The organism is Nisaea nitritireducens (assembly GCF_014904795.1).
GTDB classification, from domain to species: Bacteria; Pseudomonadota; Alphaproteobacteria; order Thalassobaculales; family Thalassobaculaceae; genus Nisaea; species Nisaea nitritireducens.
The window spans coordinates 1-56092 of record NZ_JACZFS010000010.1; the positions used below are offsets into that span (position 1 = coordinate 1).

At 60.0% G+C, this 56092-nt stretch carries 58 protein-coding genes and 1 tRNA gene (1 of these 59 cut by a window edge); 46 read left to right on the forward strand and 13 right to left on the reverse strand.

Annotated elements, in window-relative coordinates:
• The coding region (locus tag IG629_RS03310; protein WP_193170573.1) for an acyl-CoA dehydrogenase at positions 1 to 1170 on the reverse strand (1170 nt) is incomplete at its 3' end.
• 134 nt (positions 1171 to 1304) lie between these two features.
• Between IG629_RS03310 and IG629_RS03315 the strand changes: the two genes are divergently transcribed.
• Positions 1305 to 1529, forward strand: a complete 225-nt coding sequence (locus IG629_RS03315; RefSeq protein ID WP_193170574.1) for a DUF6898 family protein — start codon at positions 1305 to 1307, stop codon at positions 1527 to 1529.
• A 76-nt stretch (positions 1530 to 1605) separates the two neighbouring features.
• Here IG629_RS03315 and IG629_RS03320 read toward each other — a convergent pair whose 3' ends face one another.
• On the reverse strand, positions 1606 to 2058 hold the full coding sequence (locus IG629_RS03320) for a MucR family transcriptional regulator (protein WP_193170575.1): 453 nt from the start codon (positions 2056 to 2058) through the stop codon (positions 1606 to 1608).
• Between the two features lie 315 nt (positions 2059 to 2373).
• On the opposite strand from IG629_RS03320, the gene rpiB reads away from it, so the two are divergent.
• From rpiB to IG629_RS03380, 12 genes are all read left to right on the forward strand, one after another.
• Positions 2374 to 2823, forward strand: a complete 450-nt coding sequence (gene rpiB, locus IG629_RS03325) for a ribose 5-phosphate isomerase B (protein WP_193170576.1) — start codon at positions 2374 to 2376, stop codon at positions 2821 to 2823.
• 71 nt (positions 2824 to 2894) lie between these two features.
• Positions 2895 to 4187, forward strand: a complete 1293-nt coding sequence (glyA, locus tag IG629_RS03330) for a serine hydroxymethyltransferase (protein WP_193170577.1) — start codon at positions 2895 to 2897, stop codon at positions 4185 to 4187.
• 58 nt (positions 4188 to 4245) lie between these two features.
• Complete coding sequence (gene nrdR / locus IG629_RS03335; RefSeq protein WP_028464858.1) at positions 4246 to 4707, forward strand: transcriptional regulator NrdR; 462 nt, start codon at positions 4246 to 4248, stop codon at positions 4705 to 4707.
• Between the two features lie 78 nt (positions 4708 to 4785).
• Positions 4786 to 5886, forward strand: coding sequence for a bifunctional diaminohydroxyphosphoribosylaminopyrimidine deaminase/5-amino-6-(5-phosphoribosylamino)uracil reductase RibD (gene ribD, locus IG629_RS03340; RefSeq protein WP_193170578.1), 1101 nt, complete (start codon positions 4786 to 4788; stop codon positions 5884 to 5886).
• 9 nt (positions 5887 to 5895) lie between these two features.
• Entirely contained in the window at positions 5896 to 6498 is a 603-nt protein-coding gene (locus IG629_RS03345; RefSeq protein ID WP_193170579.1) for a riboflavin synthase, read from the forward strand.
• Positions 6491 to 7660 carry a 3,4-dihydroxy-2-butanone-4-phosphate synthase gene (ribB, locus tag IG629_RS03350; RefSeq protein WP_193170580.1) on the forward strand — a complete coding sequence of 390 codons (1170 nt, stop codon included), beginning with the start codon at positions 6491 to 6493 and terminating at the stop codon, positions 7658 to 7660. The genes IG629_RS03345 and ribB overlap by 8 nt, the downstream gene beginning before the upstream one ends.
• On the forward strand, positions 7657 to 8094 hold the full coding sequence (locus IG629_RS03355; protein WP_193170581.1) for a 6,7-dimethyl-8-ribityllumazine synthase: 438 nt from the start codon (positions 7657 to 7659) through the stop codon (positions 8092 to 8094). Before ribB ends, IG629_RS03355 begins: the two co-directional genes overlap by 4 nt.
• An 8-nt stretch (positions 8095 to 8102) precedes the next feature.
• Entirely contained in the window at positions 8103 to 8606 is a 504-nt protein-coding gene (nusB, locus tag IG629_RS03360) for a transcription antitermination factor NusB (RefSeq protein ID WP_193170582.1), read from the forward strand.
• A gap of 2 nt (positions 8607 to 8608) precedes the next feature.
• Positions 8609 to 9595, forward strand: coding sequence for a thiamine-phosphate kinase (gene thiL, locus IG629_RS03365; RefSeq protein ID WP_193170583.1), 987 nt, complete (start codon positions 8609 to 8611; stop codon positions 9593 to 9595).
• 20 nt (positions 9596 to 9615) lie between these two features.
• Positions 9616 to 10089 (forward strand): flagellar basal body-associated FliL family protein, encoded by a 474-nt coding sequence (locus IG629_RS03370; protein WP_193170584.1) that lies wholly within the window; start codon positions 9616 to 9618, stop codon positions 10087 to 10089.
• 91 nt (positions 10090 to 10180) lie between these two features.
• Positions 10181 to 11380 carry an MFS transporter gene (locus IG629_RS03375; RefSeq protein ID WP_193170585.1) on the forward strand — a complete coding sequence of 400 codons (1200 nt, stop codon included), beginning with the start codon at positions 10181 to 10183 and terminating at the stop codon, positions 11378 to 11380.
• Positions 11381 to 11600: 220 nt separating this feature from the next.
• Complete coding sequence (locus tag IG629_RS03380) at positions 11601 to 13697, forward strand: sodium-translocating pyrophosphatase (protein ID WP_193170586.1); 2097 nt, start codon at positions 11601 to 11603, stop codon at positions 13695 to 13697.
• 60 nt (positions 13698 to 13757) lie between these two features.
• Here IG629_RS03380 and IG629_RS03385 read toward each other — a convergent pair whose 3' ends face one another.
• Positions 13758 to 14210, reverse strand: a complete 453-nt coding sequence (locus IG629_RS03385; RefSeq protein ID WP_193170587.1) for an outer membrane protein assembly factor BamE — start codon at positions 14208 to 14210, stop codon at positions 13758 to 13760.
• A gap of 210 nt (positions 14211 to 14420) precedes the next feature.
• Here IG629_RS03385 and IG629_RS03390 point away from each other — a divergent pair, with 210 nt between their 5' ends.
• The 7 genes from IG629_RS03390 (at position 14421) to IG629_RS03420 (ending at position 19036) form a co-directional block, all read left to right on the forward strand.
• A complete protein-coding gene (locus tag IG629_RS03390) occupies positions 14421 to 14960 on the forward strand; it encodes a ubiquinol-cytochrome C chaperone family protein (RefSeq protein ID WP_319025001.1) in 540 nt (179 codons plus the stop codon).
• Between the two features lie 74 nt (positions 14961 to 15034).
• On the forward strand, positions 15035 to 15592 hold the full coding sequence (locus IG629_RS03395; protein ID WP_193170588.1) for a YceD family protein: 558 nt from the start codon (positions 15035 to 15037) through the stop codon (positions 15590 to 15592).
• Positions 15593 to 15734: 142 nt separating this feature from the next.
• Positions 15735 to 16799 (forward strand): phosphate acyltransferase PlsX, encoded by a 1065-nt coding sequence (plsX, locus tag IG629_RS03400; RefSeq protein ID WP_193170768.1) that lies wholly within the window; start codon positions 15735 to 15737, stop codon positions 16797 to 16799.
• Positions 16796 to 17782, forward strand: coding sequence for a beta-ketoacyl-ACP synthase III (locus tag IG629_RS03405; RefSeq protein ID WP_193170589.1), 987 nt, complete (start codon positions 16796 to 16798; stop codon positions 17780 to 17782). The genes plsX and IG629_RS03405 overlap by 4 nt, the downstream gene beginning before the upstream one ends.
• 243 nt (positions 17783 to 18025) lie before the next feature.
• Positions 18026 to 18337, forward strand: coding sequence for an integration host factor subunit alpha (locus IG629_RS03410; RefSeq protein ID WP_036553124.1), 312 nt, complete (start codon positions 18026 to 18028; stop codon positions 18335 to 18337).
• A 20-nt stretch (positions 18338 to 18357) separates the two neighbouring features.
• Positions 18358 to 18873: a MerR family transcriptional regulator gene (locus tag IG629_RS03415; RefSeq protein WP_226886418.1), complete on the forward strand. Its 516-nt coding sequence runs from the start codon at positions 18358 to 18360 to the stop codon at positions 18871 to 18873.
• A gap of 86 nt (positions 18874 to 18959) precedes the next feature.
• Positions 18960 to 19036: transfer RNA gene (locus tag IG629_RS03420), tRNA-Pro, on the forward strand.
• Positions 19037 to 19078: 42 nt separating this feature from the next.
• Here IG629_RS03420 and IG629_RS03425 read toward each other — a convergent pair.
• Together IG629_RS03425 and IG629_RS03430 are read right to left on the reverse strand one after the other, a co-directional pair.
• The gene (locus IG629_RS03425; protein WP_193170590.1) at positions 19079 to 19567 is read right to left on the reverse strand and encodes a hypothetical protein; all 489 of its coding nucleotides are present in this window, start codon (positions 19565 to 19567) and stop codon (positions 19079 to 19081) included.
• A 63-nt stretch (positions 19568 to 19630) separates the two neighbouring features.
• A complete protein-coding gene (locus IG629_RS03430) occupies positions 19631 to 19903 on the reverse strand; it encodes a hypothetical protein (protein ID WP_193170591.1) in 273 nt (90 codons plus the stop codon).
• 147 nt (positions 19904 to 20050) lie between these two features.
• Between IG629_RS03430 and IG629_RS03435 the strand changes: the two genes are divergently transcribed.
• Positions 20051 to 21253 (forward strand): MFS transporter, encoded by a 1203-nt coding sequence (locus IG629_RS03435; protein WP_193170592.1) that lies wholly within the window; start codon positions 20051 to 20053, stop codon positions 21251 to 21253.
• Between the two features lie 77 nt (positions 21254 to 21330).
• Here the strand turns inward: IG629_RS03435 and trpE are convergent, their stop codons facing one another.
• The gene (gene trpE / locus IG629_RS03440; RefSeq protein WP_193170593.1) at positions 21331 to 22839 is read right to left on the reverse strand and encodes an anthranilate synthase component I; all 1509 of its coding nucleotides are present in this window, start codon (positions 22837 to 22839) and stop codon (positions 21331 to 21333) included.
• On the reverse strand, positions 22839 to 24758 hold the full coding sequence (locus tag IG629_RS03445) for a SurA N-terminal domain-containing protein (protein WP_193170594.1): 1920 nt from the start codon (positions 24756 to 24758) through the stop codon (positions 22839 to 22841). The genes trpE and IG629_RS03445 overlap by 1 nt, the downstream gene beginning before the upstream one ends.
• Before the next feature lie 176 nt (positions 24759 to 24934).
• Between IG629_RS03445 and tpiA the strand changes: the two genes are divergently transcribed.
• From tpiA to IG629_RS03470, 5 genes are all read left to right on the forward strand, one after another.
• Complete coding sequence (tpiA, locus tag IG629_RS03450; protein ID WP_193170595.1) at positions 24935 to 25681, forward strand: triose-phosphate isomerase; 747 nt, start codon at positions 24935 to 24937, stop codon at positions 25679 to 25681.
• A gap of 121 nt (positions 25682 to 25802) precedes the next feature.
• A complete protein-coding gene (secG, locus tag IG629_RS03455; RefSeq protein WP_193170596.1) occupies positions 25803 to 26117 on the forward strand; it encodes a preprotein translocase subunit SecG in 315 nt (104 codons plus the stop codon).
• A gap of 102 nt (positions 26118 to 26219) precedes the next feature.
• Positions 26220 to 27854 carry a CTP synthase gene (locus IG629_RS03460; protein ID WP_193170597.1) on the forward strand — a complete coding sequence of 545 codons (1635 nt, stop codon included), beginning with the start codon at positions 26220 to 26222 and terminating at the stop codon, positions 27852 to 27854.
• 36 nt (positions 27855 to 27890) lie between these two features.
• Complete coding sequence (gene kdsA / locus IG629_RS03465) at positions 27891 to 28733, forward strand: 3-deoxy-8-phosphooctulonate synthase (RefSeq protein ID WP_193170598.1); 843 nt, start codon at positions 27891 to 27893, stop codon at positions 28731 to 28733.
• Between the two features lie 16 nt (positions 28734 to 28749).
• Positions 28750 to 30153 carry a tetratricopeptide repeat protein gene (locus IG629_RS03470; protein WP_193170599.1) on the forward strand — a complete coding sequence of 468 codons (1404 nt, stop codon included), beginning with the start codon at positions 28750 to 28752 and terminating at the stop codon, positions 30151 to 30153.
• Positions 30154 to 30291: 138 nt separating this feature from the next.
• Here the strand turns inward: IG629_RS03470 and IG629_RS03475 are convergent, their stop codons facing one another.
• Complete coding sequence (locus IG629_RS03475; RefSeq protein WP_193170600.1) at positions 30292 to 30729, reverse strand: glyoxalase superfamily protein; 438 nt, start codon at positions 30727 to 30729, stop codon at positions 30292 to 30294.
• 185 nt (positions 30730 to 30914) lie between these two features.
• The gene (locus IG629_RS03480; protein WP_193170601.1) at positions 30915 to 31388 is read right to left on the reverse strand and encodes a cupin domain-containing protein; all 474 of its coding nucleotides are present in this window, start codon (positions 31386 to 31388) and stop codon (positions 30915 to 30917) included.
• 165 nt (positions 31389 to 31553) lie between these two features.
• Between IG629_RS03480 and eno the strand changes: the two genes are divergently transcribed.
• The 9 genes from eno (at position 31554) to IG629_RS03525 (ending at position 40702) form a co-directional block, all read left to right on the forward strand.
• The gene (eno, locus tag IG629_RS03485) at positions 31554 to 32837 is read left to right on the forward strand and encodes a phosphopyruvate hydratase (RefSeq protein WP_193170602.1); all 1284 of its coding nucleotides are present in this window, start codon (positions 31554 to 31556) and stop codon (positions 32835 to 32837) included.
• Between the two features lie 166 nt (positions 32838 to 33003).
• Entirely contained in the window at positions 33004 to 33420 is a 417-nt protein-coding gene (locus IG629_RS03490) for an FtsB family cell division protein (protein WP_193170603.1), read from the forward strand.
• Between the two features lie 146 nt (positions 33421 to 33566).
• Entirely contained in the window at positions 33567 to 34610 is a 1044-nt protein-coding gene (gene pdhA, locus IG629_RS03495; protein WP_193170604.1) for a pyruvate dehydrogenase (acetyl-transferring) E1 component subunit alpha, read from the forward strand.
• 55 nt (positions 34611 to 34665) lie between these two features.
• Complete coding sequence (locus tag IG629_RS03500; protein WP_193170605.1) at positions 34666 to 36078, forward strand: pyruvate dehydrogenase complex E1 component subunit beta; 1413 nt, start codon at positions 34666 to 34668, stop codon at positions 36076 to 36078.
• A 12-nt stretch (positions 36079 to 36090) separates the two neighbouring features.
• The gene (locus IG629_RS03505; RefSeq protein WP_193170606.1) at positions 36091 to 37413 is read left to right on the forward strand and encodes a pyruvate dehydrogenase complex dihydrolipoamide acetyltransferase; all 1323 of its coding nucleotides are present in this window, start codon (positions 36091 to 36093) and stop codon (positions 37411 to 37413) included.
• A gap of 99 nt (positions 37414 to 37512) precedes the next feature.
• Complete coding sequence (gene lpdA / locus IG629_RS03510; RefSeq protein WP_193170607.1) at positions 37513 to 38910, forward strand: dihydrolipoyl dehydrogenase; 1398 nt, start codon at positions 37513 to 37515, stop codon at positions 38908 to 38910.
• Between the two features lie 47 nt (positions 38911 to 38957).
• Complete coding sequence (locus IG629_RS03515; protein WP_193170608.1) at positions 38958 to 39221, forward strand: hypothetical protein; 264 nt, start codon at positions 38958 to 38960, stop codon at positions 39219 to 39221.
• Positions 39218 to 40246: a lipoyl synthase gene (gene lipA, locus IG629_RS03520; protein ID WP_193170609.1), complete on the forward strand. Its 1029-nt coding sequence runs from the start codon at positions 39218 to 39220 to the stop codon at positions 40244 to 40246. Before IG629_RS03515 ends, lipA begins: the two co-directional genes overlap by 4 nt.
• 18 nt (positions 40247 to 40264) lie before the next feature.
• A complete protein-coding gene (locus IG629_RS03525; protein ID WP_193170610.1) occupies positions 40265 to 40702 on the forward strand; it encodes a type II toxin-antitoxin system RatA family toxin in 438 nt (145 codons plus the stop codon).
• A 108-nt stretch (positions 40703 to 40810) separates the two neighbouring features.
• Here the strand turns inward: IG629_RS03525 and IG629_RS03530 are convergent, their stop codons facing one another.
• Complete coding sequence (locus IG629_RS03530; protein WP_193170611.1) at positions 40811 to 41740, reverse strand: LysR substrate-binding domain-containing protein; 930 nt, start codon at positions 41738 to 41740, stop codon at positions 40811 to 40813.
• A 95-nt stretch (positions 41741 to 41835) separates the two neighbouring features.
• Between IG629_RS03530 and IG629_RS03535 the strand changes: the two genes are divergently transcribed.
• Complete coding sequence (locus IG629_RS03535; protein ID WP_193170612.1) at positions 41836 to 42996, forward strand: trans-sulfuration enzyme family protein; 1161 nt, start codon at positions 41836 to 41838, stop codon at positions 42994 to 42996.
• On the opposite strand, the gene IG629_RS03540 is transcribed toward IG629_RS03535, so the two are convergent.
• From IG629_RS03540 to IG629_RS03550, 3 genes are read right to left on the reverse strand one after another with little or no spacing between them, the layout of a single operon-like run.
• Positions 42993 to 43493, reverse strand: coding sequence for a CinA family protein (locus tag IG629_RS03540; protein WP_193170613.1), 501 nt, complete (start codon positions 43491 to 43493; stop codon positions 42993 to 42995). The genes IG629_RS03535 and IG629_RS03540 overlap by 4 nt on opposite strands.
• A gap of 2 nt (positions 43494 to 43495) precedes the next feature.
• The gene (locus IG629_RS03545; protein WP_193170614.1) at positions 43496 to 43978 is read right to left on the reverse strand and encodes a phosphatidylglycerophosphatase A family protein; all 483 of its coding nucleotides are present in this window, start codon (positions 43976 to 43978) and stop codon (positions 43496 to 43498) included.
• Positions 43975 to 45147 (reverse strand): bifunctional 2-C-methyl-D-erythritol 4-phosphate cytidylyltransferase/2-C-methyl-D-erythritol 2,4-cyclodiphosphate synthase, encoded by a 1173-nt coding sequence (locus tag IG629_RS03550; protein WP_193170615.1) that lies wholly within the window; start codon positions 45145 to 45147, stop codon positions 43975 to 43977. Before IG629_RS03550 ends, IG629_RS03545 begins: the two co-directional genes overlap by 4 nt.
• Before the next feature lie 62 nt (positions 45148 to 45209).
• Here IG629_RS03550 and IG629_RS03555 point away from each other — a divergent pair, with 62 nt between their 5' ends.
• The 10 genes from IG629_RS03555 to hflX form a co-directional block, all read left to right on the forward strand.
• Complete coding sequence (locus IG629_RS03555; RefSeq protein ID WP_193170616.1) at positions 45210 to 46004, forward strand: cytochrome C assembly family protein; 795 nt, start codon at positions 45210 to 45212, stop codon at positions 46002 to 46004.
• 108 nt (positions 46005 to 46112) lie between these two features.
• A complete protein-coding gene (gene dusB, locus IG629_RS03560; RefSeq protein ID WP_193170617.1) occupies positions 46113 to 47108 on the forward strand; it encodes a tRNA dihydrouridine synthase DusB in 996 nt (331 codons plus the stop codon).
• Positions 47105 to 48235, forward strand: a complete 1131-nt coding sequence (locus IG629_RS03565; RefSeq protein ID WP_226886419.1) for a two-component system sensor histidine kinase NtrB — start codon at positions 47105 to 47107, stop codon at positions 48233 to 48235. Before dusB ends, IG629_RS03565 begins: the two co-directional genes overlap by 4 nt.
• Positions 48236 to 48237: 2 nt before the next feature.
• Entirely contained in the window at positions 48238 to 49680 is a 1443-nt protein-coding gene (gene ntrC, locus IG629_RS03570) for a nitrogen regulation protein NR(I) (RefSeq protein ID WP_193170618.1), read from the forward strand.
• A 79-nt stretch (positions 49681 to 49759) separates the two neighbouring features.
• Positions 49760 to 52084 (forward strand): sensor histidine kinase NtrY-like, encoded by a 2325-nt coding sequence (locus IG629_RS03575; RefSeq protein ID WP_193170619.1) that lies wholly within the window; start codon positions 49760 to 49762, stop codon positions 52082 to 52084.
• Positions 52074 to 53468, forward strand: a complete 1395-nt coding sequence (gene ntrX / locus IG629_RS03580) for a nitrogen assimilation response regulator NtrX (RefSeq protein ID WP_193170620.1) — start codon at positions 52074 to 52076, stop codon at positions 53466 to 53468. The genes IG629_RS03575 and ntrX overlap by 11 nt, the downstream gene beginning before the upstream one ends.
• A gap of 27 nt (positions 53469 to 53495) precedes the next feature.
• The gene (trkA, locus tag IG629_RS03585; RefSeq protein ID WP_193170621.1) at positions 53496 to 54872 is read left to right on the forward strand and encodes a Trk system potassium transporter TrkA; all 1377 of its coding nucleotides are present in this window, start codon (positions 53496 to 53498) and stop codon (positions 54870 to 54872) included.
• Positions 54873 to 54890: 18 nt separating this feature from the next.
• The gene (locus tag IG629_RS03590; RefSeq protein ID WP_193170622.1) at positions 54891 to 55535 is read left to right on the forward strand and encodes an HAD family hydrolase; all 645 of its coding nucleotides are present in this window, start codon (positions 54891 to 54893) and stop codon (positions 55533 to 55535) included.
• A gap of 114 nt (positions 55536 to 55649) precedes the next feature.
• Complete coding sequence (gene hfq, locus IG629_RS03595; protein WP_193170623.1) at positions 55650 to 55901, forward strand: RNA chaperone Hfq; 252 nt, start codon at positions 55650 to 55652, stop codon at positions 55899 to 55901.
• 105 nt (positions 55902 to 56006) lie between these two features.
• Positions 56007 to 56092 carry the beginning of a GTPase HflX gene (gene hflX / locus IG629_RS03600; protein ID WP_193170624.1) on the forward strand. The gene runs 1126 nt beyond the window's last position, so the window shows 86 of its 1212 coding nt (coding positions 1-86); its start codon is at positions 56007 to 56009; the stop codon falls past the right edge of the window.

The window sequence follows — 56092 nt, forward strand, 5'->3', positions numbered from 1 at the left end:
ATGCACATCGTGGGTGCCTTCGTAGGTGTTCACGGCCTCCAGGTTCACCACGTGACGGATCACGTGATACTCATCCGAGACACCGTTGCCGCCATGCATGTCGCGGGCGACGCGGGCGATGTCCAGAGACTTGCCGCAATTGTTCCGTTTCATCAGCGAAATCGCTTCCGGCGCACCATTGCCGCTGTCCATCATCCGCCCGAGGCGCAGAGCGCCATGTAAGCCGAGTGTGATCTCGGTCTGCATGTCGGCGAGCTTCTTCTGGATCAGCTGATTGGCGGCGAGCGGCCGGCCGAACTGCTTGCGGTCGAGCGTGTACTGACGTGCCTGGTGCCAGCAGAACTCGGCGGCACCGATGGCGCCCCATGAAATACCGAAGCGGGCTTTGTTCAGGCAACCGAACGGGCCTTTCAGGCCGGAGACGTTCGGCAGCATGTTCTCTTCCGGGATCTCGACATTATCCATGACGATCTCGCCGGTGACGGAAGCGCGCAGGGAGAACTTGCCCTCAATCTTGGGCGCGGTTAGGCCCTTCATGCCTTTTTCAAGGACGAAGCCGCGGATCTGGCCGTCATCGGTTTTTGCCCAGACGACGAAGACGTCGGCGATCGGCGAGTTGGTGATCCACATTTTCGCGCCATTCAGCAGATAGCCGCCCTGGACGCTTTTCGCGCGGGTGACCATGCTTCCCGGATCGGAGCCGTGGTCCGGCTCGGTCAGGCCGAAGCAGCCGACCCATTCACCGGTTGCGAGCTTCGGCAGATACTTCTGCTTCTGCTCTTCGCTGCCATAGGCATAGATCGGGTGCATCACCAGGCTGGACTGGACGCTCATGGCCGAGCGGTAACCACTGTCGACCCGCTCGACTTCACGGGCGATCAGGCCATAGCAGACATGGTTCACACCAGCGCAGCCATAGCCTTCGATGGTACAGCCGAGAAAGCCAAGTTCACCCATCTCGCTCATGATCTCGCGATGGAAGACTTCGTCCCGGAAGGCTTCCTGAACCCGCGGCATCAGTTTGTCCTGACAGTAAGCGCGCGCGGCGTCGCGGATCATCCGCTCTTCCTCGGTCAATTCCTGTTCGAGGAGGAGAGGATCTTCCCAGTCGAATTGCGGTCGTGAGGCTTTGGCCGACTTCGCGGCATCGACAACGGGTTGGACGGACATGGGGAGACTCCCAAAGTTGCTGAATTTGTTGCAGAGGTATATACGCCGAAGCGGTTACAGCTTCAAATTTCCGTTGGGGCACTGTTGCCGTTCCACGGCACTTGCAAGAACGGCTACTACCGCCGGGAAGAGAGATGGCGCGAAAGTTAAACGAGCAAAGGGTGATAATCGAATTTCTGCCATCCGGGAGTTATGTGAAGGTCAGTGCCTTCGATCCCGTCAGCATGGTTGAGGTTTCGATTGTTGGTAATCCTGCCAGCGGCGAGGCGGGTCTTAAGCACGCGGTGTTGCGCAAGCTGAAATATGTCCTCGAAAAGAAGGCCCAAACGCAGCCGCGTGGCCGAGGGACAGTCGTCTGATTATCTCAAGCAGCAGGCCTGCAAAGAAAAAGCGCCGGTCGATGCCGGCGCTTCTTCAATAAAAGGCTGTTTGCGATCAGGCAGTCTTCCGCTTGCGACCACCGCGCTTGACGGCGTTGCGTCCCAGGCCGATCTTTTTGGCGAATTCCGACCGCTGAGCGGCGTAATTCGGTGCGACCATCGGGTAGTCTGCCGGCAGGCCCCATTTGGCACGGTACTCTTCCGGAGTCATGTTGTAGGTCGTCCGGAGGTGACGCTTCAGCATTTTGAGGCGTTTGCCATCTTCGAGGCAGATGATGTATTCCGGGGTAATCGATCGGCGGATTGGCACTGCCGGTTTTGCCGGCTCGGCTTCCGGTTCGCCAACCTCAGTATTGAGACGCGTGAGCGCCTCGTGAACCGTGCTGATAACCTCCGAAATCTGCGACGCTGCCACAGTGTTATTTCCGAGATACGCGGATACAACATCCGTGGTCATACGAAGTAGTTCAGAAGAGTCCAGATTGTCTTCACGGGGTTCGTCGGTCATTTCTAGATCCGATATTTAACATTATCTTGATTAAGGTGTCCTCGGAACATTGTCCCGGGCGAAATAGTTGTCAAGAAATAATGCAGCGTTCAGTTTTCCAAATCCTGAATTCATATACAGTGAATTCCTGCGGTTTATTAAAACAGCTTCTTTTTGGAATACGCGGTCAAAATTTTTCAATGAATATTTTACGGCTCTAGATAATATTCTTGCGTTTGTCGACGTCGTGTCAGGCGCGTAAATAGTGGTTCGCTGGTCTTCACGCCGCGTATATAGTAGGTACTCTGCTTAGTGGAACTGCGAGCCTGACAGGTAATGACAGATAACGCGATCGTGATCGGTTCGGATCACGCAGGGTATTCTCTGAAACAAGTATTGGTAGCTCACCTCGAAGAAAAAGGGTGGGAGGTCGTCGACGTTGGTACAAACGGCGCGGAGTCGGTCGATTATCCGGATTTCGGGGCTGCGGTCGCTCAGGGCCTGAAACAGGGCAAGGCGTCCCGCGGGATCGTCGTGTGCGGTTCGGGAATTGGCATAAGCATCGCTGCGAACCGGCACGACTGGGTGCGCGCGGCCCTTTGTCACGACGTCACCTCGGCACGGCTCTGCCGACTGCACAATGATGCCAACGTTTTGGCACTCGGCGCGCGACTGATTGGTGAGGAAGTCGCGAAAGACTGTGTTGATGTCTTTCTCGCAACAGATTTCGAAGGCGGGCGGCATCAACGTCGCGTCGACAAACTCGGGTTTGCCGAGAGCGCGTAAATCACGTCCTTGCACTGCGATGTCTGAGCGAGTAGGCCACGTTGCATTGCGGGATACGAACAGGAGCTGTCATGTCCGCCTTTGAAACGAGCACAACTGATAACCCTTTCTTTGCGACGCCCTTGTCCGAAAGTGACCCGGCCGTTTATGGCGCGATCACCGAGGAGCTGGAGCGGCAGAAGGACCAGATCGAGCTGATCGCCTCCGAGAACATCGTCTCCCGCGCGGTGTTGGAAGCCCAAGGCTCTGTTCTGACGAACAAATATGCCGAGGGTTACCCTGGTCGCCGCTATTACGGCGGCTGCGAATTTGTCGACAAGGCCGAGGCCCTGGCCATCGAGCGCGCCTGCAAGCTGTTTGATTGCAGCTTCGCCAACGTGCAGCCGCATTCCGGCGCGCAGGCGAACCAGGCGGTCATGCTGGCACTGGTCGAGCCGGGCGATACAGTCATGGGCCTGTCTCTTGCGGCCGGTGGCCACCTGACCCACGGCGCGCCGCCGAACCTGTCCGGTAAATGGTTCAAGGCTGTCCAGTATGGTGTGCGCAAGGAAGACGCGCAGATCGACTTCGATCAGGTCAAGGCGCTTGCCGAAGAGCACAAGCCGAAGCTGATCATCGCCGGCGGCTCCGCTTATCCGCGCGAGATCGATTTCAAGCGCTTCCGTGAGATCGCCGATTCCGTCGGCGCCTATTTCCACGTCGACATGGCGCATTTCGCCGGTCTCGTCGCCGGCGGTGCGCATCCGAGCCCGCTGCCCCATGCCCATGTGGTCACGACGACAACGCACAAGACGCTGCGCGGTCCGCGTGGCGGCATGATCCTTTCGAACGATCCGGATATCGGCAAGAAGATCAACTCGGCGGTATTCCCTGGTCTTCAGGGTGGCCCGCTGATGCATGTGATTGCAGCCAAGGCGGTGTCTTTCGCCGAAGCGCTGACACCGGAATTCAAGGCCTATTCCCGCCAGGTCGTCGAGAACGCGAAAGCGCTCGGTGAGGTCCTGAAGGCACGCGGTCTGGATATCGTCTCCGGCGGCACGGACACCCATGTCCTGCTTGTCGATCTGCGTCCGAAAGGCCTGACGGGCAAGGTGGCGGAAGCCGCTCTCGAGCGGGCCAGCATTACATGTAACAAAAACGGTGTTCCGTTCGATCCGGAAAAGCCGATGATCACCTCCGGGGTGCGTCTTGGCACGCCGGCGGGTACCACCCGTGGCTTCGGCGTGGCGGAATTCCAGGAAATCGGAAACCTGATCGGAGACGTTCTGGATGCTGTAGCGCAAAACCCGGATGACAGCTCGCTGACCGAAGAAAAGGTCAGGGAGCATGTCCGTGTGCTGTGTGATCGGTTCCCGATCTACTAAATCCGGCGATGCGGCCAGGGGAGGCCGCCGCCAGTTGACTGATTGAAGGGGGAAGACCATGCGTTGTCCGTTTTGCGGCCACACCGATACTCAGGTGAAGGACTCCCGTCCGACGGAAGACCATGCGGCAATTCGGCGGCGCCGGTTCTGCCCGGCCTGCGGTGCTCGCTTCACAACCTTTGAACGGGTTCAGCTCCGTGAGCTGACCGTGGTCAAGAAGACGGGCAAGCGGGCGCCCTTCGATCGGGACAAACTGGTCCGGTCCGTCCAGATCTCGATGCGCAAGCGTCCGGTCGACCCGGAACGCATCGAGCGGATGGTAACCAGCATCGTCAGGCGTCTGGAAAGTATGGGCGAGGCGGAAATACCATCCGAAGTGATCGGGCAGATGGTCATGGAGTCTTTGGCCAACCTGGATCAGGTCGCCTATGTCCGGTTCGCGTCGGTCTACAAGAACTTCCGTGAAGCCAAAGACTTCGAGGAATTCGTCGAAGAAATCAGTCACGACGGCGACGACTGACGGTCCTCGCCGCCCGGCGTCTGGGTTCAGCCCGAAGGCTTGGTCCTCGGGCTGGGGTCATGACGGGAGCGTGGAGCAATGGATCAAGATATCTCGTTCATGCGGCATGCCCTGGCGCTGGCCAGGCGTGGGCTCGGGCAGGTTGCGCCGAACCCGTCGGTTGGCTGCGTCATCGTCCGCGATGGCCGGATCGTCGGGCGCGGCTGGACCCAGCCCGGCGGACGTCCGCACGCAGAGCCCGTCGCCCTTGCCGATGCCGGTGACGCAGCCCGTGGAGCGACGGCCTATGTTTCTCTCGAGCCTTGCGCCCATCACGGTGCGTCTCCACCATGCACGGATGCTCTGATTGGGGCAGGCGTGGCGAAGGTTGTCTATGCCTTGCGCGATCCGGATCCAAGAGTCGACGGAACCGGGCATACCCGGCTTACCGATGCGGGGATCGAAGTCGCCTCCGGTGTTCTGGAAAAAGAAGCTGAGGAGCTAAACCTTGGCTTCATAACCCGCATCCGCAAAAAACGCCCCTTCGTTACCCTGAAGCTGGCGACGTCACTAGACGGCAAGGTCGCGCTGGCGAACGGCCGCAGCCAGTGGATTACCGGAGCGGGGGCCAGGGCAGTATCGCACCAGATCAGGGCCAGTCACGACGCTATTATGACCGGGATTGGGACCGTTTTGGCGGACGATCCGGCGCTGACCTGTCGTTTGCCGGGATTGATGGCACGCTCGCCAGACCGGGTGATCCTTGACGGCGGATTGCGGCTGACCACGGACCAGAATGTTGTCGAGACCGCGCATGAAATTCCGACGACCGTTGTCACGGCGGTTGATGCCGATGATCCGAAAGCGAAGGTACTGTTGGCGGCTGGTGTCGATGTCGCCGGAGGGATGGCGGTCAAGGACGGACGGCTCAACCTCGATGCCGTTCTTGCCCTGCTCGCGGACCGGGGCGTAACCCGGCTGATGGTTGAATCCGGCGGCGAGCTTGCCAGCACATTCGTCCGCGAGGAACGCGTCGATGAACTGGTCTGGTTTCGGGCCCCGGCCATCATCGGCGGTGACGGGCTTAGCGCCGTGCGTGACCTCGGTCTGGAGCTTCTCGAATTCATGCCGCGTTTCGAACGGCGTTATGTCAGGTCCGTGGGTGAAGATCTGGTGGAAACCTACCGCCGTCGAAACTAGGTTACGGCCATGTTCACAGGAATCATCACGCATATCGGTACGGTCCGCCGTATCGAAAAATCCGGCGATACGCGCATGACCGTATCGGCGGACTTCGATATGGACAGTGTTGCGCTCGGAGCTTCCATCGCCTGCTCCGGCTGCTGCCTCACCGTAGTCGACAAGGAGGAGGGCTGGTTTGCTGCCGATGTCTCGTCCGAAACTCTTTCCAAGACCAATCTTGATGGCTGGAAAGAGGGCGCGCGGATCAATCTGGAGCGGGCTCTGAAGGTCGGGGATGAGCTTGGTGGGCATATCGTCAGCGGGCATGTCGACGGGCTCGCGGAGATCGTTTCCATTGTTCGCGAGGGTGACAGCCGGCGTGTGACGCTGAAACCGGCCCCCGGACTGGCGGCCTACGTTGCCTCGAAAGGTTCTGTCGCGCTCGATGGTATCTCATTGACCGTAAACGAAGTTTCGGCCGACACGTTCGGCGTGAACATCATCGATCACACCTGGAAAGAGACCACGTTGAGTGATCGTAAGCCGGGCGACCAATTGAACATGGAAGTCGACATGCTTGCCCGCTATGTTGCGCGCCTGTTGGACGTCCGGGAACCACGGAATGACTGAAACGGCTGAACCGCTCGGCGAGCTCTATCGCACCGCTCTCTCCTCCATCGAGGAGGTGGTCGAGGAGGCGCGCCAGGGCCGCATGTTCATCCTTGTCGATGACGAGGATCGCGAGAACGAGGGCGACCTCTGCATCCCGGCCCAGATGGCCACGCCGGAGGCGATCAACTTCATGGCCAAATATGGCCGTGGCCTGATTTGTCTCTCCATGGAGCGGGAGCGGATCGAGAAGCTCGGCCTGCCGCTGATGTCCTCGAACAATGGTACGCGGCACGAAACCGCCTTCACCGTGTCCATCGAGGCGCGGGAAGGAGTGACGACCGGTATCTCGGCGCATGACCGGGCCAGGACCGTTCAGGTCGCCATCGATTCCAAATCGGCGCGGGACGATATCGTGACCCCGGGGCATGTCTTCCCGCTGATGGCTCGGGATGGAGGCACGCTGGTCCGCGCGGGGCATACCGAAGCCGTGGTCGACATCGCGCGGATGGCCGGGCTTAACCCGTCCGGGGTGATCTGCGAAATCATGAATGACGACGGCACCATGGCGCGGTTGCCTGATCTGGTTCAGTTCGCCCAGTTCCATGGGCTCAAGGTCGGGACGATTGCCGACCTGATCGAATATCGCCGGCGGACTGAATCCGTTGTCCAGCGCTCTGTTGAAACCACGCTCGACAGCGAGTATGGCGGTGACTGGCGGATGATCGTCTATGTCAACAAGATCACCTATGCCGAACATATCGCGCTGGTGAAAGGCGACATCACGAAGGGCGACCCGGTGCTGGTCCGCATGCATGCGCTCAGCATCATGGAAGATGTTCTGGGCGACCGGACGGGTAAACGGGCGGGTGGCGAATTGCAGAACGCCATGCGCCAGATTGGCGAAGAAGGATCCGGCGTTGTCGTCCTGATCCGTGAGCCGTCCGCAACCGCGCTGTCAGACAGGGTGCGCCGGAAGCTTCGGGCCGAGGTCGAAGGCAAAAAGACGGAAAACGAGTTGAGAGATTACGGTGTCGGTGCGCAGATCCTGTTGGATCTCGGCGTGCGCGAGATGATTTTGCTGAGCAACCACGACCGCACTATCGTTGGCCTTGAGGGCTACGGTCTGAGCATGGTCGAGCGGCGCGGCGTTAAAACCGGGGACGAAGGAGCCGGCGCATGAGCCGCATTCTGATTGTCGAAGCGCGTTTCTATCAGGATATCGCGGATGAGCTGGTGAAGGGCGCAATTGCGGCGCTCGAGGAAGCTGGCGTGGAATTCGACCGGATCGAGGTCCCGGGCGCGTTGGAAATTCCGGCTGCCATCGCCATCGCTTCACAGCGCACGGACGGTGAGCCCTATGCCGGTTATGTTGCGCTCGGCTGCGTCATTCGCGGCGAGACCAGTCATTACGATTACGTCTGTGGCGAAAGCGCCCGTGGACTTCAGGATCTGGCGCTTTGGGAAGGGCTTTCCATCGGTAATGGAATCCTGACCGTTGAGAACCGGGATCAGGCATGGGCCCGCGCGGCAGTCGACAAGAAAAACAAAGGTAAGGATGCGGTGCAAGCCGCCCTCGCGCTGGTGGCGTTGAAGCGCCGCTTCGGTGTCGAGTGAGCAAAAACATGACAACTTCCAAAGATCGTCTCCCGGAACGCCAGCGTCGCACGGCGGCACGTCTCGCCGCGGTTCAGAGCCTCTATCAAATGGCTATTACCGGTATTCCGGCCCCGCGTGTGATTGCGGAATTCAAGGAGCTGCGTCTTGCCGGCGGTGCCGAGAACGAGAGTTTCGGCCCTGCCGACGCTGCTTTTTACGAGAGGCTCACAGCTGGGGTCACGTCGGATCTGGAGACTGTCGACGGGCTTATTTCAGGGGCTTTGTCCGAGGACTGGTCGATCGACCGTCTGGAGACCATCGTCCGGAATATCCTTGAGTGTGGCGCCCATGAGCTTCTGACGCATGGCGACGTTCCGGCGGCCGTCGTGATCTCGGAATATGTCGATGTTGCGCACGGGTTCTTTTCGGAGAAGGAGCCGGGCTTCATCAATGGCGTGCTGGACCGGATCGCCCGCACCGTGCGTGAGGATGAGAAGGGGGCCGCTCCGTCCGGCTCCGAAAGCGAATAGGCGTGTCGAGGCTCGGCGAGTTCGAGCGTATTGCGCGTTTTTTCTCTCCCCTCGTCGAAGGTCAGAGCGACGCGCTCGGCCTGACTGACGATGCGGCACTGGTAACACCCCCACCCGGTAAGCGAATGGCCGTCACGGCGGATGCGCTGGTTGCGGGCGTTCATTTCCTGGAAGACGACCCGGCTGACCGGGTCGCGCGTAAAGCTCTCAGGGTCAATATCTCGGATCTTGCCGCCATGGGCGCTGAGCCTTATGGCTACACGATCACGCTGGCTCTGCCGCGCGGCATGGTGAATGCGGAAGCGTGGATCGAGCAGTTTGCCCGAGGTCAGGCAAGCGATCATGCGGAATACGGCATCAGGTTACTGGGAGGGGACAGTGTTTCCACACCGGGACCGTTGTCCATCTCAGTAACGGCATTCGGCTGGGTTCCCGCCGACCGGGTCTTGACGCGAGGCGGGGCACAGCCGGGCGACGATATTTATGTGTCGGGTACCATCGGGGACTCTTTCCTCGGACTGGCTGTTCTGCAAGGCAAGGATTTCGACCTCGCGGAGGCTGATCACACAATTCTGGCTGACCGGTATCTGCTCCCGCAGCCGCGTCCGCAGCTTGGCCAGCGGCTGCTTGAGGTGGCCAGTGCCGGGCTCGATGTGTCGGATGGCTTGGTCCAGGATCTCGGACATATTTGCGAAGTCTCCGGGTGTGGTGCTGAAATCCGGCTGTCTCTGGTCCCGTTCTCCGGACTAGGGCAAAGACTTGTGCGTACCGGTGCCGTTCTTGCCGAGGATCTGGTGAGCGGCGGAGACGATTATGAGTTGCTGTTCACTGCTCCGGAAGCTGCGCGCGACACTGTCTCAGACATTGCAGGCCAGACCGGTTTCCCTTTGACCCGGATCGGAAAAATGCGCTCCGGCAGCGGTGTCGATGTCCTGGATGCAGCCGGAAAAATCATGGCACTGGACCGGCGGGGCTATACCCATGCCTGACGCGCGGGTTAAATGAAGTCATGAAAATCGTCGTCATCCTTGTCTTATTGCTCGTACTTGCCGGCGGCGGCGTGTTCGGCGTCTCCATGTTTGCCCCGGGATTGCTTCCGCCGATGGTGCTGGAAATGCTGGGCAAGGAAGTTCCTCCGGAGGAGGAAAAGGTCGAGAAACGTCCGGCTGTGACCGTGTTGGTCGACCTTGAGCCGTTGAGTATTCCGATTATCCGGGACGGTCAGGTGGATCGCTTTCTGGTTCTGCATCTGCTGATCGAGGTGCGTCCCGGTGCAGACTTTGAACTGATAAATCAAAAGAAACTGCGGATCATTGATGCCATCCTGAAATATGTGCATGCGCTTTCCTCGCTTGAGATCAAGCCCGGGGTCAACGACCGGGGCTTCCTGAAAGAGCGTCTCCTGGCGAAAATTGAGGAGGTCGTTGGCGAAGGGATCGTTGTCGAGCTTCTGTTCCAGAACGTTTTCGAGCGGCCGCTCTAAGGCTGAGCCGGTCTGTGCGTTTCCTCTGATCTGGTCGCTTTGCTGACGCCGTGCTACCAGTCGGTCCCCGTTTCTAAGAAATGCGAAAACCATGACCAGCTCGGCTGTTGAAGATCGCGATCCGACGGTTCGCAATGTAGTGCTGTTGGCGATTTGCCAGGCGCTCGCCATGACCGGTATGTCGGTCAACATGACCGTGACGGCTCTCGTCGGCCAGCAGCTGGCATCCGATCCGGCCTGGTCTACGGTGCCGCTAGCCCTGCAATTCTCGGCAACGATGCTGACGACATTGCCGGCGTCTTTCCTGATGCGCCGTATCGGTCGCCGTTCCGGTTTCGCTCTTGGTATCTCCGTCGGCATCGTGGGCGCACTGACCGCGTTTTTCGGGATCTTCGAGAAGAGCTTCCTGATCTTCACTGCCGGATCGATGATGATCGGGTGTTTTCAGGGCTTTGCCGTGTTCTACCGGCATGCCGCCGCGGATACTGCCAGTCCGGGGTTCCGAAGCAAGGCGATCTCTTTGGTTTTGGCCGGCGGAGTCTTTGCCGCGCTTGTCGGACCGGAGCTTTCGAAATGGTCCTATGACCTGTTCACGCCGGTGATCTATGCCGGTTGTTTCATCATCGTCGCCTGTGTCCAGGCACTGTCCTTCGCATTTCTCTATTTCGTCCGTATCCCGCCTGCGGCCAAGCCGGGTGTTGGCGTTCATGTCCGCCCGCTTTCCGTCATTGTCCGTCAGCCGACATTTCTGGTGGCTGCTATCGGCGCGATGATCGGCTACGGCGTCATGAGTTTCGTCATGACGGCGACGCCGCTTGCGATCATGGGATGCGGATATGAGTTCCGCGATGCGGCCTTTGTCATTCAGTGGCACGTTCTGGCTATGTATGCGCCATCCTTCTTCACGGGCTCATTGATCCAGCGATTCGGTGTCCGCCAGGTCATGCTGGCGGGAGCTGTCATTCTGACGGGGGCGGTTGGCGTTAATATCAGCGGCATTGAAATCGAGCGGTTTTGGCTCGGCCTCGTGCTGCTTGGTGTAGGCTGGAATTTCATGTTCGTAGGCGGCACGTCTTTGCTTGCGGAATGCCACACGCCTGAAGAGCGGGCAAAGGTACAAGGGCTGAACGATTTCCTAGTCTTTGGAACGGTTACGGCCTCATCCTTCGCGTCGGGTGCATTGCTGAATGCTTTTGGCTGGAACGCTGTAAATTACGGCGTGCTTCCATTGCTGGGGCTGGCCACTTCAGTGATCGCGATTGCTCTCTGGCGGCTAAGGGCTAGCGCGTAAACATCGTAAATGTAATTGCGTATTCAGTTAGACTCGCTTTACAGCCTTAGATTTTTTGCTACGGTTTCAACCTCTTCGATAGGTGGGGGCGGGGACCGGCGAAATACTTTCCGCTGTCTGCCTTTTTCACCCTTCGATTTGATGTGCCAGCGGGAGCCCGGCGTAAAGACCGGGCCTTGCTGGGAGGAAATGTGCACAAGAGGAAAGAAGGGTTTCCGATATGAGCGGAACTTTGGCGTTTGTCGTCCTTTGCGGGGTGGCAGCCTTGCTCTATGGACTTTGGGCTATCCGGTCGGTATTGGCCGCGGATGCCGGGTCCGCACGGATGCAGGAAATTGCAGGCGCGATCCAGGAAGGCGCGGCGGCGTATCTTAACCGGCAATATACAACCATCGGCATCGTTGGAATCGTTGTCGCGGTCATTCTCGGGCTGACGCTTGGCATGACAGTCGCGGTTGGCTTCATCATCGGAGCTATCCTGTCCGGAGCCGCTGGTTACATCGGCATGCATGTCTCCGTGCGTGCCAATGTCCGGACAACACAGGCCGCCACCGTTGGCATGGCTCCGGCTCTTAACATAGCTTTCAAGTCCGGCGCGATTACCGGAATGCTTGTCGTCGGCCTCGGGCTGCTCGGCGTTGCCGGGTACTATGCGGTCCTGCTTAATTTCTACGATGCAGGAACGGAAGCAGGCCTCAGGCATATTTTGGAAGCACTTGTCGCTCTCAGTTTTGGCGCCTCGCTGATTTCCATCTTCGCCCGCCTTGGCGGCGGTATCTTCACCAAGGGAGCCGATGTCGGCGCTGACCTGGTCGGTAAGGTCGAGGCTGGTATCCCCGAGGACGATCCCCGGAACCCGGCCGTGATCGCTGATAATGTTGGCGACAATGTCGGCGACTGCGCGGGCATGGCGGCGGATCTGTTCGAGACCTACGCGGTGACCGTGGTGGCGACCATGCTGCTGGCGGCAATCTTCTTCACCGGCGAGGCCATGAGCCTGATGCTGACCTTCCCGCTCTTGATCGGCGCGGTCTGCATTCTGGCATCCGTGGTCGGTGCTTTCTTCGTCACGCTTGGACCCGACAAGAAGGTCATGAAGGCGCTTTATAAGGGCTTTATCGTCAGCGCCGTTCTGTCGGCGGTCCTGATTGGCGGCGTGATCAGCCAGACGCTTGGCTGGGACGCGGCGATGGTCATGAAGAACGGCCTGGAGGTAACCGGAAAAACGCTCTTCGGTTGCGCGATCGTTGGTCTTGTCGTCACTGGTCTCATTGTTTGGGTAACTGAGTATTACACGTCGACTGAATACCGTCCGGTGCGATCAATCGCGAAATCCTCGGAAACGGGTCATGGTACCAATGTGATCCAGGGACTTGCGGTTTCCATGGAGGCCACGGCACTTCCGGCTCTGATTATCTCCGGCGGTATCATTGCGGCACACATGCTGGCCGGTGTCTTCGGCATTGGCATTGCGGCAACCACGATGCTGGCGCTTGCTGGCATGGTCGTTGCGCTCGATGCCTACGGTCCGGTGACGGACAATGCCGGCGGTATCGCGGAGATGGCGGACTTGCCACCTGAGGTGCGCGAGATCACGGATGCGCTGGACGCAGTCGGCAATACTACCAAGGCAGTGACCAAGGGCTACGCGATCGGCTCCGCCGGTCTTGCAGCCCTGGTGTTGTTTGCGGCCTTCACCGAGGATCTGGCGCACTATTTCCCCGAACTGAACGTCAAGTTCGAGTTGCAGGATCCCTATGTCGTCGTTGGCCTCTTCATCGGTGGTCTGCTGCCGTACCTGTTCGGTGCGCTTGGCATGCAGGCGGTTGGCCGGGCTGGGGGAGCCGTGGTTGAAGAAGTACGGCGTCAGTTCCGCGAGCATCCGGGGATTATGAAGGGCACGGAAAAGCCTGAATATGGCCGGGCGGTCGACATGCTGACGAAAGCTGCAATCAGAGAAATGATCATCCCGTCGCTGCTGCCTGTGCTGGCTCCGGTCGTGGTCTACTTCGTGTTCAATCTCATTGGCGGACAGGGCGCGGCCTTCACTGCGGTTGGCGCCATGCTGCTGGGGACCATCGTTACCGGGATCTTCGTCGCCATCTCCATGACTGCTGGTGGCGGTGCCTGGGACAATGCGAAGAAGTATATCGAGGACGGTAATCATGGCGGCAAGGGCTCGGAAGCCCACAAGGCCGCCGTGACGGGCGATACGGTCGGCGATCCTTACAAGGATACTGCCGGTCCTGCGGTGAATCCGATGATCAAGATTGCCAATATTGTGGCGCTGCTGCTGCTAGCGGCACTCGCCACCTGAGGCTTCTAGGACGACATGAGACGCAAAGGCCCCGTTTCTGCGGGGCCTTTGACGTTTCAGCTATTGGTTCACTTCCTGGTTGAAGCGTCCGATATTGCCAAACAGCTGCTGCAAAAACGAAATCTTCTGCCCGGCAGTTTCCGTCTGCCGGTTTACATATTCGATCTTCTTGCCGTCTTCCTTATTGAGCCGGCCGATGCTGTCGACGACGCCGGTTTCATCGAAGGCGATATAGATCACCCGTTGCTCAACGACTTCCTCGGCGAAGAAAGCTGTCTGCTCAGTATGCCTGGCGATATACATCCAGGTTTCCTGGCCGTATTCACTTTCGGTCGAAGGGGAGCCGAGCAGAGCGAGCACACGCCCCTTGTCGCTCTTTCCCGGCTCAATGGCCGCGAGATTGTCTATATCGACCAGATTACCGTGAATCTCGACCCTGGGGGTGCAAGCCAGAAGCACCATAGCAATCAGGGGGAAGGCGAGTCCGGTGCGCCAGAACGGAATGCGGCTCACTCACTGTCTCCGTTACGTCTCGTCATTGCCTGGGATAGCGCGCTGCCGTTAAATTTGCGCTTACGCTTGGGACGGCTGCGCTGCCCGGCATTCTGGCGACAATTTGGGCACCGCAGGGGCCGAGGTCAACATTCCTCTTAGCCGACGTTGACGACGGAGGCCCGCACCGCCATTTTGCGGCCAATGCAAACAAGAATTGGAAGTCTCTGCGTGTTCAGCAAGTTTTTTAAGCGCGATGAAGTCTCCGACGCAGCGACGGAAGCCTATCAGGCTATCATTCAGCAGGCGCGGCAGCCTGATTTCTATACCCGGTACGGCGTTCCCGACACTCTGGACGGGCGGTTTGATCTGCTGGTGCTGCACGCGGCGCTTGTTCTGCTCCGTTTGCAGCGGGACCGGGCCGAATCGGAACGCTTTTCGCAGGCATTGTTCGATACACTGTTCGTTGATCTTGACCAGTCCCTGCGGGAAATCGGCGTCAGCGACATGTCGGTCGGCAAGAAAGTGAAGCAGATGGGCAAGGCGTTCTACGGCCGGCTCGATGCTTATCGGCTTGGTCTTGCAGCGGCGGAGAGTGACGACGGCCAACAACTTGCCGAAGCCCTGCATCGTAACCTGTACCGCGGCTTGCCCGAGGCAGAGCGTGAAAGCATAACCATGGCTGGCTATGTGCAGCGGCAGGCTGCGCATCTTGATATGCTTTCCTCAACGGAAATTATATCCGGTAAGATAACCTTTGACGCGGCGTAAATCGCCGAGCCCGGATAGCCGTTCTCTTTGTAGGTCTTGAGGGGCGGCGTCCCGGAGCATATTGTGCGCGTCCCATGGAAAACACACAGAACATAGAACTCTCCCGCCCGGTCCGAATTAAGGACCTGAAGAAACGGGTCACACATATCGATATCGAAGCCTCGCCTGAGGAACTGCAAGCCTTGGCGACGCGCTTCGGGTTGCCTGGCATCTCGGAGCTCGGGGCCAAAGTGAAGGTCGAACGCTTGGCGCGTGATAGAGCTGTGCGCATCGAGGGCACGATTTCGGCACAGCTTTCTTATCGGTCCGTGGTTTCGCTCGAGCCGTTCGATGCCGTTATCGAAGAATCTTTTTCGGAAATCCTGAGTGGCGAGGTGGCACTGGAAACGGATACGGAAATCGAACTCACACCGGATGACGAAAATATGGGGGTGATCGAGGACGGCGGGTTTGACCTGGGCGAGGTACTCTCCCAGAATTTAGCTCTGCTGCTAGAGGAGCATCCGAGAAAACCGGAAGAAACAGATGCCCCGGATGGTGTCATCTGGGCAGACAAGGATGCAGAGGAAGCAGAGCAAAACCCGTTCTTGGTCTTGTCCGAAATGCGGGACCGATTGCGGAATGGGGACTAAAAATATTGAATTTTTGTGAACCATTGCATATGACCCTCGATCACCTGCCTTCCCGTGGAGCGTCTATGTGGAAGGTTAATTGCCGAGAGGTTTCGAAACGCGCCGTGTCGGCTGCGTCTTCAGCCCGGATGATGTCGAACATATGGTAGACGGTCCAACACTCGCCCTGGACGCCATGGGCGGCGATAACGCGCCTGATATTGTTGTTCGTGGAGCGGATATCGCTCTCGAGCGGTTGCCTGACCTCAAATTGATTTTGGTCGGCGACGAAGCAAAGGTGCGCCCGCTGATCGAGAAGACCAAACGGTTGCGCAACAGCAACTACACGCTGATCCATACGGACAAGGAAGTCGGTGCCTCGGAAAAACCGTCCGTGGCGCTGCGGTCTGGCCGGACGTCAAGCATGCGCATAGCGATCAACCAGGTCGCCGAAGGCGCGGCGAACGGGATCGTGTCCGCCGGCAATACCGGCGCGCTGATGGCCATGTCGAAATTCGTGCTCCGTATGTGTCCGGGCATCGAGCGACCGGCGATCGCGAGTTTCTTCCCGACCAAACGGGGCGAGACCTGCATGCTGGATCTCGGAGCCAATGTCGATTGCGATGCGGAGAACCTGTTCCAGTTTGCTCTGATGGGAGAGATCTTCTCCCGGATGGTCCTCGGCCTCAACAAGCCGACTGTCGGCCTGCTGAATGTCGGCAGTGAAGAGCAAAAAGGCAGCGAAGCAGTGCGCGGCGCGGCAGCCAAGCTGCGTGAGACCAAGTCGGAAAATTTCGAATATATCGGCTTTGTTGAAGGCGATGACATTACGGCCGGAACAGTCGACGTGATCGTCACGGACGGGTTTTCCGGGAATATCGCGCTGAAGACAGCCGAAGGAACGTCGCGGATGATCACGCAGTTCCTGCGCGATGCGTTTCGCTCCTCCTGGTCTGCCCGTATTGGCTATCTGCTGTGCCGTGGTGCGCTGGAACAGATGCGCAAGCGGCTTGATCCCAGGCGTTACAACGGCGCCGTTTTCCTCGGCCTGAATGGCATCAGTGTAAAGAGCCATGGCGGCACCGATGAGTTCGGTTTCGCCAACGCTGTTTGCGTGGCTGCCGATATGTGCCGTTATGACTTCCTGGACAAAGTAAAAGAAGAGATCGCGCTCTACGGAGATTCCGAAAGCGCGGCCCTGACACGCCAGACATCGGTAGCTTCATGACCCTGAAAAAGTCTCTGCTGGTCGGCTGCGGCTCTTATTTGCCGCAGCGGATCGTGACGAATGACGAACTCTCCAAGACCGTTGATACCTCCGATGAGTGGATTACGAAGCGGACAGGGATCAAGCAGCGTCATATTGCGGCGGATGATGAAACCACTTCCGACCTTGCGGTGAATGCCGCACGGGACGCGCTTCAGCGCGCCGAGATGACCATCGACGACATTGATCTGATTATCGTCGCGACCACGACACCAGACGATACCTTCCCGTCGACGGCAACGAAGGTGCAGGCCAAGCTCGGCATGGACCATGGCGCGGCTTTCGATTTACAGGCGGTGTGTGCCGGATTCATCTACGCGCTGGCGACGGCGGACAATTTCATCAAGGCGGGCCAGGCACGCGCTGTGCTGGTGATCGGTGCGGAGACTTTCAGCCGTATTCTCGACTGGGAAGACCGCACGACCTGCGTTCTCTTCGGCGACGGTGCCGGCGCCATCGTGCTGAGAGCGGCGGAAGACGGCGAGGCGAAAAGCGATTTCGGAGTGATGTCGACGCATCTGCACTCCGACGGCCGGCATCGCGACGTTCTCTATGTCGATGGCGGACCATCATCGAGCCAGACAGTCGGTCATGTTCGCATGGCAGGCCAGGAAGTGTTCAGGCATGCAGTTTCGAAACTGTCCGGCGTGATCGATGAGGCGCTTGCGGCTAACGGGCTGGACTCCGCGGCGGTTGACTGGCTGATCCCGCATCAGGCAAACAGCCGCATTATCAAGAGCATGGCGCAGAAAATGAAACTGCCGGAAGAGAAGGTCGTCTCGACGATCAGCCGGCATGCCAATACCTCGGCTGCTTCTGTGCCTCTCGCACTGACGGAAGCCGTCGTCGACGGTCGCGTGAAGAATGGCGATCTGGTGCTATTTGAAGCAATCGGCGGGGGGCTCGTGTGGGGCGCCGGACTGGTTCGAATCGGCACGCCGTGAATCCCGCATAGCGGTCTATAATCTATCGGAAATTGTCTTGTCGAACGGTGTGGTTGATGCCGTAATTCACTGTCAAATCAGTGTGGTAGAGCCCGATTCGAAAACGCTTTCCCGCAGCATGATTTTGGACTTCGTGCGGTTCGAAATTAGTTAAGAAAACCGCTCCAAATTCCTGTAATAAGTAGATTAATTGACTGTCTCAAATTTCCACGATACTTTGGACGCTCTAGGATGGGGGTGGCAATGACTGGTAAGACGGTTACACGGGCTCAATTGAGCGAGGCAGTGTATCAGGAAGTCGGTCTTTCTCGTAATGAGTCTGCCGAGCTGGTTGAATCTGTTCTCGAGGAAATCGCGCAATCCTTGTCTCGCGACGAGGTGGTCAAGATCTCATCATTCGGTAGCTTTCTGGTCCGCCAGAAAGGGGAGCGTATCGGTCGAAATCCAAAGACCGGTGAGGAAGTTCCGATCCTGCCGCGTAAAGTGCTGGTCTTCAGGCCTTCCCACGTCCTCAAGAATCGGATCAACGAAGGGCTTGGCGGCGACGCCGGGTGAGTACGGAGGCATGACGCCTTATGGCTATGCAGACCGACCATCAAAGCACTGGGACTCGTAGAAACGGCAAGTCGGCTTCCGCTTTTCGTACGATCAGCGAGGTTGCCGACGATCTGGAAGTGCCGCCGCACGTCCTCCGTTTCTGGGAAACCAAGTTCTCGCAGGTGCGGCCGCTGAAACGCGGCGGCGGACGCCGCTATTATCGACCGGAAGATGTCGATCTGCTGCGACGCATCCGCACGTTGCTGTATCAAGATGGCTACACCATCAAGGGCGTCCAGAAGCTGCTTAAGGATGGCGGCGCCCGTGCAGCCCTCAGGCACGATGAAGGTGGCGAGTACGATCCGGAAATTCCGGGACCGTCCGCCGCACGTGCAGGCGAGGAAGCGGAACCTACCCTGCCGCTTGAAGCAGCTATTCAGGAAGCCTCAGAGGCGGAGTCAGCTCCGATCGGCACGGACGCATTACAAGAGGTCCGGGTGGCTCTTGGTGAGCTGCAATCCTTGAAGAAAGCTCTCGACAAGGTGCGCCGTTAAACACGGACACGCTTGATGAACTGCGAGGATGCGAAGGCGCTTGCGTCCGGCTGTCCGACGGGCTAGAGAAACCCCTCCAGATCGGTCGGAGCGTAGCGCAGCCTGGTAGCGCACTTCACTGGGGGTGAAGGGGTCGTGGGTTCGAATCCCGCCGCTCCGACCAAATCTCTTCAAAAATCGGGAATGGATCTGCGGCTGGCTGGCCTTATGGCCACGATATGTCCGCCGGAACCATGCCGACACGCTTGAAATAAGTGCTGAAACTGGTGTCCGGGCCAACCAGGCTATGCACCAGCTTGGCTATCTGCATGCGCCGTTCCGGGACCTTGTAGGGCGGTGTATCCGCATTCAGCGGCTGCGGCAGAATGCAGCGCCAGTTGTCGACGGCGATCAGCTTTTCCCGATAGACCAGTGCGCCGTTGAACAGGAAGTCGAGGATGACGGTATCGCCTCGTTTGTTCGCCAGTTTGGCCAACCAGGGCTCATTGTAGTTCTTGTTCGCGACCAGCCCCCAGGCCATTGAAAACCTGATGTCCTCGGTGAAATTCAGCAGCATATTGTGTTCCTGCAACTCGAAGTCCGAGCCAGGTGTGCGGGACGGAACGATGCGGTGCATGAAGGTCGGAACGTTCGAGGCGCGCCATTGATCGGGTTTGCTGTCGATTATGGTGCTCAGATATTCCTCAAGGGTCATTCCGTCTCCCCAAGCGGTTTGAAAGCCGCTCGTTCAGGTTTGCGAGCGTATTCTCAACGGCACCTAGCTTGTGTTGCTTCCGTTAAGGACGGCGCGGCCCTGATCGGTGATTTTACAGACGAGCCAGTTCGGCTTCAGTGGATTCTCGAACCAGGGTTCGGCCCAGCCATGGTCCAGGCAGGACCGTACCATGCGATCGTTGACCCTTTGCCCCTCTGTCGTGAAGAGGGGCAGCTTCCCGCCCGGCTCCTCGAGACCGCGTGTGAGCCAGGAAATCTGCGCCTTTGTCGGACGCTTGTCCCTGGCTGATGACGATGTGTCGGATGCAGTGGGCATTGTCATGGCTCCCGGCAGCCCGACTTTCGGGCAAGTCAGACGGTATCGTAAATGCCTGCTGGAATGAGTCAAATGCACAAAGAAGAGTTGTGGGGCCATCGCCTTACTGCGACGATTGGCCGTTCATACTTTCGTGGAACCATCGCCATGAATCCTCTCTCGGATCGCCTGTCACTCGGCTTTTCAAGCATCGGGCATTTCTATTCGCATTTCTTCATGCTGCTCTATCCGACAGCCGTGATTGCTCTGCAACCGGTCTTCAATGCGCCGTATCATGAGCTTATCGGGCTGATGTTCCTCGGAAACCTGCTGTTCGGGCTCTGCGCCATTCCGGCCGGGTACCTTGGGGACCGTTGGAGCGCGACGGGGATGATGGTGGTGTTCTTTCTCGGCACCGGCTCGATGTCGATCCTCACGGGATTTGCGACCTCCTTGTTCCAGATTGCGGCAGGTCTGACGGCGATCGGCTTTTTCGCGGCGATCTATCATCCGGTTGGCATCGCCTGGGTTGTCCGGCACGTCACCAATCGCGGCAAGGCGCTCGGGATCAACGGTGTTTTCGGCAGTCTGGGAGTGGGCTCCGCTCCGCTGATCGCCGCTTTGCTCTCGGATCTCGGATCATGGCGCCTGGCCTTCATCCTTCCGGGGATCATCTGCGTCCTGACCGGCGTGTTCCTGGCCGTGGGCGTCTGGAAGGGGTGGATCGAGCGAGACACCCGCAAGGGGGCTCCCACGGCCTCTGAGACCACGCGCAAGGATATGCGGCGTGGTGCGCTGGCCCTCGCTGTGACAGTGTGCTGTTCGGGGCTGATCTACCAGGCGACATCATTTGCACTCCCGAAGCTGTTCGAGGATCGTCTTGGCTCGGGCGAGGGGCTTGTCGGGATCGGCCTGCTTGTGTCGGCGATCTACTTCTGCTCCGGCGGAGCACAAATCGCCGGAGGATGGCTTGCTGACAAGTTCAACAAGAAGCGGGTCTATGTCACCGCCTGGGTCCTGCAAGTCCCGCTGCTGGTGATCGTGGCTTCGCTTGACGGCTGGTTGCTGTTCCCGGTCGCGATTTGCATGGTGCTGTCGAACACCATCGCCGTTCCGACAGAGAACGCTCTGTTCGCCCGTTTCACGCCGCCGGCATGGAGAGGCACTGCCTTTGGTGTGAAGTTCCTGCTGACGCTCGGGGTATCGGCCGGAGCGGTACCTTTGCTCGCGTGGGTCTACAGCGTGACCGGCGACTTCGAGTGGCTGTTTCTGATCCTGGGGGCTCTGGCTGTGACGGCGCTTTCAGCAGCTGCTCTTCTGCCTACCGAAGATGAGCGGGAGCCGGACCTGGCTCCGGAACCTGCTGAGTAATCCGACTTTAGTGAGTGGCCGCAATACTCCGTTTTACGGCCATGTTTCTGGCTGTGAAACGGTTTAAAAACAGCTCGTCAGCTGGTGCGGGCCGCGAACTTGACGGCTTCCTCAGCCGCGCGGAACAGGGCGCGGGCCTTGTTTACCGATTCCTGATACTCGCCTTCCGGATCGCTATCCGCGACAACACCGCCACCCGCCTGAACGTACATGGTGCCGTCTTTCACCACGGCTGTGCGCAGGGCAATACAGGTATCCATCGAGCCATTGGCGCTGAAATAGCCGACCGCGCCCGCATAGACGCCACGCCGTGATTTCTCCAGCTCGTCGATGATCTCCATCGCCCGCACCTTCGGCGCGCCGGAGACGGTTCCTGCCGGGAAGCCACCCCAGAGGGCGTCGACCGCATCCAGATCGTCCCGCAGCTTGCCGTCCACATGGGAGGCGATGTGCATGACGTGGGAGTAATATTCGATGACGAATTGCTCGACGACCTTGACCGTGCCGATCTTGGCGACCCGGCCGACATCGTTCCGTCCAAGGTCAAGCAGCATCAGGTGCTCGGCCCGTTCTTTCGGATCGGACAGAAGCTCTTCGGCCAGTGCCTTGTCTTCCTCGGATGTTTCGCCGCGTTTGCGGGTGCCGGCGAGGGGGCGCAACGTGACGTCGCCGTCTCGCACGCGGACTAGGATTTCCGGACTGGATCCGACGATCGAGAAGTCGCCAAAATCGAAATAGAACAGGAACGGCGACGGATTGAGCCTGCGCAGGGAGCGGTATAGCGCCAATGGCGGCAGCTTGAACGGCACGGAGAAGCGCTGCGAAGGAACCACCTGGAAGGCGTCCCCGGCGGCGATATAGTCCTTGGCCTTCTCCACCATCTGGTGGAATTCCTCGTGCGTCGTGTTCGAGGTTGGATCGGGCAAGGGAGTCGCTTCGCCGACGCCCTGACGGGCAAGTGGCAAGTTCCGGTCGAAATCCTGCAAAACATCAGCCAGCAGAGTGCGTGCGGCGTCATAAGCCGCTTCGGCAGACAATCCCTCGCTCGGCCGCACCGGCGTCACGATGGTGACGATATCCTCGAGCCGGTCGAAGATACAGATCACCGTCGGGCGCAGGAACAAGCCGTCCGGCACGCCGAGATCGTCGGGGTTATCGTCCGGGATGCGCTCGGCCAACCGGACCGCGTCATAGCCCATGTAACCGAAAAGACCGGAGGCCATTGGCGGTAGGCCTTCGGGCAACTCGATTTCCGATTCCGCGAGCAGACTGCGGAACGAGGTCAGCGGATCTTCGGTACAGGGCTCGAAGGCATGCGGATCGATCCGGGCCTGCCGGTTGATTTCGGCCTGCTTCTTCTTGAAGCGCCAGATTACGTCGGGCCGCAGGCCGATGATGGAAAACCGCCCGCGCACGCTGCCGCCCTCGACGGACTCCAGCAGGAACGCGTTGGCCCGGCGCTCCGCCAGTTTCATCATGGCCGAGACAGGCGTTTCCAGATCCGCAACAAGCGTCGTCCAGACAACCTGCGGAGCCCCGTCCGCGTATGTCTTGGAGAACGGGGCGAGTTCCGGTGAAACCTGCATCAGAACAGTCCGCCGCTTTGCTGCGTGTAAGAACCGCCACTCTGATCCACGCCCTGGATGACGCTGAGCGGCAGGGCAGGGTTGATGGATACGTCATGGCTCTTGCGCAATGCGGTGACGAGGATCTCAACCGCATCCGATGCGATCCCGGCCTTGAGCTGTTGGCCAAGCGGATCCGCGGCACCGTCACTCAATTCAGCACCCTGTATCGCGGAAAGCTCGGTGATGTAGACCTCGGTCAGGTCTTCGGACATGCCGATATCACCAACCTTCAGGCTAAAGGCGATTTCCGCAACATCCGCCGGTGCACCTTCCGGAAGGCCGTCTCCCGTTCGGGCAAAGGGCTCGGTTGTAACGACGTCGTACCCGGCCGTTGCCGCTGCTGCTGCAAGACCGCCTGAGGCCGATGCCTTGACCAGTTCCTGTGCCCGGAGGAGGTTCGCGGCGGCCCGCTGCTCTTCCATGTAATTGAGTTTTACCTGTTCCTTCACGGCGTCGAGCGGGCGGATCGCGGATTCGGCAATGCCGTCAACGCGCAGGATGAAATATCCGCCGTCGCGGGTTTCCTCGAGCTGGCTCTGGTCGTTCAGCGGGGTTGCGAACAGCGTGGCGCGGAAGGAAGGATCGCGGACAACCCCACCCGTCTGATTCCCGTCGGCATCGCGGCCCTGGTCGTCGAGCGCGGCAAAAGTCTGCACATCGACATCGACCGCCTTAGCGGCTTCCTCGATGGTGTCTCCGCCGGCCAATGCATCCTCGATCTGATTGGCGATCTCGAAGATTCGATCAAGAGCATCGTTCTGCGCGATGTCGGCCTTGAGCTGCTCTTTCACATCCGCGAAGGGCTGAGTGCTTTCCTCGGCGATATCGGTGATGCGGAAGATATGCCAGCCGAGGTCGCTCTCGACCGGTGCCGTCGGAACATTAAGCTCGGCGGAGAAGATCGAGTCGGCGAGCGCCGTTCCATCGAGATCGGTGCGGGTGACCGTGCCGAGGGATAGGGCGCCGGCGGGCAGGTCCGCAATGTCCTTGGCGACGGCCTCAAAGCTCTGTCCTTCGTTCAGGGCCGCGGCTGCTTTGTCGGCGGTCTCCTTGTCAGCAAGGAAGATCTGATCGACCGTACGCTGTGCCTCGGAGCGGAATTCGTCGAGCCGTGTTTCATAGGATTCGCGCAGACGGTCCTCCGAGACTTCGATATCCGCTGCGAGTGCTTCGGCAGTGAGGGAAAGCACGGTCGCGGAACGGTATTCCGGCGCCCGGTATCTTTCCTTGTTGTCATTGTAGAAACTGTCGAGCTGGCTGTCGGTCGGCGCCGCCGGCTCCGGCAGGCTTTTCACATCGAGAGTTACAAGCTGGGCCACGCGCCGCTCGTTCCGGTAGCGGTAGAGCACATCGGTCGCTACAGCTGGCGCACCGACACCGGCGGTCACTGCGTTGACGATCTGGTCGCGCATGATCTCCTCGCGCAGCAAGCGCACGAATCCGTCTTCACTCAGTTGCGCCCGGTACAGCACCTGACGGAACAGGTCCGGGTTGAACTGGCCGGTCTGATCCTTGAAGGCCGGCATCTCACCGATGCGCTGGCGGACCAGGTCCTCACCGACGGCGAGACCCAGGTCATCGCTTTCGGCAATAAAGAGGGCGCGGTTGGCAAGATCGTCCATGACCTGATCGAGGAGGCCGATTTCCGCGGCTTCCTGGGCGGTCATCTGCAGGCCGGTCGTGCGCCGTACGCGCTCGAACTCGTCCAGCACCTCGGCTGTCGTGATTTCCACATTGCCGACTTCGATGGCAGCCTTGCCGGTCGGTGAGCCGAGGAAAATATCCCCGATGCCCCACACCGCGAAGGATGCAATCAGCAGAACAAACAGCGCCTTGACGAAGATGGATGTGACGCGGGATCGGATCAGTTGAAGCATGAGTAACGTCGCGGCCTTTTCGGGTTTCACGGCCCCCTATGGGGAGGCGCATCATAGAAGCGGCACAATCTCCGCTGCAACTCGCAATTCTGCGATGATTTCCGGTCTCCCTCGGACGGGCCTTGTGTGCTAAGCCGAAGACACAAATTTCTACAAGTCCAAGGGAAGAAACCGAGATGACCCGCCGTGCCCTGATCGCCGGAAACTGGAAGATGAATATGCTGCGCGCCGATGGAGAGGCGCTGGCGGCCGCTTTAGCCTCCGGTTTTGCAGCGGGCGCTGCGGCAGATCTTCTGGTTTGCCCCCCGGCAACCCTGATTGCGCCGGTTGCGACCAAGCTGTCCGGCTGTGCTGTCGCTGTAGGCGGGCAGGATTGCCATATGAACGAGAGCGGCGCCCATACCGGCGATATTGCGGCGGCGATGATCAAGGATCTCGGCGCTGGCTATGTCATTGTCGGCCATTCCGAGCGTCGGGCGGATCACGGTGAAAGTGATGAGACGGTGAAAGCAAAGGCCGCTGCGGCGTTGGCGGCCGGTCTGACGCCGATCATCTGCGTTGGCGAGACCGAAGCGCAGCGCGATGCGGGGGAAGCTGAAACCGTTGTCGGGAATCAGATTCGCGGATCCGTTCCTGAAGCCGCGGCCGAAGATACCATCGTCATTGCCTACGAGCCGGTCTGGGCCATCGGCACCGGCCGGACGCCGACCATTGATGACATAGCCGCCATGCATGCCCATATTCGGCAGGTGGCTGGTGGCGTGCTCGGTGGCGCGGACAAGCTTCGTCTCCTTTATGGCGGCTCCGTAAAACCGGGGAATGCCGTGGAAATCCTCGCGCTTGAGGACGTGGACGGGGCTCTTGTCGGCGGTGCCAGCCTGAAGGCGGAAGATTTTCTCGCCATCGCCGCGGCCGCAGCGTGAAGCCGGGAAAGAGAATTCACCCTAGCCAAGTGCGGGCGAGGGAGCTAAAACGCGGCTTCAATCATTCTACCTTTCGGGGCGCGTGTAAGTCGTCGTGCCGGAAGAGAGCCAGGAAAGAACCATGATCGAAGTCCTGCTAGTCGTTCATCTGATGATCGCTTTGGCCCTAGTCATTGTCGTTCTGCTGCAGCGGAGCGAAGGTGGTGGGCTTGGCATCGGTGGCGGCGGCGGCGCTGGTGGCGGTTTCATGTCCGCGCGCGGTACGGCCAACCTGCTGACCCGCAGTACGGCGATTCTTGCTGCCTGCTTCTTCGGCACCAGCATTCTGCTTGCGATTCTCGCCGAGACGAACACCCGCGGCTCGATTGCCGACCAGGTTCCGGTGAGTTCGGAGCCTGCTGCTCCGACTGGTCCTGCGGCTCCAGTCTCTGAATAACTCTTAGTTTCCGGCGTGTTCGGCGCCCCGCTCGAAAACGGGCGGGCGAACGGGCGCGTTTTGTCTATGTCAGTTTCATCAATTCGGATATAACGCAGCTCCATGTCTCGCTTTATTTTCATCACCGGCGGCGTGGTTTCCTCTCTTGGTAAAGGTCTCGCCTCGGCAGCTCTCGGCTCGCTCCTGCAAGCCCGCGGCTATAAGGTCCGGCTGCGCAAGCTCGACCCTTACCTGAACGTGGATCCGGGCACCATGAGCCCGTATCAGCACGGTGAAGTCTTCGTCACCGACGACGGCGCGGAAACCGATCTCGATCTCGGCCACTACGAACGCTTCACCGGGGTCTCCGCGACCAAGAATGACAGCGTATCCACCGGCCAGATCTATATGGACGTGATCTCGCGGGAGCGGCGCGGCGACTATCTCGGCGCCACCATCCAGGTCATTCCGCACGTCACCGACGCCATCAAGGAATTTTGCAAGTCGAACCTTGGAGACGAGGATTTCGTACTTTGCGAGATCGGCGGCACGGTCGGCGATATCGAAAGCCTGCCGTTCCTTGAAGCCATCCGTCAGCTCGGGAACGAGCTGGGCCGTGAGCGCTCCCTGTTCGTGCATCTGACGCTGGTGCCGTGGATTGCGTCCGCCGGCGAGCTGAAGACCAAGCCGACCCAGCATTCGGTGAAGGAACTGCAGAGTGTGGGTATCCAGCCGGACATCCTGCTGTGCCGCTCCGAGCATGAGATCCCGGTCGAGCAGCGCCGCAAGATCGCGCTGTTCTGCAACATCCGGCCGGAAGCGGTAATCCCGGCGCTCGACGTCGATTCGATCTATCACGTGCCGGTCGCTTACCATAATGACGGGTTCGATGTTGAGGTCTGCCGCCATTTTGGTTTGCTGGAAGAGGGCAATCCGGAACCGGATCTGAGCCGCTGGACCGATATCACCCATACCGTCCGTAATCCGGAAGGCACGGTGAAAATCGCCGTTGTCGGCAAATATACCAGCCTGCTGGACAGCTATAAGTCACTCGCCGAATCTCTGGCCCATGGCGGTATAGCCAACAAGGTGAAGGTGGAGCTGGACTGGATCGACAGCGAGATCTTCGAGCGCGATGACACCATTCACCGGCTTGAGGATGTCCATGGCATTCTTGTGCCCGGCGGTTTTGGTGAGCGTGGGGCCGAGGGTAAGGTCAAGGCGGTCACTTTCGCCCGCGAGCACAAGATTCCCTATTTCGGGATCTGTTTCGGCATGCAGATGGCGGTGATTGAAGCCGCCCGCGCGCTGGCCGGGATGGAAGGCGCGGGCTCGACCGAGTTCGGCCCGTGCGAGCTTCCGGTTGTCGGCCTGTTGACCGAATGGGTGCGCGGCAACGAGACTGAGCAGCGCGCGGCGGATGGTGATCTCGGCGGTACCATGCGGCTCGGTGCCTATGATTGTCGCCTGGTCGCGGATTCCAAGGTGCGCGAGATTTACGGCTCCGAGATGATCAGCGAGCGCCACCGGCACCGCTATGAGGTGAACATCAATCACAAGCCGGCTCTGGAAGCGGCCGGGCTGCTTTTCTCTGGCCTGTCTCCGGATGGCGAGTTGCCGGAGATTGTCGAGCTGCCGAGCCATCCCTGGTTTATCGGCGTTCAGTTCCATCCGGAGCTGAAATCGAAGCCGTTCGAGCCGCATCCGCTTTTCACCAGCTTTATCGAAGCAGCCGTTACCCAATCCCGCCTCGTCTAGGAACAGGCGGGCCGGGTACGGCCCGGGAGGATCCATATGAGCGCGAAAACCGTCACAGCCGGTTCCGTTGAGTTTGCCAATGACAAGCCCTTCGCGCTCATCGCCGGGCCCTGCGCCATGGAGAGCCGGGACCATGCGATGGAGATGGCGGAAGCCCTGACAGGCATCTGCGCGGATCTCGGCATCGGGTTCATCTACAAAAGCTCCTACGATAAGGCCAACCGGACCAGCGTCGGCTCGGGACGCGGTATCGGTATGGAAAAAGGCCTGCCGATCCTGGCCGAGGTGCGAGAAAAATTCGGCTGTCCGGTGCTGACGGATGTGCACGAGTCCCAGCAATGCGCGCAGGTCGGTGAATATGTCGACATCCTGCAGATTCCGGCCTTCCTGTGCCGCCAGACAGACCTGCTGCTCGCCGCTGCTGCGACGGGCAAGGTGGTGAACGTGAAAAAGGGCCAGTTTCTGGCGCCGTGGGAAATGCCGAACGTGGCGGCGAAGGTTGCCAGCTCCGGCAACGAGAAGATCCTGCTGACGGACCGGGGAACGAGCTTCGGCTACAACACGCTGGTCAGCGACATGCGCGGCCTGCCGACCATGGCCAAGACCGGTTATCCGATCATCTTCGATGCGACCCATTCAGTGCAGCAGCCGGGCGGACAGGGCGGTACGTCCGGCGGCCAGCGTGAATTCGTGCCTGTACTGGCGCGGGCGGCGATTTCCCTCGGGATCGCCGGTGTCTTCATTGAGACGCACGAGGACCCGATGAACGCACCGAGCGACGGGCCGAACATGGTGCCGCTTGCAGAAATGCGTGCTCTGCTGGAAACTCTGAAGGCATTCGATACTCTCGCGAAAGCGAATCCCATCTCTCTCGAATAAGCCTCAGGAGCGGAAAATGCCGGTTTTCTCGGATGGTCTCGGACTTTCAGTCACAGCCTCCTCCGAGGAGGCTGCAGCAGCCTTCGGCGGAACCGTTGAGGGCTATGTCCGCTTCACCCGCGATGTCGGTGACCGTCTGAAAGGCACCCTGACGGCAGATCCGGACATGCCTCTCGCACATGTGACCAAGGGCTATTTCATGAAGCTCTTCGGCACCAAGGCAATGGCCTTGCGGGCGGACAAGGCGCTCGGCACCGCAAAGGAACTCTCTTCCAGGATAGCCATCACCGACCGGGAGCAGGGACACCTCACCGCCCTCGACAACTGGTGTGCCGGCAATATCGACGGTGCGGCGGATGCCTGGGAGAGCGTCCTGCTCGACCACCCGACGGACATGCTCGCCCTCCGGCTGGCCCACTTCGCGCATTTCTATGCGGGTGACGGCACAAGGATGCGGGACAGCGTCGCCCGGGTCCTGCCCTCCTGGGACCGCTCACATCCGCTCTACGGCAACCTGATCGGCATGTACGGCTTCGGTCTCGAAGAGTCCGGCGATTACCGCCGTGGCGAGAGGATGGCCCGCGAAGCCGTTGATATCGACCCGAAGGACGCCTGGAGCGTCCATGCCGTCGCCCATGTGATGGAAATGGAAGGCCGGCACCGGGAAGGGATCGACTGGATCCAGGGGCTGGAGCCGCACTGGAGTTCCGTCCACAATTTCCGCTTCCATGTCTGGTGGCACCGCACGCTGTTCCACCTTGAGCGGTATGAATTCGACACCGTGCTGGAGCTCTATGACAGCCAGGTCGCGAGCGACCTTGAGGCAGACCAGTATCTCGACGTGGTGAACGCGGCGGCTCTGCTCTGGCGGTTGGAGCTTTACGGCATCAAGGTCGGGCCGGAGCGCTGGTCCGCGCTGGCGGAGCTCGCCAAGAATCATCTGGACGACCACGAACTGGTCTTCGTCAGCCTGCATTACCTGATGGCACTGCTCGGCGCCGGCCGGATGGAGGAAGCGGGTGAGTTGGTCGAGAAACTACGCGCTTACGCCGATGACGAGGGCACCCGCGACCAGACCCAGGCCGCTGTGACACGGAAGGTCGGCCTCGCTCTGGCTGACGCCATGACCGCTATCCGCACCGGCAACCCGTCCCGCGCCGTCTCCCTGATCTGGCCGGTCCGCTACGACATCCGCGAGATCGGCGGCAGCCATGCCCAGCGCGACGTGTTCGAGGAAATGCTCGTCGATGCCAGCCTGAAGGGCAACGATCCCCGCATCGCCCGCGCCCTGCTGGCCGAACGAACGACGCGGAAGCCGCACAGCGCCTGGAGCTGGCAGCGCTATGGGGATGCGTTGGGGGACACTCCCGAGGCGACGGGCGCCAAGGCCCGCGCGGACGAGCTGCTCGCGCAGGCTTGACGACGCCACTCATAATTGGTCGTCATCCCGGACCCCGATCCGGGATCCATGAACGTAGGCGGTGCGCGCCATCCATGGATCCCGATCTGCATCGGGATGACGAGTGTGTGTGGGCCCTAGTCCCGCATTCCCTGTTCCTCAGTCCAGCACCAGTTGCGGCGCGCCGTTCGAGGTCTTCTGCGGCGTTCTTCCCTCCGGCGTCAGGGTGCAGCTGACGCGCTGGCGGAAGGCTGAGAAGCTGTTGAACGTCACCACGTCGACGGGCGCGTCGAAATGCAGGGTGGCGCGGAAGCGGGCGTGCATTTCGGTGGCGTAGACATCCAGCACTGTTGCCGTGAAGGGCTGGCCGAGATAGTGGCCGGTGACGCGGTCGCCTTTGGTGACCGGGCACCGGTCCTTCGGCCGCCGAGCCGCTGCTGACAGACTGTTCCAGTCCTTGAAACCCAAATCATGGGCTATCCGTTCAAGGGACTGGCTGTGGGAAATGATGATCCCCTGTGCCGCGAGATCACGGCGCAATTCGCCGGCGCTGTATTTCAGATCCTCGATGGAGGGGAGTGTATCGGTATCGGACATGACAAACCTTTCATCCACGCACATGCGGAAAGTGAATGGTGCTCGCCTTGCCATTCCCGCATGCCGGAGACATCGGTTTGATCATCGTCTTGAAGGGGATTTCACCGTGGCAGAGCCGCGAGCGGCGGGCATCCCCTAGCCCGTTCGCGGAAAATACCGGCAACGGCGCTCAAGTCAACAGATCCTCAATATGGCGTGCCGTCTTTCTTCTGGAATTGATGGTCGCCATCGACCCAGTCGACGCGGAGATCGAGCCCCGGGTAAGCCACCTGGTCGCCGGGTGTTCTGTCTCCGATCTCGAGATAGCTGGCCGGTGCGTCGGTTCGGTTCACCAGGCAATGCGCGTCGGGTCTGTTCTTCGGGAAGGCCGCGCACATGCCGGGGGTCAGAACCTGTTCACCGGCATCGGTGATCAGCGTCAGCGCGCCTGAGACGATATAGACGAACTCGTCCTGCATGGTGTGCCAGTGGCGCAGGGCGGAACCCTGTCCCGGGGGCACGGTTGTCAGGTTGACGCCGAAATTGACCAGCCCGCCGAAATCGCCGAGCTGGCGCTTCTCGCGCAACTCGCAACCATCCTGAAACGGGGCGGGATAGCTGCTGCCGATCCGTGCCGGAACATCCATCGGATCGAAAGCCGGTTTCGCCGGTTTGCTCATTCCTGTCTCTCCTGTGCATTGGTTAACGCGATCATAGAGGAAGCTTGTTCTCACACAAATTCACAGCGATGGCATTGCAACCGCGCGCCGTGCCGAGTATGCCTCTCCCGGCCGGGTTTTCCGGCGATTTCAGATCCGATCATCGTCTTTCTGGAGAACGAACCCATGAGCGCCATCGTCGATATCACCGGACGTGAGATTCTCGACAGTCGCGGTAACCCGACCGTCGAGGTCGATGTGACCCTTGAGACCGGTGCCATGGGCCGCGCCGCCGTGCCTTCCGGCGCCTCGACCGGGGCCTATGAGGCTCTGGAGCTGCGCGACAAGGATGCCGAGCGCTATGGTGGCAAGGGCGTGCTGCAGGCCGTCGACGCCGTGAATGGCGAAATCTTCGACGCGCTCTACGATATGGACGCGAGCGAGCAGATCGAGATCGACCGGACGTTGCTTGATCTCGACGGGACGGAGAAGAAAGAGCGCCTGGGCGCCAACGCGATGCTCGGTGTCAGCCTGGCCGTTGCCAAGGCTGCCGCCGCCGATCACGAGATGCCGCTCTACCGCTATGTTGGTGGCGCCTTCGCCCATCTGCTGCCGACTCCGATGATGAACATCATCAATGGTGGGGCGCATGCGGATAACCCGATTGATTTCCAGGAATTCATGATCATGCCGGTCTCCGCTACCTCGCTGGCAGACGGGGTGCGTGTCGGTGCCGAAGTGTTCCATGCGCTGAAGAAGAAGCTCTCCGAAGCCGGGCACAGCACCAATGTCGGCGACGAAGGCGGTTTCGCACCGAACCTGAAGAGCGAGGAAGAGGCTCTTGGTTTCGTCATGTCCGCCATCGAGGCGGCTGGTTACAAGCCAGGCGAGGACGTCGCCATCGCGCTCGATCCGGCTTCGACGGAGTTCTTCAAGGACGGCAAGTATGTGCTGGCCGGTCAGGGCAAGACGCTGGATGCAGGCGGTATGATCGATCTCTATGAGGATCTGTGCGCCCGTTTCCCGATCGTCTCCATCGAGGACGCATTGTCCGAGGATGACTGGGACGGGTTCAAGGCTCTGACAGACCGGATCGGCGGCAAGGTCCAGATCGTCGGCGATGACCTGTTCGTCACCAACCCGGCGCGGCTGCGCGAGGGTATCGCCATGGGCGCCGCGAATTCCATTCTGGTAAAGGTGAACCAGATCGGCACGCTGAGCGAGACGCTGGAGACCTGTGAGACGGCGCACAAGGCGGGTTACACCACGGTCATGTCACACCGCTCCGGCGAGACTGAAGATTCGACCATCGCGGACCTCGCGGTTGCCGTGAATGCGGGCCAGATCAAGACCGGCTCGCTCTCCCGGTCAGACCGGATGGCGAAGTACAACCAGCTGATCAGGATCGAGGAAGATCTTGGCCCGGCGGCGCGTTATGCAGGCCGCGCAGCGCTCGGCCGCCGCGCCTGATAAAATTCGCGTGACAATTCAACCCGGGGGCGATCAAGCCGCCTCCGGGTGAGTCCTTTTGGCAACATGTTGTTCTGATTGAGAACCTTAAATCGCAGGTTCTCATTACGTTCACGTTGACCGTCCGATTCGCGAGTGATTCACTCTGGATCATTGGAGACAGGTCATGACCCTCGCATTCGAGATCAAGCGGCGCGCACGGCATGTGGTTGGCCCGGTAATCGGTTGCCTGCTCCTTGGCTATTTCGTTTTCCATTCCGTTGAGGGCGACCGCGGTATCCATGCCTGGCGTGCGCTCGACAGTAAGATTGAGGTCGCGGAAGCGAAGCTCGCCGTGCTGAAAGGCAAGCGCGAGGCGCTGGAAAAGAAGGTCGCCATGCTGCATCCGGACAGCATTGATCAGGACCTGCTGACAGAGCAGGCGCGCAGGGTGCTGAACTACCTCGATCAGGACGATTTCGTAATTTCCGGGATGTCGGCCACCGGGGCGCCAAAATCAATTGGTGCAATGCAGCAAACCATTGATGCAGCGCAGCAATTTCCGAAAGTGCGCGCAATTTCAACGGCTTCCGGCGCTAATTAACCGTAAACAGGTTAAATATAGGATATCTGTTTATTTTCAATAAGTTAACTCTATTGAAAATCTAGGTAAATTGCATTACTTCTCTTCCTGTATTTTATGAGGTGTCAGTGTTCACCGACGCCTTGCTCCGCTCGAAAGGGAGAGAGATGGCTCAAGCGAAGTCAGCTGCCGGCGCAGGCCGCAGCACACCCACACGGACTCGTAAATCCCGAGCTGCCAAGCCACCCAAGAACAATGCTGCGGAACTGCTGCCGTTTTACCGCGACATGCTGTTGATCCGCCGCTTCGAGGAGAAGGCGGGGCAGATGTACGGCATGGGGCTGATTGGCGGCTTCTGCCATCTCTATATCGGTCAGGAAGCCGTCGTCGTCGGTATGCAGTCGGCAATCGGCAAGGGCGACAAGGTTGTCACCAGCTACCGCGATCACGGTCACATGTTGGCTTGCGGCATGGATGCGCGCGGCGTCATGGCCGAGCTTACCGGCCGGATTGGAGGGTACTCCAAGGGCAAGGGCGGTTCGATGCACATGTTCAGCCGCGAGAAGGACTTTTATGGCGGCCACGGCATCGTCGGTGCCCAGGTTCCGATCGGGGCGGGCCTCGCCTTCGCCAACAAGTATAACGGCTCGAACGAAGTCAGCCTGACCTATCTCGGAGACGGGGCTCTGAACCAGGGGCAGGTCTATGAGACGTTCAACATGGCTGCGCTCTGGAAGCTGCCGGTCATTTTCGTCATTGAAAACAACAAGTACGCCATGGGCACCGCGGTGACCCGGGCGGCAGCCGGTGTGTCGCTCTACCAGCGCGGCGCGGCTTACGGCATTCCGGGCGCGGAAGTGGACGGCATGGATGTCGTCGCCGTGCAGGAAGCGGCCGAGAAGGCGGTCAAGCACTGCCGCGCCGGCAAGGGCCCGTACATCTTGGAAATGAAGACCTACCGCTATCGCGGTCACTCCATGTCCGATCCGGCGAAATACCGGACCAAGGACGAGGTCAACAAGATGCGTCAGGAGCATGACCCGATCGATCAGCTGCGGGCGACGCTGCTGGAAATCGGAGTCGAGGAAGACGAGCTGAAAGGCATCGACCGCGAGATCAAGGCGATCGTCACCGACGCCGCCGATTTTGCCCAGTCCAGCCCGGAGCCGGATCCTTCGGAACTCTTCACGGACATCCTGGTTGAAGCCTGAGTAAGCGCGTGCTGCTCGCGCAGGGTTCTGCGCGGCGCCGCGGGAGGAAAAACGAATGAGCGTACAAATCCTGATGCCGGCCCTGTCGCCGACCATGACCGAAGGCAAGCTTGCCACCTGGATGGTCAAGGAAGGGGACAGCGTTTCCGCCGGTGACGTGATTGCCGAGATCGAAACCGACAAGGCGACCATGGAAGTGGAAGCCGTGGACGAAGGGGTTATCGGCAAGATCCTGATCGCCGCCGGAACCGATGCCGTGGCGGTGAATACGCCGATTGCCGTGCTGCTGGAAGAGGGCGAGGACGCAAGCGCCGTCGACACTGCACCGGCCGCGCCGGCTCCAGCCGCCGCAGAGGCACCGGCTGCCCAGCCTGCTCCCGCCGCCGCAGAGGCACCGGCTGCCCAGCCTGCTCCCGCCGCTGCTGCACCGGCTGCACCGGCCGCCGTTGTGCCGGCAAGCGATGAGGACAAGTATTTCGACGAGGTCAAGACCCAGACCATCCGGGAGGCCTTGCGCGATGCCATGGCCGAGGAAATGCGCACCGATGAGGCCGTTTTCGTCATGGGCGAAGAGGTCGCGGAATATCAGGGTGCCTACAAGGTAACCCAGGGCCTGCTGCAGGAGTTCGGCGACAAGCGGGTGATCGACACGCCGATCACCGAGCACGGCTTTGCCGGTCTCGCCGTCGGTGCGGCCTTCGGCGGTTTGAAGCCGGTCGTCGAGTTCATGACGTTCAACTTCGCCATGCAGGCGATCGACCACATCATCAATTCAGCGGCAAAGACACGGTACATGTCCGGCGGCCAGATGGGCTGTCACATGGTGTTCCGCGGCCCGAACGGTGCCGCAGCCCGGGTCGGCGCGCAGCACTCCCAGTGCTATGCCAGCTGGTACGCGCATTGCCCGGGTCTGAAGGTGGTCTCCCCATATTCGGCGGCTGACGCCAAGGGGTTGCTGAAATCCGCCATCCGCGATCCGAACCCGGTGATCTTCCTCGAAAACGAGGTGCTCTACGGCCAGTCCTTCGACGTGCCTGTGAGCGAGGACTTCACCGTGCCGATCGGCAAGGCCAAGGTCGTGCGCGAAGGCACGGACGTGACCATCACGGCCTTTTCCATCATGGTCGGCAAGGCGCTGCAGGCGGCTGAGAAACTGGCGGAGCAGGGCATCAGTGCCGAGGTCGTCGATCTGCGCACCATTCGCCCGCTCGATACCGCGACGATTGTCGCATCGGTACAGAAGACCAACCGTCTCGTTACCTGCGAGGAAGGCTGGGCGGCTTGCGGTATCGGCTCCGAGATCGCTGCGCTGGTGATGGAGCAGGCCTTCGACCATCTCGACGCGCCGGTTGCGCGTGTCGCGGGTCAGGATGTGCCGATGCCGTACGCGGCCAATCTGGAAGCAATGGCTCTGCCGCAGGTGGATAACATCATCGAGGCGGCAAAGTCCGTCTGCTATCGCGGTTAAGGGAGAGAGACAATGGCTATATCCGTTCTGATGCCAGCCCTGTCACCGACCATGACCGAGGGCAAGCTCGCCACCTGGCTGGTGGCCGTGGGCGACAAGATTTCCGCCGGTGATGTGATCGCCGAGATCGAAACCGACAAGGCAACCATGGAAGTCGAAGCGGTCGACGAAGGCGTGCTCGGCAAGATCATCGTTGCCGCCGGTACCGACAACGTCGCGGTTAACGCTCCGATTGCCGTGATCCTTGAAGAAGGCGAAGACGCCGGCAGCGTCGACATGGATGCCGTCGCCGGCAGTGGCGGCCCCGCTCCGAAAGCGGAAGCCAAGGCGGAACCGGCTCCCGCTCCGGCCGCCGCGGCTCCTACGCCCACAGCTCCAGCGCCCAAACCTGCTCCGGCCCCGGCCGCTTCGTCCGGAGACCGCGTGTTCGCCAGCCCGCTGGCCCGCCGTATGGCGGAGCAGGCCGGTCTTGATCTTGGTCAGATCACGGGCTCCGGCCCGAACGGCCGGATTGTGAAGCACGATATCGAGGACGCCATTGCTGGCGGTACCGGGAAGGCTGCTCCGGCCGCTGCCCCTGCACCGGCTGCGGCTGCACAGGCTCCGGCGCCCTCTCTCGGCGCCGCGCCGAGCCCGGACGTTCCGGGGCTGCCGGCCTTCGACGAAATTCCGAACACCACCATGCGCAAGGTCATTGCCAAGCGTCTGACCGAGTCCAAGCAGTTCGCCCCGCACTTCTATCTGACCGTCGATTGCGAGATCGACGCCCTGTTGAACGTGCGCAAGGAACTCAACGCCAAGCTCGACGGGGAGAAGGTCTCGGTAAACGACCTTGTCATCAAGGCATCCGCGCAAGCTCTCAAGAAAGTACCGGCGGCCAATGCCAGCTGGACCGACGAGGCGATCCGGATCTTCAAGTCCGTCGATATCTCGGTTGCGGTCGCTATCGAGGGCGGTCTGATTACCCCGGTTATCCGTGATGCGCAGAACAAGGGCGCACTCGACATTGCCCGGGAAATGAAGGACCTCGCGTCCCGTGCCCGCGACGGCAAGCTGATGCCCGAGGAATACCAGGGCGGCACCTTCTCGATTTCCAATCTCGGCATGTTCGGGATCAAGGATTTCTGTGCCGTGATCAACCCGCCACAAGGCGCGATCCTGGCCATCGGTGCCGGCGAACAGCGCCCGGTTGTGAAGGACGGCGCGCTGGCTGTTGCCACGGTCATGAGCTGTACCCTCTCGGTCGACCACCGGGTTGTTGACGGTGCGGTCGGGGCCGAGTTCCTGGCTGCCTTCAAGAAGCTGATCGAAGATCCGCTGACCATGCTGCTCTGAGGACTCGGGCGGCGGATAGCCGCTCGTTCCGTTCCAGGCGTTTCCAATATCCGGAGCCGTGCAGGCCCAAGAGGCGGCGGCTTCGATCCGGAGGAAGTTATGGCTGATACCCAGTTCGATATCCTTGTCATCGGCGGCGGCCCGGGCGGGTACGTTTCCGCGATCCGCGCAGCCCAGCTCGGCATGAAGACAGCGCTGGTCGAGCGCGAACATCTTGGCGGTATCTGCCTTAACTGGGGCTGCATTCCGACAAAGGCGCTACTTCGCTCCGCCGAAATCTTCGATCACATGAAGCATGCCGAGAGCTTCGGCCTCAGTGCCGGGAATATCGGCTTCGACCTCGACAAGGTGGTTCAGCGCTCTCGCGGTGTCGCCAAGCAGCTCAATCAGGGCGTCGGCCATCTGCTCAAGAAGAACAAGGTCACGGTCTTCATGGCGGCCGCCAAGCTCGCCGGCTCCGGCAAGGTGGAGATCGACGAGAAGGGCAAGAAGCAGAGCCTTTCCGCCAAGCACATCATCCTTGCCACCGGTGCCCGCGCCCGCGATCTGCCGGGCCTCGAAGCGGACGGAAAGCTGGTCTGGAACTACAAGCACGCGCTGGTCGCGGACACCATGCCGAAGCGACTTCTGGTCATCGGGTCGGGCGCTATCGGAATTGAATTTGCCAGCTTCTTCAATAGTCTCGGATCCGACGTTACAGTGGTAGAGGTGATGGATCGGGTGCTTCCGGTCGAGGATGCCGAGATCTCAGGCCTGGCTCACAAGGCCTTCGAGAAGAAGGGCATGAAGATCATGACCGGGGCCACGGTTAAGGGCCTCAAGCGCGGCGCCAAGGAAGTCGTGGCGACCATCGAGAAGGGCGGCAAGTCGACCGAGCAAACCTTCGACCGGGTGATTTCCGCTGTCGGTATCGTCGGCAATGTCGAGGATCTCGGGCTGGAAGGCACCAAGGTGAAAGTCGACCGGACCCATGTTGTGATCGACGAGTGGTGCCGTACCGGCGAGCCGGGCGTCTATGCCATCGGCGATATTGCCGGAGCGCCCTGGCTGGCCCACAAGGCGAGCCACGAAGGCGTTATCTGCATTGAGAAGATCGCCGGTCTGAAGGATGTGCATCCGCTCGACGTGAAACGTATTCCGGGCTGCACCTATTGCCAGCCGCAGGTCGCCAGCGTCGGTCTGACCGAGGCGGCGGCTAAAGAGGCCGGGTATGAACTGAAGGTCGGCCGTTTCCCGTTCATTGGCAATGGCAAGGCGATTGCTCTTGGCGAGCCGGAAGGCATGGTGAAAACCGTGTTCGATGCCAAGACCGGGGAATTGCTCGGAGCGCATATGATCGGCGCCGAGGTGACCGAGTTGATCCAGGGCTACAGCGTTGCCAAAACGCTGGAGACCACGGAAGTGGATCTGATGCACACGGTGTTCCCGCATCCGACCCTGAGCGAGATGATGCACGAGTCGGTCCTTGACGCTTATGGGCGTGCGGTCCACTTCTAGTTTGATTGCGGCCGTTTAGCGGCCTTGCACAATGCGGGTATGACCTAATGGATCTGGACCTCAAACGGATCAAGGCACTGGAAGGCGTGACGGCTATCCTGGTGCGGAGTAGCGCGGAATCCGAGGGTGACATCTCTCAGGAGCTGGTCATCAAGGTGAACTTCCCACTGGACGGTCCGGACGGCGGCAAGCACCGTAAGAAGGCGGATGCGGTCATCGAGACTGCGGAAGACGTGATCTCCGGGGGCGATTATTTCGACCGCGTCACGATCGAGCAGGTCCTCTGGTCGCGGGAAAGAGAGCTGCAATGAGCGCAAGCCATGTCAACGCGGCCCGTATCGGCGCCGCACGCCATCCGGAAAAAGCGCACCGCCCCGATAACGAGGTGAAGCGGAAGCCGTCCTGGATCAGGGTCAAGGCGCCGACCTCGAAGGTCTATCTCGAGACCCGGCAGCTCATGCGTGACCACAAGCTGGTCACCGTGTGCGAGGAAGCGGCCTGCCCGAATATCGGCGAGTGCTGGTCCAAGAAGCACGCGACGATGATGATCCTCGGTTCGGTCTGCACCCGCGCTTGCGCCTTCTGCAACGTCGCCACGGGGCGGCCGGACAAGCTTGACCCGCATGAGCCGGATGAGGTGGCTGAAGCCGTTGCTAAGCTGGGCCTGCGCCATGTGGTCATCACCTCGGTCGACCGGGACGATCTGGACGACGGAGGGGCAGGGCATTTCGCCCAGGTGATCCGCAAGATCCGCCTGATGTCGCCGGAGACCACCATCGAGGTGCTGACCCCGGACTTCATGCGCAAGGATGGCGCTCTGGAGATCGTCGTCGATGCCCGCCCGGACGTATTCAATCACAATCTGGAAACCGTGCCGAGGCTCTATCCCTCGATCCGTCCAGGTGCCCGTTATTTCCATTCCCTCAAGATCCTCGACCGGGCGAAAGAGCTCGACCCGACGATCTTCACCAAGTCCGGCCTGATGGTTGGTCTCGGGGAGAGCAAGGAAGAGATGTATCAGGTGATGGATGACATGCGCTCCGCCGATGTCGATTTCATCACCCTCGGCCAGTATCTGCAGCCGACCCCGAAACACGCGGTGGTCGACCGTTTCGCCACACCGGACGAGTTTGAGGCCTACAAGAAAACGGCCTACGGCAAGGGTTTTCTGATGGTGGCGTCATCTCCGCTCACGCGTTCCTCTTATCATGCGGACGAGGATTTCGCCCGGATGCGTGCGGAACGTGACCGGCGCCTTATCGGCGACCAGGGGAGGGTGCGTGCCGATTTGTCGCTGACAGATCTTGCTGAAATGGCAGTATCCGCGTCCAAATGACGTGATATAAGCCCATCGATGCCTACCCATGCAGAACAGCGGGTTGTTCCTTTTACCCCGGAGCAACTGTTTGACCTAATCGCCGACATTCAGCGTTACCCGGAATTTCTTCCGTGGTGCGTTGGTGCGCGGATACGCAAGCGCGACGGCAGCCGGATCGTCGCGGATCTGGTGATCGGCTACAAGCTGATCCGCGAGCGTTTCACCTCGACGGTGACCCTCAGTCCCGACCGCAACCGGATCGATGTCGAATATACCGACGGTCCGTTCAAGTATCTCAACAACCACTGGGTCTTCGAGCCGCATCCCGAAGGCTGCCTGATCGACTTCTATGTGGATTTCGAGTTCCGCTCGAAAATGCTGCAGAAGATCATCGAGGTGTTCTTCAATGAAGCGGTTCGTCGGATGGTGGGGGCGTTTGAGGCCCGGGCTCATGAGCTGTATGGCTCTAAGTGAGGGCAGGCCTACAATTCGCTGAAAAATATAATTAAACTAAAATTGAAGTTGTTTAACTGATATTTTGGTTTATTGTTCCGATTCCGTTATGAATGTTCGCTCATAAGCTCAGGAATTCTCGTAAAGCGTATTGTTTTCAATGGTGGCGCGGGTTTCTTCCCTGAAGGCGTCGATACAGTCCCGAACGATTTTAGATGGCGGTACGGCAGGCGGCTGGACAAGCAGCGTGCGGAATTCCAGTGATGGCTCGAATGGGCGCAGGACAATGCCTTTGCCCAGAAACGGCTCGGCGCAGATCGGGTTGATGAAGCCGATCCCCATGCCGGCCTGAACCATGGCGCAGATGGTATTGGCAAAAGGCGTCTCGAGCACGGTCCTGACTCGGCTTCCGGCGCTGTCCAGCACCCGCTCCAGATCCTGACGCGTCGTATCCTCCGGCGACAATGCGATGAAGTCCTGATCGTTCAGGTCTTGCGGCTCCAAGTGGGGCTTGCGGCACAGGGGATGGCCGTCAGGCAGGGCGATGGCTCCGCGAAACGTGGAGAGAGTCTGTGCTTCAACACCCGAAACGTCGATCTCGTCCGCTGCCAGCCCCAAATCGAACTGACCTGCGGCCACGAGTTCCTTCACGGTCGAGGACATGTGCGTTTGCAACGTGATCGACACGTCCGGGTGTAGATTGCGGAACCGGACCAGGGCGCGGGGGACGATGTTGGTGCTGAGGGCTGACAGAGTCGCGATGCGGATTTCGCCGGAGCCGAAATCGCGGATGCGGGCGGCGGCGCTTCGCAGGCGGGACAGGGCGGCGAAGGACTCCTCAACCTCACGGAAATAGAAATGGGCTTCCGCTGTCGGTACAAGACGGCGCCGGGTCCGGTGAAATAGCGCGAAACCAAGCTGCCGTTCCAGCTCCTGGAGCGCCTTGCTGATGCCCGGCTGCGAGATATGCAGTACCTCGGCGGCGCGCTGGGTTGTTCCGTTGACCATGACAGCGTGGAAAATTTCCACCTGCCTTAAATTCAGAGGGTTTTTCAGCATTACATAACTAAAATATATCAACTGGCCTGAAATATGTATTTTTCTGATAAATAAAACCTGTCTACCGTCCGGCGTAACGGCAGATGGAGCTTCCGATGAAAGATCAGACACGATGCGTTGTGACCCCTGAGGTCAATGAAGCGGGTTACCAATCACTGGCACCGGCGGTTCACCGTGCATCGACAATCGTTTTCAAGGATGCGGCGGATTATGCGGCGCGCGGCGAGCGCGGGCCGGATGGGTATTCCTACGGGCTCTATGGCACTCCGACAACGCGGCAGCTTGAGGCGAAGCTGAACGGGCTCGCCGGGGCGGCGAGAACCCTTCTGGTGCCGTCGGGACAGGCTGCGAACGCGGTTGCGGCCATGGCCCTGCTTTCGGCGGGTGATCATGTGCTGATCGCGGACACCTCTTATCCCGCCATGCGCTCTCTTGCTGACGTGGATATGAAACGCTGTGGGATCGAGCCAGAATATTTTAATCCGACCTCGCTTGACGATCTGGCAGGGCGCATTCGGCCGGAAACCAAACTCGTCTGGTGCGAGTCGCCGGGCTCAACCACGCTGGAAGTCCAGGATCTTCCGGCGATTGCCGGGATTGCTCACAAGGCCGGGGCGCTTGTCGGATGCGATAACACTTGGGCAACGTCCTTGGGATGCAAGCCGATTGCTCTCGGCGTGGATATCGTGACCGAAGCGCTGACGAAATATGCGTCGGGCCATTCGGATCTGCTGATGGGGTCGATGTCCTTTGCAAGCGATGAGGTTGCATTGGATGTGCGGGCCTATATGGGCCGCATAGGCATCGGTGTCTCGCCGGACGATGCGGCTCTGGTGCTGCGCGGCATGGAGACCATGGCGCTGCGCTTTAATCATGCGGCAGAAGGTGCGAAGCGGCTCATCGAACGTCTTCAAAGCCATTCAGCCGTGGCCGATATCCTCTGGCCTCCGCTTGAGAGCAACCCGGGGCATGCTCTCTGGCTGCGGGATTTCACCGGTGCTGCAGGTGTGTTCACCGTGATCCTGGCGGACGGTGCCTCGGCAAAGCTGGATGACGCGCTCGGCGCATTGAAGACCTTTGCCATCGGCGCGTCCTGGGGCGGCACACGCAGCCTGGTTGCGCCGATGTCCATCGGACACAGCCGCAGTGTCGGGCAGGTTGCCGGAGAGGATCTGTTCCTGCGCTTCAGCGTCGGCCTTGAAGCTCCGGAAGATCTGGATGCCGATATCGAGGCGTTTCTATCGGTGCTGGCCTAATGGGCCTCTTCCGCGCGGGAAAGCATCATCTCGAGGGCATGTAGAACTGTCTGATGCCGGACGGCGCCTCTGTCGCCCGCGAAGATCCGGTGCTCGGCAATAACGCCATCGGGTGTAGCAGCGGCGAAATGCACGAGGCCGACCGGTTTTTCGGTTGATCCGCCGCCGGGGCCGGCGACGCCGGTGACGGCGACGGTCACTGTTGCTTCCGAATTGGCAAGCGCCCCCAATGCCATGGCGCGCGCGGTCTGTTCCGAAACGGCCCCATGCGCCGCGAGAGTTTCAGAGGGAACGCCGAGCATCTGCATTTTTGCTTCGTTCGAATAGGTGACGAAGCCCCGGTCTACGACATCAGACGAGCCGGCGATTTCGGTGAGCGCTCCGGCGATCAGTCCGCCGGTGCAGCTTTCCGCTGTGGCCGCTTTCCAGCCGAGAGCCCGGCAGTGCTCCAGAACCGAAGTTGCCAGAGTGCGCGTCGCTTCATCGAAATTGTCCATCTTCAGGCCCCTGACAGGAGGAGGTGCTGGGCGGCTAGTACGACCAGTGCCGCATAAACACCGGCACACAGGTCGTCGAGCATGATGCCGGGTGCGCCAGTAAGGTTTTTATCGGCCCAACCGGCCGGGAACGGCTTCGTGATGTCGAGTATTCGAAAGGCTGCGAATCCGATGGCGAAGCTGACCGGGTCGAGGGTGGCAGGTAGCAGCGCGATCCACTGTCCGGCAACCTCGTCGATCACGACGGAACCGGGGTCCTTGCGGCCGAGCGAGTCCGCATAGCGGCCGGCTGACCAGAAGCCGATGAGGGTTACGACCACACTGGCAGCCAGCAGAAGTTTCCATCCGCCGAGCCAGAGAAACAGCCAGGCGAAAGGCAGCGCGGCGAGGGAGCCCCAGGTACCCGGCGCGAAAGGCGCATGCCCGCTCCAGAAGAAGGTCGCGGCAAGCCGCACCGGATGAAATAGCGGAAGCGGCCCGGTCATTGGTCGATCTCCGCGGGCAGCAGCACCGTTGCGGCGGCCTGCGCCGCGATGCCTTCTCCGCGCCCGGTGAAGCCGAGTTTCTCAGATGTGGTGGCCTTGACGCTGATCCGGCTTTCCGGCAGCGCCATGATTTCCGCAATCCGCTGGCGCATGGCAGGGCGGTGCGGGCCGATCTTGGGCTGCTCACAGATCAGGGTGACGTCGATATGGGTAATGCGTCCGCCCTTGTGCAGGACGAGATCGCGGGCATGCATGAGGAACTGGTCCGATGCTGCGCCTTTCCATTGCGGGTCGCTCGGCGGGAAATGGCTGCCGATATCCCCGTCGGCAATCGCACCAAGCAGCGCGTCGGTGATTGCGTGCAGGCCGACATCCGCGTCGGAATGGCCGATCAGCGTGCGGTCATGCGCGATCTCGATGCCGCAGAGCGTGATGGTCTCGCCAGGGCCGAGCCGGTGTACGTCGAACCCCGTGCCGACGCGCGGCTCCATGTGTGACGCCATCATGCTTTCGGCCCTTAACAGGTCCGCCTCCGTGGTGATCTTGAAAAGGGATTCGGCGCCTTCAACCAGCAGCACTTCCTGACCGCTTGCCTCAAGCAGCGCGGCATCGTCCGTGGTGTGGGACTCCGCTGCCTCATGGGCGTCGAGGAGAGCGCGATAGTGAAACCCTTGCGGTGTCTGCGCCCGGAAGAGCGTGCTACGGTCCACCGTGCCTGTAATCGGCGTATTGAGCCCGCAGGCCTGTTTTAGCGTGTCTGGCACGGGCAGGGCGGGAATGGCGCCGGGCGCGTTGTTCAGGGCTGCAATTACGCGGTCGATCACCGCACTGTCGACAAATGGCCGCGCGGCATCGTGAATGAGGATTCTTTCCGGTGCCTCGTCGAGCAATGCACGGAGACCGTTCAGCACGGACTGGCTTCGCTCCGCGCCACCTTCGACGGGCGGCGCAAGGTCGATCCCGGCGACGGCCTGTTCGTAGAGGTCTCGGTGATCCGGATCAATGACGACGCGGATGGTCCCGATCTCCGGATGCGCGCGGAAACGCAGCACTGCATGGCGCAGGACGGAGACTCCGCCGACCTTCAGATATTGCTTGGGAGTTTCGCTGCCGAGACGGGTTCCGCGTCCGGCGGCAACGATCAGGAGAGCGGTCTTTGACCGGGGCACAAATCACCTCAATTTGCTCTGGCACTTCGGAGCGCGGCGCATGATATAGTGACCGCATGCCAATGTCTTTGCTCTTGAATATGTCGGCCTTGCTGGCCCTGGTTCCGGTTGGTCTGTTTGCGCTTCGCTCATCGCAGCGTACGGGCGGCCTCTTCTGGTGCCTGCTTTCGGTGGCTGCGGCCGGACCGGTGCTTTTCGTCGTTGTCTCGGTCGGCACCGCGTGGCGTTCGGATCTTGCCATGGCACTCTGGCTTGCGGTTTGCGCCAGCCTGCTGATCTATCTGCCGCTCTGCTGGTTCAAGCCAGAAGCGCGCGGGCTGACCGTTCTGCTCATGCCGTATCTGTTTCTGCTGACGCTGATCGCGACAATAGCCGGTGCATCTCCGCATATCGTGCTGAATGAAGGGCTGCCGGGTACCTGGTTTTCCGCTCACATCGCTGTGGCGTTGGCTACCTATGCCCTGCTGACTCTGGCTGCGATCACCGGGTTGGCGATTTTCATCAAGGAGCGCGCCCTGAAACTGAAGCGGAGTGCGACCGGGATTGCACCGGCCCTGCCGTCCGTTGCCGATTCCGAGAAGCTGCAAAGCCAGCTCCTCGGGGCTGCGGTAATTGTCCTGCTTTGCGGTCTGGCGACGGGAGTCGCGCTACAGAATTATCTGACCGGTCATGTGCTGGAGTTTGACCACAAGACCGTTCTGTCGCTTGTAACTCTCGCCATTTTGACGGTTCTCTGGCTGGTGAACAGCCGGTTCGGCATGCGCGGGCGGACAGTGTCGCGCCTCGTACTTGTGGCCTATCTGCTGCTGACGCTGGCCTACCCCGGAGTGAAGTTCGTCGCGGAAATTCTGAGCTAGATTAAAACCGGATCGAACGTCATTTAATCGTCATACAAAAAATACCGTTTTGACAATTTTGCGTGCAGTTGCTTAATTCATGGGCAATGAAGCGCAGGTGCATAGTTTATGACCATTGAGATCGGCAAAACAGCTCTCGATAGCCCGGTATTCCTCGCCCCCATGTCCGGGGTGACGGATCGCCCGTTTCGCCGTCTTGTGCGTGAGTTCGGCTGCGGTCTGGTGGTCTCTGAAATGATCGCCAGCGCCGCCGTTCTGCGCGATGTGCGCGAGGAAATGTTCAAGATCCCGGACGACATGGAGGCCGAGCGCCCGCTGGCTGTGCAGCTCGCCGGCTGGGATCCCGAGATCATGGCGGAAGCGGCGAAATTCAATGTCGATCGCGGCGCCGAGATTATCGATATCAATATGGGATGTCCTGCCAAGAAAGTGGTCAACAAGCTCGCCGGCTCCGCGCTAATGCGGGACGAGGCGTTGGCGGGCCAGATCATGGAGGCGGTCGTCAAGGCAGTGCCGGTTCCGGTGACGCTGAAGATGCGGACGGGGTGGGATGACAGCGACCGGAACGCGCCGCGTCTTGCCCGGATTGCGGAAGATGTCGGCATCCAGCTTTTGACAGTCCACGGCCGGACCCGATGCCAGATGTATAACGGGCACGCGGACTGGGGCTTTATCCGTGAGGTTAAGGACACCGTGTCTCTGCCCGTTGTGGCCAATGGCGATATCGCGGCGCTGGACGACGTGGATACCTGTCTCGCCCAATCGGGAGCGGATGGGGTGATGATCGGACGCGGCGCCTATGGCCGTCCCTGGTTTCCGGCTCAGGTAGCGGCCCACATCGCCGGAAGGCCGGTTCCGGCGGATCCTTCCGTTGCGGAGCGCGGGCAGATCATGCGCCGCCATGTCGAGGACATGTTGTCGCACTATGGAGCCGCGCTTGGTCTCAGAATGGCCCGCAAGCATATCGGCTGGTATGCCAGCGGCATTCCCGGATCTGCCGAATTCCGGAAGACAGTCAACAACACCATGGACCGCCTCGTCGTTGAAGATGCGATCCAGCGCTTCTTCTGTGCCGGGGCTGAACAGGATCGGCGGGCGGCATGAGTATGACTGTTGAAACGGCGCCTAAGCCGGCGCCTGTAACGCTCGATCCGACTGGCGTGCTGCACGCCGTCCCGACACCGGTGATCGGTCTCGATGAAAGTGATCGCATCGTTTATGTGAACATGGCGGCCGAGCATTTCCTGCAAGGAAGCGCGTCGGTTCTGGACGGGACGAAGCTTTCGGACCTGCTGCCGTTCGATAGTCCCGTCTTCAGCATGATCGGCCAGTCCCGGCGGCAGTCTTCTGTTCTGTTCGACTACGACCTGATCCTCGAAGGCCCGCGCATCGGCTCGCACATTGTCAGCGTGCAGGTCTCCCCGGTAACGGACCGCCCCGGAGCCGTGATCGTTTCCTTGCAGATGCGCTCCATCGCCAATCAGCTCTACCGGCAATTCAATTTCAAGGGCGCGGCCCGTTCCGTGACAGCTATGGCGGCAATGCTGGCCCATGAAGTGAAAAACCCGCTCTCCGGCATCAAGGGCGCCGCGCAATTGCTCGAGCAGAATGCCGTTGAAGCCGATCTGCCCCTGACCAAGCTGATTTGCGACGAGACGGATCGGATCTGCAGTCTGGTCGATCGGATGGAAGTGTTCTCGGACGACCGTCCGATCGAGCGCAGCCCGGTGAACATTCATGAAGTGCTGGATCACTGCCAACGCATCGCGGAATCCGGCTTTGGCAGCCGCATTAAGTACCATGAGCGGTATGATCCGTCGTTGCCGCCTGTGCTGGGCAACCGGGATCTCCTCGTTCAGATATTCCTCAATTTGCTGAAGAATGCGTCGGAAGCTCTTGGCGAGATGGATGGGGATGGCGAAATTCATATGTCCACGTCATATCGTCACGGTATGCGGATCTCCGTGCCGGGCTCTTCGCAGCGGGTGAACCTGCCGCTTCAGGTAACGATCCGGGACAATGGCCCGGGGATTCCCGAGGATATGAAGGCGACGATCTTCGATCCTTTCGTGACATCCAAACGCAACGGTTCCGGACTAGGACTCGCCTTCGTGGCCAAGGCGGTCGCGGATCATGGCGGCGTGATTGAGGTCGATTCAGTGCCGAGGCGCACCGAATTCAGGCTTTCTCTTCCCATCGCCGATATTTCACAGGCCTACATACGGGCATGACAATGGACAATGCTTCGATCCTGATCGCTGACGATGATCAGGCGATCCGTACCGTTTTGACTCAAGCCCTGACCCGAATCGGCATGGATGTGCGCTCGACGGGTAACGCGGCGACCCTGTGGCAATGGGTGGAGCGCGGGGAAGGGGATCTGGTGATCACCGATGTTGTGATGCCGGACGAGAACGGCCTCGACCTTCTGACCCGTATCCGCAAGGTCCGCCCGGATTTGCGCGTGATCGTCATGAGCGCCCAGAATACTCTGCTGACCGCAGTCAAGGCGAGTGAGCGCGGGGCGTTTGAGTATCTGCCGAAGCCTTTCGATCTGGCAGAACTGGTGCAGGTCGTGCGCAAGGCGTTGATGGCGCGCTCAGAGGGCCGTGTTCCTGCGCAGGCAGAGATTTCCGAAGAGGAATTACCGCTGATCGGGCGTTCCCCGGCGATGCAGGAAATCTATCGGGTGCTGGCGCGCCTGATGGCAACGGACCTCACGGTGATGATCGCCGGTGAGTCCGGTACCGGTAAGGAATTGGTCGCCCGGGCGTTGCATGATTACGGCAAGCGCCGGGACGGTCCGTTCGTTGCGGTGAATATGGCTGCGATCCCGCGGGAATTGATTGAAAGCGAGCTGTTCGGGCACGAGAAAGGCGCCTTTACCGGCGCAACGGCCAGATCCAGTGGACGCTTCGAACAGGCAAGGGGCGGGACCCTGTTCCTCGATGAAATCGGGGACATGCCGATCGAAGCGCAGACCCGGCTATTACGTGTTCTGCAGGAAGGTGAATACACCACTGTTGGCGGACGTTCGGCCATTCAGGCGGATGTTCGTATCGTGGCCGCAACGCACCGCGACCTGAGGCAGTTGATCCGTCAGGGCATGTTCCGCGAAGATCTGTTCTACCGCCTGAACGTCGTTCCCATCCGCCTGCCGCCGCTGCGTGAGCGCAAGGAGGATATCCCGGATCTGGTCCGGCACTTCCTGGCATTGGCGCAGCGAGAGGGCCTGCCGGAGAAGAGTATCGACGGCGCCGGCATGCAGCGCCTGACGGCCTATAACTGGCCGGGAAATATCCGCGAGCTGGAAAATCTGGTGAAGCGCCTGGTTGCCCTCTACTCAGAGGAGGTGATCGGCGCCGCGACGATCGATGAGGAATTGCTCGATAATCCGGCCGGTGCGGACGAGGAAGCCTCCGACAAGAGCGAAAATCTGTCCGATGCGGTCGAACGGCACTTGCGGGCTTATTTCGCGGCTCACGGCGACAATTTGCCGCCGGCTGGGTTGCACGACCGTATTCTGCGGGAGATCGAACGTCCGCTGATCATGCTGTCCCTTGATGCGACCAAGGGAAATCAGCTGAAAGCCGCATCCATGCTCGGTCTTAACCGCAATACTCTGCGCAAGAAGATCCGGGATCTCGGGATACCCGTCGTCCGTGGCGCACGATAGAGCGCGTGGATCAGAAGCGTGCGTACCTGGGCCGGTTAGGCTAAAAGTAGTTTCGCGATCTGTCCTTTATAGGTGAGACATGCCGGCGGAAGCAGGTACAGACGCCCATTCTTCTGACGTGGCCCTGCCACGTTCTGAAAACCGCCTCGGAAGCTATACGCGACGGTTCCGTATCTGGGCTCAGCGCGTCGGGTTCGAGCGCAAGGCAGCTTATGTTCTGGCTGCGCTCGCCATCGTGGCCGGGCTCGGAACCTATGCGGCCTTTACCCGCGCGGGGCCGGCCGGACCGGACCCGGACGTGGTGCTGGGTATTCTTTACGCGGACTTTTCCCTGCTTCTTTTGCTCGGGGTGCTGGTTGCATACCGGCTGGCCCGTCTCTGGGTCGAGCGGCGGAAGGGCCTGGCAGGCTCGCGGCTGCATGTCCGTCTTGTGACCATGTTCTCGGTGCTGACGGTGGCCCCGACGATACTGGTCTCTGTGTTCTCACTCGTGATGTTCGACTTCGGTATCCGCTCCTGGTTCAGTGAGCGGGTGTCGACGGCCGTCACAGGCTCGGTCGCCGTTGCAGAGCGTTACCTGGAAGAGCACCGTCAGGTAATCCGCGGCGATGTTCTGGCGATGGCGAACGATATCAACCGGGAAGCGCCGTTTCTGGTGAATAATTCGGCGCGGTTCTCCCAGGTTCTGCGGGCACAGGCCGCCCTTCGCAATCTGACGGAAGCCGTCGCTTTTGACAGCACCGGAAGGATTTTGGCCCGCACCAACCTTGCGCTTTCCTTCGATTATGAACCTCTTCCCGAGGAAGCGATGTCCAAGGCGAGGCTCGGCGACGTCGTTGTCCTGACCACTGATGCGGATGATCGGATTCGTGCTTTTGTCCGACTCGACCGGTTCGTCGACGCCTATCTGTTTGTCGGCCGCTTCGTGGACTCGGAGATCCTAAGCTATATCGAGCGCACGAAGGAGGCGGTCGACCAGTTTACCGAACTGGAGGGGCGCCGGCTGGATATCCAGGTCTCCTTCATCATGATCTTCGCCATGGTGGCGCTGTTGCTGCTGCTGGCAGCTGTCTGGATCGGCCTCAATCTCGCGACCTGGCTGGTGCAGCCTATCAGTGACCTGATCGGTGCTGCAGAGCGAATCAGCTCGGGCGATCTCACGGCCAGGGTCTCCGGGCCGGTCGAAGCTGACGAAATGGGACTCCTTGCCAGGGCATTTAATCGCATGACGCGGCAGCTTGAAATGCAGCGCAGCGAGCTGATGAGCGCGAACAGACAGGTCGATGCGCGCCGACGGTTTACCGAGGCTGTATTGGGTGGGGTCTCGGCCGGTGTGATTGGTCTCGATGCGGATGCGCGGATCAACTTGCCGAATAAATCGGCTGCGAGCCTGCTGGGGGTGACGATCGAGTCCCTCGTTGGCCGGATGCTGTCGGAGCAGATCCCTGAGATGACCGAGCTGCTGGAACAGGCGCGGCACAATCCCTATCGGCAATCGGAAAAGCAGATCGAGCTAAACAGGGAAAGCGGCAAGATCACACTTTTAGCTCGGATCAAGGCCGAGATCGCGGACGGCCGAGTCTCGGGCTACGTTCTCACTTTCGACGATATTTCGGCACTTCTGTCGGCGCAAAGGATGGCAGCCTGGGCGGATGTCGCGCGCCGGATTGCACACGAAATCAAGAACCCGCTGACACCGATTCAGCTTTCGGCTGAACGCCTTAAACGTAAATATTTGAATCAGATAGCCGACGACCCTGAGACTTTTGTTGAGTGTACCAGCACGATCGTTCGACAAGTCGGCGATATCGGGCGCATGGTTGATGAATTCTCGGCCTTCGCGAGGATGCCGGCACCGGTGATGCGGAAGGAAAACCTGATCCAGCTGATTCGAGAGCAGGTGGTTCTTCAGAGATCGGCACAGTCCGGCATCGACTTTGATTTCGAAGGGGATCAGGAAGCGGTTGAGCTCGAATGCGATCAACGGCAGATCAGACAGGTTGTGACGAACTTGCTGCAGAACGCGATTGACGCCATCGATGCCATCAGTCCGGTTGAGACGAACGGAAAACGTGCCTCTGGACATCGGATCTCGATTTCAATTACCCGGGCGGATCGAAGAATTGTTATCGATGTCGAGGATACAGGCAGGGGGCTTCCCGAGGCTGACCGTGATCGTTTGACGGAGCCTTATGTTACCACCCGGGAAAAAGGCACAGGGCTTGGTCTGGCAATTGTGAAGAGAATCATGGAAGATCATAGAGGCTCGATTTCGCTGATGGATCGCGAAGGCGGAGGGACGAGGGTCCGTCTGATCTTCGGGTCGAACGTCGAGGTACCTCTGGATGCGGCTACATCGGACTCGCACAAAAATGACCCTGGGCTGAGACATCATGGCGGATGATATTCTCATCGTAGATGATGAGGCCGATATCCGGTCTCTGCTCGCCGGCATCCTTGAGGATGAAGGCTACGAAACGCGGCAGGCGCGAAATAGCGACGAGGCTCTGGAAGCCGTCGATACGCGACGTCCCGATCTCGTCATTCTCGATATCTGGCTGGAAAACAGCACGCTCGACGGTCTCCGGATCCTGGAGCGGTTGAGTGCAGGACATCCGGATGTCCCGGTGATCATGATCAGTGGCCATGGAACAATCGAGACCGCGGTTTCCGCGATCAAGATCGGCGCCTACGATTTCATCGAAAAACCGTTCGAGACCGAGCGTTTGTTGCTGCAGGTCGGCAGGGCTCTGGAGGCGGTGCAGCTCCGGCGTGAGAACGCCGAGCTCCGAGCCCGCTCGGACACGGATGACAGGCTGATCGGCAATTCCGCGGGAGTGGCACAGGTAGCGCAGGCTGTGGAGAAAGTGGCGCCGACGAACAGTCGGGTGCTGATCACCGGCCCGGCAGGGGTCGGCAAGGAAGTCGTCGCCCGCATGATCCATACGAATTCGGGCCGTGCGAATGGTCCGTTCACAGTCCTGAACTGCGCGACGCTGAGCCCGGAGCGGCTTGAGATCGAGCTTTTCGGTGCGGAGCGCCGGGAGGTCGATCTGGACGATGCAGGCCGCACCGTGGGTATGCTGGAGCAGGCCCACAAAGGCACGCTGTTCCTCGACGAAGTGGCGGACATGCCGAAGGAAACCCAGGGCAAGATTGTCCGGGTTCTGCAGGAGCAAAGGTTCCGGCGGGTCGGCGGGGAACGGGAGATATCCGTTGATGTGCGGGTCATCGCATCGACCAACAGGGATCTTCAACAGGAGATTTCGACAGGCCGTTTCCGCGAGGATCTTTATTACCGGCTGAACGTGGTGCCGATTACTGTTCCGGCCCTGGCCGAACGTCGCGAAGATATTCCGCTGCTCTGTCATCACTTTATCGAACGCTCGGCGCGTAGCTCGGGCATGTCGCACAGGGTTCTGGGCGAAGACGCCGTCGCAGCGCTGCAATCCTACGATTGGCCGGGGAATGTGCGTCAGCTTCGCAATGTGATCGACTGGTTGCTCATCATGGCACCGGGCGCGGCGAATGAGCCTGTGAAGGCTGATATGTTGCCGCCGGAAATCGGATCTTCCGCGCCGATCAGCCTCAATTTCGACAAAGGGGTCGAAATAATGGGAATGCCGTTGCGGGAGGCCCGTGAAATGTTCGAGCGCGAATATCTGCTGGCTCAGGTCAACCGGTTCGGGGGGAATATCTCCCGGACGGCCAATTTCATCGGTATGGAGCGATCTGCCCTGCACCGTAAATTGAAGTCGCTCGGCGTCAGCGCCGAACGCTCTGCGTAATCATCCTCTTCAGGACGGGATCACGGCATGAAAGTCGTCATCTGCGGGGCCGGTCAAGTCGGTACCAGCATCGCTCAGCACCTTGCGGGCGAGAACAACGACGTGACGGTCATCGACCAGGATGCGGCCCTGGTCCGCAAGATCACGGAAACACTCGACGTGCGCGGTGTGCATGGGCTGGCATCTCTGCCGTCCATCCTTGAGGGCGCGGGGACCCGGGACGCTGACATGCTGATCGCGGTCACCTATTCCGACGAGGTCAATATGGTGGCCTGTCAGATTGCGCACTCGCTCTTCAACGTGCCGTCACGGATCGCGCGGATACGGCAGCAGGATTATCTGCAGCCGATCTGGGCGGATCTCTTCAGCCGTGAGAACATGCCGATCGATCACATCATTTCGCCGGAGCGCGAAGTGGCAAAGGCAATCGGACGGCGTCTTCAGGTCCCCGGAGCGTTCGATGTGCTGCCGATGGCCGACGGGATGGTCAGGGTCGTCGGCGTGCGGTGTGACGAGGAATGCCCGATCGTCAACACGCCGCTGCGCCAGCTCACCAGCCTGTTTTCCGATCTCAGTATTGTTGTTGTCGGCATTATCCGGGATGACCGGGGCATCGTGCCGAAACCAGACGATCACATGCTGCCAGGCGATGATGTCTATTTCGTCTGCGATGTCGATCATCTGTCCCGCGCCATGGCAGCCTTCGGTCATGAAGAGGAAGAGGGCCGGAGCGTCATTATCGCCGGCGGCGGCAATATCGGCCTAATGCTCGCCGAAGAGATCGAATCCAAGCATTCAGGCGTCAGCGTCAAGGTCATCGAATACGACCGGGAGCGGGCCAAGCTCGTCGCCCAGACGCTTGATCACACCATGGTGCTGAACGGGGATGCGCTGGATACGGAGGTCCTTGAGGAAGCAAACGTCTCCAAGACCGAAACCTTCGTCGCCGTCTCCAACGATGATGAAGTGAACATTATCGGCTCGCTTCTGGCTAAGAGAGCGGGGGCGGACCGGACTGTGGCCCTGATCAACAAGGGCACCTATGCCTCGTTGATTTCCACACTTGGTGTTGATGCCGTGGTGAACCCGCGTGCCATCACCGTCTCGACGATCCTGCAGCATGTCCGCCGCGGCAGAATTCGCGGTGTCTATTCGCTGCGCGCCGATTTCGGCGAGGTTATTGAAGCCGAAGCTCTCGAAACATCGTCGCTCGTCGGCCATCCGTTGCGCGAGGCGAAGCTGCCGTCAGGTGTAATCATCGGAGCAATCTATCGCGGGGACAAGGTGCTGGTACCGCGCGGCGATACGGTGATTCAGGCCAAGGATCGGGTGATTCTTTTCGCCACCTACGAAGTTGTGAAGAAGGTCGAGAAGCTGTTTGCCGTCAGGCTGGATTTCTTCTGAGCCCATGGAATGACCGGAATGTTGAATCCAAGCGCGATCCTGTTCGACTGGGACAGCACGCTCGTCGATAACTGGCCGGGTGTGACCGTGGCCATGAATGCCGCGCTGTCTGCGTTCGAATTGACGAACTGGACCGAGGCGGAAATGCGCGCGCGAGCCAAGCGCTCGATGCGAGAGAGCTTTCCGGAGATTTTCGGTCCCGATTGGGAAAGAGCCCGCGACGTTTTCTATGCCACCTTCGAGGAACGTCACCTTGATGGATTGCGCGCGTTGCCCGGTGCGGAAGAGTTGCTCATGGAACTTCGTGACCGCTCAATCGTGCTCGGCGTGGTGAGCAACAAAAACGGGGACTTTCTCCGGGCGGAGGCGGAAAGCCTTGGCTGGGCAGAATATTTTCATCGCATCGTTGGCGCCACCGATGCGGCTCAAGACAAACCGGCTCGCGATCCCGTCGATCTCGTGCTTGAGGAATCGGGGCATGAGCCCGGAGACAGGGTATGGTTCGTCGGCGATTCTCTCGTGGATCTGCAGTGCGGACTGGTCAGCGGGTGCATTCCCGTCCTTGTCGGAGACGATCCGATTTCCGAGGCTGATTTGATAAAATGGCCTCCTGCATTCCATTTTACGGATTGTCACGAAATACGGCGGACGCTGACCGATTGAGTCACACGAAGAAATAGTTATATAAAGGGGATGCTCATTTCGCATTTGCGAGATGAGGGCGGTGCCAAGCTTTTAAGGCATGCGCTGAAACGCAACGAACAAAAGGTCCGTGCAATGGCCAACGAAAAGAATCAGAACGTTCAGGAAGTGTTCCTTAACGCGATCCGGAAGAACAAGACCGCGGTTACGATTTTTCTCATCAACGGCGTGAAGCTGCAGGGCATTGTCACCTGGTTTGACAATTTCTCACTGCTGTTGCGCCGGGATGCTCATTCGCAGTTGGTCTATAAGCACGCGATCTCGACAATAATGCCGTCTCAGCCGGTTCAATTGTTTGAACCGACGCGGGAAGAAGAGGGCTCTTGATCCTGAAAGACCGGGGCGCGCATGGGTAGCGCGCCGCACGCAGGCAGCGGTTTGGCCCTCGTTGTCCATCCTTTCGAAAAACAAAGAGCGGGTGAGCCCGCAGCAATGCGAGACCCGGAGGGGCGTCTCGCGGAAGCTGTCGGGCTGACTGCCGCTATTGAGCTCGACGTGGTGCACGCCGAGACCATTTC

Excerpts from the sequence above, each read along its gene's own strand:
- IG629_RS03315 (WP_193170574.1), top strand. The coding sequence starts at position 1,305 with ATGGCGCGAAAGTTAAACGAGCAAAGGGTGATAATCGAATTTCTGCCA.
- IG629_RS03320 (WP_193170575.1), bottom strand. The coding sequence starts at position 2,058 with ATGACCGACGAACCCCGTGAAGACAATCTGGACTCTTCTGAACTACTT.
- rpiB (WP_193170576.1), top strand. The coding sequence starts at position 2,374 with ATGACAGATAACGCGATCGTGATCGGTTCGGATCACGCAGGGTATTCT.
- glyA (WP_193170577.1), top strand. The coding sequence starts at position 2,895 with ATGTCCGCCTTTGAAACGAGCACAACTGATAACCCTTTCTTTGCGACG.
- nrdR (WP_028464858.1), top strand. The coding sequence starts at position 4,246 with ATGCGTTGTCCGTTTTGCGGCCACACCGATACTCAGGTGAAGGACTCC.
- ribD (WP_193170578.1), top strand. The coding sequence starts at position 4,786 with ATGGATCAAGATATCTCGTTCATGCGGCATGCCCTGGCGCTGGCCAGG.
- IG629_RS03345 (WP_193170579.1), top strand. The coding sequence starts at position 5,896 with ATGTTCACAGGAATCATCACGCATATCGGTACGGTCCGCCGTATCGAA.
- ribB (WP_193170580.1), top strand. The coding sequence starts at position 6,491 with ATGACTGAAACGGCTGAACCGCTCGGCGAGCTCTATCGCACCGCTCTC.
- IG629_RS03355 (WP_193170581.1), top strand. The coding sequence starts at position 7,657 with ATGAGCCGCATTCTGATTGTCGAAGCGCGTTTCTATCAGGATATCGCG.
- nusB (WP_193170582.1), top strand. The coding sequence starts at position 8,103 with ATGACAACTTCCAAAGATCGTCTCCCGGAACGCCAGCGTCGCACGGCG.
- IG629_RS03370 (WP_193170584.1), top strand. The coding sequence starts at position 9,616 with ATGAAAATCGTCGTCATCCTTGTCTTATTGCTCGTACTTGCCGGCGGC.
- IG629_RS03375 (WP_193170585.1), top strand. The coding sequence starts at position 10,181 with ATGACCAGCTCGGCTGTTGAAGATCGCGATCCGACGGTTCGCAATGTA.
- IG629_RS03380 (WP_193170586.1), top strand. The coding sequence starts at position 11,601 with ATGAGCGGAACTTTGGCGTTTGTCGTCCTTTGCGGGGTGGCAGCCTTG.
- IG629_RS03395 (WP_193170588.1), top strand. The coding sequence starts at position 15,035 with ATGGAAAACACACAGAACATAGAACTCTCCCGCCCGGTCCGAATTAAG.
- plsX (WP_193170768.1), top strand. The coding sequence starts at position 15,735 with ATGGTAGACGGTCCAACACTCGCCCTGGACGCCATGGGCGGCGATAAC.
- IG629_RS03405 (WP_193170589.1), top strand. The coding sequence starts at position 16,796 with ATGACCCTGAAAAAGTCTCTGCTGGTCGGCTGCGGCTCTTATTTGCCG.
- IG629_RS03410 (WP_036553124.1), top strand. The coding sequence starts at position 18,026 with ATGACTGGTAAGACGGTTACACGGGCTCAATTGAGCGAGGCAGTGTAT.
- IG629_RS03415 (WP_226886418.1), top strand. The coding sequence starts at position 18,358 with ATGGCTATGCAGACCGACCATCAAAGCACTGGGACTCGTAGAAACGGC.
- IG629_RS03425 (WP_193170590.1), bottom strand. The coding sequence starts at position 19,567 with ATGACCCTTGAGGAATATCTGAGCACCATAATCGACAGCAAACCCGAT.
- IG629_RS03430 (WP_193170591.1), bottom strand. The coding sequence starts at position 19,903 with ATGCCCACTGCATCCGACACATCGTCATCAGCCAGGGACAAGCGTCCG.
- IG629_RS03435 (WP_193170592.1), top strand. The coding sequence starts at position 20,051 with ATGAATCCTCTCTCGGATCGCCTGTCACTCGGCTTTTCAAGCATCGGG.
- trpE (WP_193170593.1), bottom strand. The coding sequence starts at position 22,839 with ATGCAGGTTTCACCGGAACTCGCCCCGTTCTCCAAGACATACGCGGAC.
- IG629_RS03445 (WP_193170594.1), bottom strand. The coding sequence starts at position 24,758 with ATGCTTCAACTGATCCGATCCCGCGTCACATCCATCTTCGTCAAGGCG.
- tpiA (WP_193170595.1), top strand. The coding sequence starts at position 24,935 with ATGACCCGCCGTGCCCTGATCGCCGGAAACTGGAAGATGAATATGCTG.
- secG (WP_193170596.1), top strand. The coding sequence starts at position 25,803 with ATGATCGAAGTCCTGCTAGTCGTTCATCTGATGATCGCTTTGGCCCTA.
- IG629_RS03460 (WP_193170597.1), top strand. The coding sequence starts at position 26,220 with ATGTCTCGCTTTATTTTCATCACCGGCGGCGTGGTTTCCTCTCTTGGT.
- kdsA (WP_193170598.1), top strand. The coding sequence starts at position 27,891 with ATGAGCGCGAAAACCGTCACAGCCGGTTCCGTTGAGTTTGCCAATGAC.
- IG629_RS03470 (WP_193170599.1), top strand. The coding sequence starts at position 28,750 with ATGCCGGTTTTCTCGGATGGTCTCGGACTTTCAGTCACAGCCTCCTCC.
- IG629_RS03475 (WP_193170600.1), bottom strand. The coding sequence starts at position 30,729 with ATGTCCGATACCGATACACTCCCCTCCATCGAGGATCTGAAATACAGC.
- IG629_RS03480 (WP_193170601.1), bottom strand. The coding sequence starts at position 31,388 with ATGAGCAAACCGGCGAAACCGGCTTTCGATCCGATGGATGTTCCGGCA.
- eno (WP_193170602.1), top strand. The coding sequence starts at position 31,554 with ATGAGCGCCATCGTCGATATCACCGGACGTGAGATTCTCGACAGTCGC.
- IG629_RS03490 (WP_193170603.1), top strand. The coding sequence starts at position 33,004 with ATGACCCTCGCATTCGAGATCAAGCGGCGCGCACGGCATGTGGTTGGC.
- pdhA (WP_193170604.1), top strand. The coding sequence starts at position 33,567 with ATGGCTCAAGCGAAGTCAGCTGCCGGCGCAGGCCGCAGCACACCCACA.
- IG629_RS03500 (WP_193170605.1), top strand. The coding sequence starts at position 34,666 with ATGAGCGTACAAATCCTGATGCCGGCCCTGTCGCCGACCATGACCGAA.
- IG629_RS03505 (WP_193170606.1), top strand. The coding sequence starts at position 36,091 with ATGGCTATATCCGTTCTGATGCCAGCCCTGTCACCGACCATGACCGAG.
- lpdA (WP_193170607.1), top strand. The coding sequence starts at position 37,513 with ATGGCTGATACCCAGTTCGATATCCTTGTCATCGGCGGCGGCCCGGGC.
- IG629_RS03515 (WP_193170608.1), top strand. The coding sequence starts at position 38,958 with ATGGATCTGGACCTCAAACGGATCAAGGCACTGGAAGGCGTGACGGCT.
- lipA (WP_193170609.1), top strand. The coding sequence starts at position 39,218 with ATGAGCGCAAGCCATGTCAACGCGGCCCGTATCGGCGCCGCACGCCAT.
- IG629_RS03525 (WP_193170610.1), top strand. The coding sequence starts at position 40,265 with ATGCCTACCCATGCAGAACAGCGGGTTGTTCCTTTTACCCCGGAGCAA.
- IG629_RS03530 (WP_193170611.1), bottom strand. The coding sequence starts at position 41,740 with ATGCTGAAAAACCCTCTGAATTTAAGGCAGGTGGAAATTTTCCACGCT.
- IG629_RS03535 (WP_193170612.1), top strand. The coding sequence starts at position 41,836 with ATGAAAGATCAGACACGATGCGTTGTGACCCCTGAGGTCAATGAAGCG.
- IG629_RS03540 (WP_193170613.1), bottom strand. The coding sequence starts at position 43,493 with ATGGACAATTTCGATGAAGCGACGCGCACTCTGGCAACTTCGGTTCTG.
- IG629_RS03545 (WP_193170614.1), bottom strand. The coding sequence starts at position 43,978 with ATGACCGGGCCGCTTCCGCTATTTCATCCGGTGCGGCTTGCCGCGACC.
- IG629_RS03555 (WP_193170616.1), top strand. The coding sequence starts at position 45,210 with ATGTCTTTGCTCTTGAATATGTCGGCCTTGCTGGCCCTGGTTCCGGTT.
- dusB (WP_193170617.1), top strand. The coding sequence starts at position 46,113 with ATGACCATTGAGATCGGCAAAACAGCTCTCGATAGCCCGGTATTCCTC.
- IG629_RS03565 (WP_226886419.1), top strand. The coding sequence starts at position 47,105 with ATGAGTATGACTGTTGAAACGGCGCCTAAGCCGGCGCCTGTAACGCTC.
- ntrC (WP_193170618.1), top strand. The coding sequence starts at position 48,238 with ATGGACAATGCTTCGATCCTGATCGCTGACGATGATCAGGCGATCCGT.
- IG629_RS03575 (WP_193170619.1), top strand. The coding sequence starts at position 49,760 with ATGCCGGCGGAAGCAGGTACAGACGCCCATTCTTCTGACGTGGCCCTG.
- ntrX (WP_193170620.1), top strand. The coding sequence starts at position 52,074 with ATGGCGGATGATATTCTCATCGTAGATGATGAGGCCGATATCCGGTCT.
- trkA (WP_193170621.1), top strand. The coding sequence starts at position 53,496 with ATGAAAGTCGTCATCTGCGGGGCCGGTCAAGTCGGTACCAGCATCGCT.
- IG629_RS03590 (WP_193170622.1), top strand. The coding sequence starts at position 54,891 with ATGTTGAATCCAAGCGCGATCCTGTTCGACTGGGACAGCACGCTCGTC.
- hfq (WP_193170623.1), top strand. The coding sequence starts at position 55,650 with ATGGCCAACGAAAAGAATCAGAACGTTCAGGAAGTGTTCCTTAACGCG.